At 70.3% G+C, this 56030-nt stretch carries 58 protein-coding genes, 1 pseudogene and 1 riboswitch (1 of these 60 running past the window's edge); of the genes and pseudogenes, 17 read left to right on the forward strand and 42 right to left on the reverse strand.

Annotation, left to right across the window (positions count from 1 at the left end; all coding sequences use genetic code 11):
• Positions 1 to 252 precede the first annotated feature (252 nt).
• From RM572_RS24765 to RM572_RS24775, 3 genes are all read left to right on the forward strand, one after another.
• Positions 253 to 1887 (forward strand): M28 family metallopeptidase, encoded by a 1635-nt coding sequence (locus tag RM572_RS24765; protein ID WP_311675625.1) that lies wholly within the window; start codon positions 253 to 255, stop codon positions 1885 to 1887.
• 153 nt (positions 1888 to 2040) lie between these two features.
• Positions 2041 to 3582 (forward strand): S8 family peptidase, encoded by a 1542-nt coding sequence (locus RM572_RS24770; RefSeq protein ID WP_311675626.1) that lies wholly within the window; start codon positions 2041 to 2043, stop codon positions 3580 to 3582.
• 317 nt (positions 3583 to 3899) lie between these two features.
• The gene (locus RM572_RS24775) at positions 3900 to 6788 is read left to right on the forward strand and encodes a helix-turn-helix transcriptional regulator (RefSeq protein WP_311675627.1); all 2889 of its coding nucleotides are present in this window, start codon (positions 3900 to 3902) and stop codon (positions 6786 to 6788) included.
• On the opposite strand, the gene RM572_RS24780 is transcribed toward RM572_RS24775, so the two are convergent.
• Positions 6772 to 8397, reverse strand: a complete 1626-nt coding sequence (locus RM572_RS24780) for a putative glycoside hydrolase (protein WP_311675628.1) — start codon at positions 8395 to 8397, stop codon at positions 6772 to 6774. The two genes, RM572_RS24775 and RM572_RS24780, sit on opposite strands and share 17 nt — an antisense overlap.
• Before the next feature lie 147 nt (positions 8398 to 8544).
• Between RM572_RS24780 and RM572_RS24785 the strand changes: the two genes are divergently transcribed.
• The 5 genes from RM572_RS24785 to RM572_RS24805 all read left to right on the forward strand — a co-directional run bounded on the left by RM572_RS24785 (position 8545) and on the right by RM572_RS24805 (position 12342).
• Positions 8545 to 9612 (forward strand): polysaccharide deacetylase family protein, encoded by a 1068-nt coding sequence (locus RM572_RS24785; protein ID WP_311675629.1) that lies wholly within the window; start codon positions 8545 to 8547, stop codon positions 9610 to 9612.
• A 2-nt stretch (positions 9613 to 9614) separates the two neighbouring features.
• On the forward strand, positions 9615 to 9989 hold the full coding sequence (locus RM572_RS24790; protein WP_311675630.1) for a hypothetical protein: 375 nt from the start codon (positions 9615 to 9617) through the stop codon (positions 9987 to 9989).
• A riboswitch (cobalamin riboswitch) is annotated at positions 9950 to 10072 on the forward strand. It overlaps the preceding gene by 40 nt.
• A 59-nt stretch (positions 10073 to 10131) precedes the next feature.
• Complete coding sequence (locus RM572_RS24795; RefSeq protein ID WP_311675631.1) at positions 10132 to 10533, forward strand: (2Fe-2S) ferredoxin domain-containing protein; 402 nt, start codon at positions 10132 to 10134, stop codon at positions 10531 to 10533.
• Between the two features lie 124 nt (positions 10534 to 10657).
• Positions 10658 to 10999 (forward strand): hypothetical protein, encoded by a 342-nt coding sequence (locus RM572_RS24800; protein WP_311675632.1) that lies wholly within the window; start codon positions 10658 to 10660, stop codon positions 10997 to 10999.
• Between the two features lie 5 nt (positions 11000 to 11004).
• Positions 11005 to 12342, forward strand: coding sequence for a hypothetical protein (locus tag RM572_RS24805; RefSeq protein WP_311675633.1), 1338 nt, complete (start codon positions 11005 to 11007; stop codon positions 12340 to 12342).
• 99 nt (positions 12343 to 12441) lie between these two features.
• Here RM572_RS24805 and truA read toward each other — a convergent pair whose 3' ends face one another.
• Complete coding sequence (gene truA / locus RM572_RS24810; RefSeq protein WP_311675634.1) at positions 12442 to 13299, reverse strand: tRNA pseudouridine(38-40) synthase TruA; 858 nt, start codon at positions 13297 to 13299, stop codon at positions 12442 to 12444.
• Between the two features lie 149 nt (positions 13300 to 13448).
• Here truA and RM572_RS24815 point away from each other — a divergent pair, with 149 nt between their 5' ends.
• Both RM572_RS24815 and RM572_RS24820 read left to right on the forward strand, forming a co-directional pair.
• Positions 13449 to 14369 (forward strand): AurF N-oxygenase family protein, encoded by a 921-nt coding sequence (locus RM572_RS24815; RefSeq protein WP_311675635.1) that lies wholly within the window; start codon positions 13449 to 13451, stop codon positions 14367 to 14369.
• A 9-nt stretch (positions 14370 to 14378) separates the two neighbouring features.
• Positions 14379 to 15899: pseudogene (locus RM572_RS24820) on the forward strand (FAD-dependent oxidoreductase); the annotation flags it as partial.
• Between the two features lie 84 nt (positions 15900 to 15983).
• Here RM572_RS24820 and rplQ read toward each other — a convergent pair.
• The 31 genes from rplQ to rpsJ form a co-directional block, all read right to left on the reverse strand.
• Positions 15984 to 16493 (reverse strand): 50S ribosomal protein L17, encoded by a 510-nt coding sequence (gene rplQ / locus RM572_RS24825; protein WP_311675637.1) that lies wholly within the window; start codon positions 16491 to 16493, stop codon positions 15984 to 15986.
• 275 nt (positions 16494 to 16768) lie between these two features.
• A complete protein-coding gene (locus RM572_RS24830) occupies positions 16769 to 17794 on the reverse strand; it encodes a DNA-directed RNA polymerase subunit alpha (RefSeq protein ID WP_027763374.1) in 1026 nt (341 codons plus the stop codon).
• A 114-nt stretch (positions 17795 to 17908) separates the two neighbouring features.
• Positions 17909 to 18535: a 30S ribosomal protein S4 gene (rpsD, locus tag RM572_RS24835; protein WP_027763375.1), complete on the reverse strand. Its 627-nt coding sequence runs from the start codon at positions 18533 to 18535 to the stop codon at positions 17909 to 17911.
• A gap of 26 nt (positions 18536 to 18561) precedes the next feature.
• Entirely contained in the window at positions 18562 to 18966 is a 405-nt protein-coding gene (rpsK, locus tag RM572_RS24840; RefSeq protein ID WP_016473404.1) for a 30S ribosomal protein S11, read from the reverse strand.
• 67 nt (positions 18967 to 19033) lie between these two features.
• Positions 19034 to 19414, reverse strand: coding sequence for a 30S ribosomal protein S13 (gene rpsM / locus RM572_RS24845; protein WP_027763376.1), 381 nt, complete (start codon positions 19412 to 19414; stop codon positions 19034 to 19036).
• A gap of 218 nt (positions 19415 to 19632) precedes the next feature.
• Positions 19633 to 19746 (reverse strand): 50S ribosomal protein L36, encoded by a 114-nt coding sequence (gene rpmJ / locus RM572_RS24850; RefSeq protein ID WP_003956441.1) that lies wholly within the window; start codon positions 19744 to 19746, stop codon positions 19633 to 19635.
• Positions 19747 to 19817: 71 nt separating this feature from the next.
• The gene (gene infA / locus RM572_RS24855; protein ID WP_003948620.1) at positions 19818 to 20039 is read right to left on the reverse strand and encodes a translation initiation factor IF-1; all 222 of its coding nucleotides are present in this window, start codon (positions 20037 to 20039) and stop codon (positions 19818 to 19820) included.
• Between the two features lie 174 nt (positions 20040 to 20213).
• Complete coding sequence (map, locus tag RM572_RS24860; RefSeq protein ID WP_136182820.1) at positions 20214 to 21059, reverse strand: type I methionyl aminopeptidase; 846 nt, start codon at positions 21057 to 21059, stop codon at positions 20214 to 20216.
• Positions 21060 to 21269: 210 nt separating this feature from the next.
• A complete protein-coding gene (locus tag RM572_RS24865; protein ID WP_311675638.1) occupies positions 21270 to 21920 on the reverse strand; it encodes an adenylate kinase in 651 nt (216 codons plus the stop codon).
• On the reverse strand, positions 21920 to 23233 hold the full coding sequence (gene secY, locus RM572_RS24870; RefSeq protein ID WP_311675639.1) for a preprotein translocase subunit SecY: 1314 nt from the start codon (positions 23231 to 23233) through the stop codon (positions 21920 to 21922). The genes RM572_RS24865 and secY overlap by 1 nt, the downstream gene beginning before the upstream one ends.
• A 201-nt stretch (positions 23234 to 23434) precedes the next feature.
• Entirely contained in the window at positions 23435 to 23899 is a 465-nt protein-coding gene (gene rplO, locus RM572_RS24875) for a 50S ribosomal protein L15 (protein ID WP_311675640.1), read from the reverse strand.
• 1 nt (position 23900) lies between these two features.
• Positions 23901 to 24083: a 50S ribosomal protein L30 gene (gene rpmD, locus RM572_RS24880; protein WP_027763381.1), complete on the reverse strand. Its 183-nt coding sequence runs from the start codon at positions 24081 to 24083 to the stop codon at positions 23901 to 23903.
• Positions 24083 to 24682 (reverse strand): 30S ribosomal protein S5, encoded by a 600-nt coding sequence (gene rpsE, locus RM572_RS24885; RefSeq protein WP_027763382.1) that lies wholly within the window; start codon positions 24680 to 24682, stop codon positions 24083 to 24085. Before rpsE ends, rpmD begins: the two co-directional genes overlap by 1 nt.
• A gap of 43 nt (positions 24683 to 24725) precedes the next feature.
• Positions 24726 to 25109 carry a 50S ribosomal protein L18 gene (gene rplR / locus RM572_RS24890; RefSeq protein WP_311675641.1) on the reverse strand — a complete coding sequence of 128 codons (384 nt, stop codon included), beginning with the start codon at positions 25107 to 25109 and terminating at the stop codon, positions 24726 to 24728.
• 3 nt (positions 25110 to 25112) lie between these two features.
• The gene (rplF, locus tag RM572_RS24895; protein ID WP_311675642.1) at positions 25113 to 25652 is read right to left on the reverse strand and encodes a 50S ribosomal protein L6; all 540 of its coding nucleotides are present in this window, start codon (positions 25650 to 25652) and stop codon (positions 25113 to 25115) included.
• Between the two features lie 23 nt (positions 25653 to 25675).
• Positions 25676 to 26074 carry a 30S ribosomal protein S8 gene (gene rpsH, locus RM572_RS24900; RefSeq protein WP_027763385.1) on the reverse strand — a complete coding sequence of 133 codons (399 nt, stop codon included), beginning with the start codon at positions 26072 to 26074 and terminating at the stop codon, positions 25676 to 25678.
• A gap of 224 nt (positions 26075 to 26298) precedes the next feature.
• Complete coding sequence (locus RM572_RS24905; RefSeq protein ID WP_136182826.1) at positions 26299 to 26484, reverse strand: type Z 30S ribosomal protein S14; 186 nt, start codon at positions 26482 to 26484, stop codon at positions 26299 to 26301.
• Position 26485: 1 nt separating this feature from the next.
• Complete coding sequence (gene rplE / locus RM572_RS24910; RefSeq protein ID WP_311675643.1) at positions 26486 to 27052, reverse strand: 50S ribosomal protein L5; 567 nt, start codon at positions 27050 to 27052, stop codon at positions 26486 to 26488.
• Positions 27052 to 27375, reverse strand: a complete 324-nt coding sequence (rplX, locus tag RM572_RS24915; protein WP_136182828.1) for a 50S ribosomal protein L24 — start codon at positions 27373 to 27375, stop codon at positions 27052 to 27054. Before rplX ends, rplE begins: the two co-directional genes overlap by 1 nt.
• 2 nt (positions 27376 to 27377) lie before the next feature.
• On the reverse strand, positions 27378 to 27746 hold the full coding sequence (gene rplN / locus RM572_RS24920) for a 50S ribosomal protein L14 (RefSeq protein WP_027763388.1): 369 nt from the start codon (positions 27744 to 27746) through the stop codon (positions 27378 to 27380).
• Positions 27747 to 27851: 105 nt separating this feature from the next.
• Positions 27852 to 28139, reverse strand: coding sequence for a 30S ribosomal protein S17 (rpsQ, locus tag RM572_RS24925; protein WP_027763389.1), 288 nt, complete (start codon positions 28137 to 28139; stop codon positions 27852 to 27854).
• Positions 28139 to 28363 (reverse strand): 50S ribosomal protein L29, encoded by a 225-nt coding sequence (gene rpmC, locus RM572_RS24930; protein WP_027763390.1) that lies wholly within the window; start codon positions 28361 to 28363, stop codon positions 28139 to 28141. The genes rpsQ and rpmC overlap by 1 nt, the downstream gene beginning before the upstream one ends.
• Positions 28363 to 28782: a 50S ribosomal protein L16 gene (rplP, locus tag RM572_RS24935; RefSeq protein ID WP_027763391.1), complete on the reverse strand. Its 420-nt coding sequence runs from the start codon at positions 28780 to 28782 to the stop codon at positions 28363 to 28365. Before rplP ends, rpmC begins: the two co-directional genes overlap by 1 nt.
• Positions 28783 to 28785: 3 nt before the next feature.
• Positions 28786 to 29622, reverse strand: a complete 837-nt coding sequence (gene rpsC, locus RM572_RS24940) for a 30S ribosomal protein S3 (protein WP_027763392.1) — start codon at positions 29620 to 29622, stop codon at positions 28786 to 28788.
• Positions 29622 to 29969: a 50S ribosomal protein L22 gene (gene rplV / locus RM572_RS24945; protein WP_027763393.1), complete on the reverse strand. Its 348-nt coding sequence runs from the start codon at positions 29967 to 29969 to the stop codon at positions 29622 to 29624. Before rplV ends, rpsC begins: the two co-directional genes overlap by 1 nt.
• Before the next feature lie 38 nt (positions 29970 to 30007).
• Positions 30008 to 30289, reverse strand: a complete 282-nt coding sequence (rpsS, locus tag RM572_RS24950) for a 30S ribosomal protein S19 (RefSeq protein ID WP_023531022.1) — start codon at positions 30287 to 30289, stop codon at positions 30008 to 30010.
• Between the two features lie 15 nt (positions 30290 to 30304).
• Entirely contained in the window at positions 30305 to 31141 is an 837-nt protein-coding gene (gene rplB / locus RM572_RS24955; RefSeq protein ID WP_027763394.1) for a 50S ribosomal protein L2, read from the reverse strand.
• 46 nt (positions 31142 to 31187) lie between these two features.
• Positions 31188 to 31523, reverse strand: coding sequence for a 50S ribosomal protein L23 (gene rplW, locus RM572_RS24960; RefSeq protein WP_023531020.1), 336 nt, complete (start codon positions 31521 to 31523; stop codon positions 31188 to 31190).
• Positions 31523 to 32185 (reverse strand): 50S ribosomal protein L4, encoded by a 663-nt coding sequence (rplD, locus tag RM572_RS24965; protein ID WP_027763395.1) that lies wholly within the window; start codon positions 32183 to 32185, stop codon positions 31523 to 31525. The genes rplW and rplD overlap by 1 nt, the downstream gene beginning before the upstream one ends.
• A 4-nt stretch (positions 32186 to 32189) precedes the next feature.
• Positions 32190 to 32834, reverse strand: coding sequence for a 50S ribosomal protein L3 (gene rplC / locus RM572_RS24970; RefSeq protein WP_311675644.1), 645 nt, complete (start codon positions 32832 to 32834; stop codon positions 32190 to 32192).
• Between the two features lie 14 nt (positions 32835 to 32848).
• Positions 32849 to 33157: a 30S ribosomal protein S10 gene (gene rpsJ, locus RM572_RS24975; protein WP_016909683.1), complete on the reverse strand. Its 309-nt coding sequence runs from the start codon at positions 33155 to 33157 to the stop codon at positions 32849 to 32851.
• A 563-nt stretch (positions 33158 to 33720) separates the two neighbouring features.
• Between rpsJ and RM572_RS24980 the strand changes: the two genes are divergently transcribed.
• The gene (locus tag RM572_RS24980; protein ID WP_311675645.1) at positions 33721 to 34461 is read left to right on the forward strand and encodes a hypothetical protein; all 741 of its coding nucleotides are present in this window, start codon (positions 33721 to 33723) and stop codon (positions 34459 to 34461) included.
• A gap of 103 nt (positions 34462 to 34564) precedes the next feature.
• Here the strand turns inward: RM572_RS24980 and RM572_RS24985 are convergent, their stop codons facing one another.
• The 7 genes from RM572_RS24985 to RM572_RS25015 all read right to left on the reverse strand — a co-directional run bounded on the left by RM572_RS24985 (position 34565) and on the right by RM572_RS25015 (position 41871).
• Positions 34565 to 35803 (reverse strand): alpha/beta fold hydrolase, encoded by a 1239-nt coding sequence (locus RM572_RS24985; RefSeq protein ID WP_311675646.1) that lies wholly within the window; start codon positions 35801 to 35803, stop codon positions 34565 to 34567.
• 96 nt (positions 35804 to 35899) lie between these two features.
• The gene (locus RM572_RS24990; protein ID WP_311675647.1) at positions 35900 to 36457 is read right to left on the reverse strand and encodes a YceI family protein; all 558 of its coding nucleotides are present in this window, start codon (positions 36455 to 36457) and stop codon (positions 35900 to 35902) included.
• A 192-nt stretch (positions 36458 to 36649) separates the two neighbouring features.
• Positions 36650 to 37843 (reverse strand): elongation factor Tu, encoded by a 1194-nt coding sequence (gene tuf / locus RM572_RS24995; RefSeq protein WP_311675648.1) that lies wholly within the window; start codon positions 37841 to 37843, stop codon positions 36650 to 36652.
• A gap of 219 nt (positions 37844 to 38062) precedes the next feature.
• A complete protein-coding gene (fusA, locus tag RM572_RS25000) occupies positions 38063 to 40186 on the reverse strand; it encodes an elongation factor G (protein ID WP_027763401.1) in 2124 nt (707 codons plus the stop codon).
• Between the two features lie 41 nt (positions 40187 to 40227).
• Positions 40228 to 40698 carry a 30S ribosomal protein S7 gene (gene rpsG, locus RM572_RS25005; protein WP_027738898.1) on the reverse strand — a complete coding sequence of 157 codons (471 nt, stop codon included), beginning with the start codon at positions 40696 to 40698 and terminating at the stop codon, positions 40228 to 40230.
• A gap of 2 nt (positions 40699 to 40700) precedes the next feature.
• Positions 40701 to 41072 (reverse strand): 30S ribosomal protein S12, encoded by a 372-nt coding sequence (rpsL, locus tag RM572_RS25010; RefSeq protein WP_003948652.1) that lies wholly within the window; start codon positions 41070 to 41072, stop codon positions 40701 to 40703.
• A 283-nt stretch (positions 41073 to 41355) separates the two neighbouring features.
• Positions 41356 to 41871, reverse strand: coding sequence for a DUF1707 and DUF4190 domain-containing protein (locus RM572_RS25015; protein WP_311675649.1), 516 nt, complete (start codon positions 41869 to 41871; stop codon positions 41356 to 41358).
• A 128-nt stretch (positions 41872 to 41999) separates the two neighbouring features.
• On the opposite strand from RM572_RS25015, the gene RM572_RS25020 reads away from it, so the two are divergent.
• The 6 genes from RM572_RS25020 (at position 42000) to RM572_RS25045 (ending at position 49259) form a co-directional block, all read left to right on the forward strand.
• Entirely contained in the window at positions 42000 to 42761 is a 762-nt protein-coding gene (locus tag RM572_RS25020; RefSeq protein WP_311675650.1) for a Crp/Fnr family transcriptional regulator, read from the forward strand.
• A 159-nt stretch (positions 42762 to 42920) separates the two neighbouring features.
• A complete protein-coding gene (locus tag RM572_RS25025) occupies positions 42921 to 43736 on the forward strand; it encodes a hypothetical protein (RefSeq protein ID WP_311675651.1) in 816 nt (271 codons plus the stop codon).
• On the forward strand, positions 43733 to 46063 hold the full coding sequence (locus RM572_RS25030) for a hypothetical protein (protein ID WP_311675652.1): 2331 nt from the start codon (positions 43733 to 43735) through the stop codon (positions 46061 to 46063). Before RM572_RS25025 ends, RM572_RS25030 begins: the two co-directional genes overlap by 4 nt.
• 4 nt (positions 46064 to 46067) lie before the next feature.
• Positions 46068 to 47390 (forward strand): SPFH domain-containing protein, encoded by a 1323-nt coding sequence (locus RM572_RS25035; protein WP_311675653.1) that lies wholly within the window; start codon positions 46068 to 46070, stop codon positions 47388 to 47390.
• A complete protein-coding gene (locus RM572_RS25040) occupies positions 47387 to 47935 on the forward strand; it encodes a Pycsar system effector family protein (RefSeq protein WP_311675654.1) in 549 nt (182 codons plus the stop codon). The genes RM572_RS25035 and RM572_RS25040 overlap by 4 nt, the downstream gene beginning before the upstream one ends.
• A 16-nt stretch (positions 47936 to 47951) precedes the next feature.
• Positions 47952 to 49259, forward strand: a complete 1308-nt coding sequence (locus RM572_RS25045; RefSeq protein ID WP_311675655.1) for a M48 family metalloprotease — start codon at positions 47952 to 47954, stop codon at positions 49257 to 49259.
• 68 nt (positions 49260 to 49327) lie between these two features.
• On the opposite strand, the gene RM572_RS25050 is transcribed toward RM572_RS25045, so the two are convergent.
• A complete protein-coding gene (locus RM572_RS25050; protein ID WP_027763403.1) occupies positions 49328 to 53227 on the reverse strand; it encodes a DNA-directed RNA polymerase subunit beta' in 3900 nt (1299 codons plus the stop codon).
• 98 nt (positions 53228 to 53325) lie between these two features.
• Positions 53326 to 56030 carry the 3' portion of a DNA-directed RNA polymerase subunit beta gene (rpoB, locus tag RM572_RS25055; protein ID WP_311675656.1) on the reverse strand. Its footprint extends 778 nt past the window's final position, so only the last 2705 of its 3483 coding nucleotides appear in the window; its start codon lies off the right edge, out of view; its stop codon occupies positions 53326 to 53328.

The raw sequence follows: 56030 nt of genomic DNA on the forward strand, positions 1-56030 counted from the left end.
CCCCACCCCCCTCCCGTAGCCCGCCTCTACACCCGCACCACCACGACACCAGCCATCCGGCACGACACCCACACCCGGGCCCGGCGATGCCGCCCAGCCGGACCACATCCCGGCCCCGGCCAACCCCACGGCACGACAAGGGTTTTCCCCGATTTCACTTCTTCCGCATCTTTCCGATGCTCACCCACGGGGTCACGGTGGCCCCGCCCCCTGCTCGTGGCCTTGCAGGGGTGGAGAGGAAGGAGGGCTGGGATGCCGAAGCTCAGACGCGTGGCCGCGTCGGTGGCGGTTCTCGCCCTGTCGGTGTCCGGCGCCGCATTCGCCGGAGGAGCCGCGCAGGCCGACGCCCCCGGTGCCGCGCCGGGCGCCGGGGAGGTCACGGCCACCGCGGCCGTGCCGGACATCTCGCTCGCGAACGTCAAGTCGCACCTGACCGAGTTCCAGAGCATCGCCGACGCCAACGGCGGGAACCGGGCACACGGCGAGCCGGGCTACAAGGCGTCCGTGGACTACGTCCGCGGGAAGCTGGACGCCGCCGGCTACGACACCACCCTCCAGACGTTCAGCTACTTCGGCGAGACCGGCTACAACCTGATAGCCGACTGGCCGGGCGGCGACCCGGAGCAGGTGCTCATGGCGGGCGCCCACCTGGACAGCGTGAGCGCCGGGTCCGGCATCAACGACAACGGCACCGGGTCGGCGGGCATCCTGGAGGTCGCGCTCGAAGTCGCGCGTCAGGACCACCAGCCGGACAAGCACCTGCGGTTCGCCTGGTGGGGCGCCGAGGAGCTGGGCCTGGTCGGCTCCGAGCACTACGTGGACACCCTGTCGTCCGCCGAGCGCCAGAAGATCGCCGGCTACTACAACTTCGACATGATCGGCTCGTCCAACGGCGGCTATTTCGTCTACGACGGCGACAACTCCGACGGCACCGGCTCCGGGCCCGGACCGGACGGCTCCGCGCACCTGGAGGACGTGCTGGAGGAGTACTTCGCCACCATCGACGTCCCCACCCGCGGCACCGACTTCGACGGCCGGAGCGACTACGGACCGTTCATCCGGGTCGGCATCCCGGCCGGCGGCACGTTCACCGGGGCGGAGGGCCGCAAGACGCAGTCCGAGGCGAACATGTGGGGCGGCAGCGCAGGACAGGCGTACGACCCGTGCTACCACCGCAGTTGCGACGACCTCGGCAACATCGACGACACCGTGCTGAACCGCAACGCCGACGCCGTCGCCTACGCGATGTGGACGGTCGGCGGGCAGCGGTCCGCGAACGACTTCAGCGTCTCCCTGTCGCCCGCCTCCGGCACCCTCGAGGCCGGCGCGTCGGCGACCACCACCGTGGCGACCGCCACCACCCGGGGCAGCGCGCAGACGGTGGCGCTCTCCGCACAGGGCCTGCCCGACGGCGTCACCGCGAGCTTCTCCCCCGCGACCGTCACCTCCGGCGAGTCCTCGACGCTGACCCTCACCGCCGCCGCCGACGCGCCCTCATCGAGCGCCACGGTCACCGTCACCGGCGACGGCAGCGAGTCCACCACCAGCGCCGGCTACGCCCTCACCGTGAACGGCACCTCCGCATGCTCCGCCGACAACGGCGCGAACGGCACGCTGAGCAGCGGCGGCAGCGCGATCCAGCCCGACGGCAGCTACTTCCAGGCCCCCGCCGGCACCCACACCGCCTGCCTCGACGGCCCCGACGGCACCGACTTCGACCTCTACCTCCAGAAGTGGAACGGCTGGAACTGGGCCGACGTCGCCGGCTCCACCAGCGCCGGCCCCGACGAGAACATCGACTACAGCGGCTCGTCGGGCTACTACCGCTACCGCGTCCACGCCTACAGCGGCTCGGGCTCCTACAGCCTCGGCTGGAACACCCCCTGACCGGACGGCCGGGCCCGGTGACGAGGGCCCGGCCGCACCCCCCATGCACCACCGCACCACCGCACCACGGCACCACCGCACGACGGCAACGCAGCACGATCTCGCGGGCCGTGCCCCCGCACGGCCCGACCCCACACATCCGAGTGAGGAAGCATGCTGCACAGAAACCACCCCGCACCCCCGCCCCGCGCGAGACGCGGGCTGCTCGCGGCGTCCCTGACCGCACTGTTCGCGGCCGGCGCCCTGGCCGCCCCCGCTCAGGCGGCCGAGGGCGAAATCCGAGCCGCGAACAGCCCCGACCGCGTCGAGGGCCGCTACATCGTCGTCCTGGACGGCAACCCCTCGGTCGTCGACCGGGCCGAGCAGCTCACCGACCAGCACGGCGGCAAGGTGACGCGCACCTTCTCCACCGCGCTCGACGGGTTCGCCCTGAAGGGCGACGAGAAGGCCGCCGGCGCCATCGCCGCCGCCCCGGGCGTCGCCTACGTCGAGGCCGACCAGCGTGTCGAGGCCACCGGCACGCAGAGCAACCCGCCGTCCTGGGGCCTGGACAGAATCGACCAGGCGCAGCTGCCGCTGGACGACAGCTACAGCTACCCGGACACGTCCTCCGGGGTGACCGCCTTCATCATCGACACCGGCATCCGCGTCTCCCACGAGGACTTCGGCGGCCGGGCGACCTGGGGCTACAACTCCACCGGAGACGGCCAGAACACCGACTGCAACGGCCACGGCACCCATGTCGCCGGCACCACCGCGGGTGACGACTTCGGCGTCGCCAAGGAGGCCGACCTGGTCGCCGTGAAGGTCCTCGGCTGCGACGGCAGCGGCACCAACGCCGGCGTCATCGACGGCGTCGACTGGGTCACCCAGAACGCCTCCGGGCCGTCCGTCGCCAACATGAGCCTCGGCGGCGGCAACTCCCCCGCCCTGGACGACGCGGTGCAGCGCTCCATCGCCTCCGGCATCACCTACGCCGTCGCCGCGGGCAACAACAGCCAGAACGCCTGCACCGGCTCCCCGAACCGGGTGCCCGAGGCGATCACCGTCGGCGCCACGACCATCGACGACAGCCGGTCGTACTTCTCCAACTACGGCTCCTGCCTCGACATCTTCGCGCCGGGCAGCGACATCACCTCCGCCTGGATCGGCAGCGACACCGACACCAACTCCATCAGCGGCACGTCGATGGCGTCCCCGCACGTCGCGGGCGCAGCGGTGCTGGTGGTCGGTGCCAACCCGTCCTGGTCGCCCCAGCAGGTGCGCGACTACCTGGTGCAGAACGCCACGACCGGTGTGGTCTCCGACGCCGGCAGCGGCTCCCCCAACCGCCTCCTGCGCGTGGTGGGCGACGGCACCCCGCCCGACCCCGACCCCGAGCCGGGCGCCTGCTCGGACTACGCCAAGACCAAGAACGGCACGCTGAGCAGCGGCGGCAGCGCGATCCAGCCCGACGGCAGCTACTTCCAGGCCCCCGCCGGCACCCACACCGCCTGCCTCGACGGCCCCGACGGCACCGACTTCGACCTCTACCTCCAGAAGTGGAACGGCTGGAACTGGGCCGACGTCGCCGGCTCCACCAGCGCCGGCCCCGACGAGAACATCGACTACAACGGCTCCTCCGGCTACTACCGCTACGAGGTCCACGCCTACAGCGGCTCCGGGAGCTACACCCTGGGATACGAGACACCGTGACCCGGTGACCCAGCCCTGAACGCAGGGCGTCGGCGCGCGCTCCCCCGCCCGCCGGCGCCCTGCGCACGTCCCGCCACACCGCACCGGAAGCGCCGGGCCGCCGGTCCCGGTTCGACCCGCACCGAAACACCCGCACCCCGCACCCCGCGCAGGTGATGGCATCCGGTGATAACCCCTTCCCGCCCCTCCAGGTCAGCGCGACGCCGCACACCCCGGCAGCGGGCGAAGCGCAACGTTTCGATGAACGGGCATTGAGTCCCGGAAACCGGATGGTTAACCTCAGCGCGCCGTCCCGCTCGTGCTGGAGGGGGAGCCCGTTGACCGACCACGCCGCCGACACCACCCAGCAGATCACCCAGACACCCCAGACCGGCCCGCACCGCCCGCCCGTGGGCCGCACCGCACTGCTCGCCGCGCTCGAAGCCCGCGTCGCCGCCGGCGGCAGCGCCGTCCTGACCGGCCCCAGCGGCATCGGCAGGTCCACCGTGCTGGAAGCCGTCGCGGCCTCCGCCACCGCCCGCGGCGAACTGGTGCTGCGCGCCTCCGGCGCGGAGACGGAACGCTGGCTGCCGTACGCCGGCCTGGCCGACCTCCTCGGCCAGGTGCCCGTCGGTCTGCTCGCCGCTCTCCCCGAGCCCCAACGCTCGGCCCTGTACGGGGTGTTGCTGCGCGACCGGCAGACCACCGACGCCGGCGGACAGGGGCAGTCCGTGTGCCGACTCGCCTGGCGCGGCCTGCTCGGCCGGTGTGCCGCCGACCGGCCGGTGCTGCTCGTCGTCGACGACGCGCAGTGGCTGGACGGCCCGACCGTGGACGCCCTGCGCTACGCGGCCCGCCGCCTCACCGGGCTCGGCGTACGGGCCGTCACCGCCGGCCGGTGGCCGGAGGGCATGGCCGCGGGCGACGGCGGCAGCGCCACCTGGACGCCCACCCCCGCCTCCGTCGTCGTCCCGCTGCCCCCGCTCGCGCCCGACGAACTCGCCGAACTCTTCGCCCAGTACGGCCTCCCCGCCCGCGTCGCGAACACCCTGCACGCCGACTCCGGCGGCAATCCCTACCTCGCGCTCGCGCTGGCGGGGGCGTTCACCGACCGCATCCCCCGCCACTGGCGGCCCGCACCGCTGCCGCAGCGCGTGCACGACATGATCAGCGAACGGCTGGCCACGCTGCCCGACCGCGCCCGGGAGACGCTGCTCACCGCCGCGTTCGCCACCCGCCCCACCGTCGACCTGCTGCGCCGTGCCGGGCGTGCCGAGGCCGAGCACGACATCCGGCTCGCCGCCGCGGCCGGGCTGCTCGTCGCCGAGGGCGGCACCGTCCGCTTCACGCCCCCGGCGGTCGGCACGGTGCTCGCCGAGCACGCCGCCGCGGCGCACCGCGCGGAGGTGCACACCGCGCTGGCCGCCGTGGTCCCCGACGCCGCGGGCCGGGTACGGCACCGCGCGCTCGCCGCGCCGGGCCCGGACGCCGCGCTGGTCCGTTCACTGGTGACCGCCGCCGAGGCCGCCGCCCGGCAGGGCTCGCACCGGATGGCGGCCGAGCTGTACCTGCTCGCGGCCGACCGTACGCCCGCCGAACCGGCCGGGCAGAGCGCCCGCCTGGAGTGGCTGGTCGCCGCCGCCGAGGCGGGCGCCTCGGCGGCGCTGCCCGCGCTGGTGCACCGCGCCGCCGACGCCGTGCTCGCCGCGGACGCCTCGCGCGCCCAGCGCACGCGGGTGCGGATCGCGCTGCTGGACCTGTCCGGGCAGGGGCTGTCCGAGATGGACGAGGTGTTCGCCGCCGCGCTGCTGGACGCCGACGGGGACCCCGCGCTGATGGGCCCGCTGCGGCTGCGGATCTCGTGGTCGGCGCTGGTCGACGGGCGCCCCGAACGCAGCGGGCGGGAGGCCGACGCCGCGGCCGGGCACGCCCGTGCCGCGGGCGACACCACCACCGAGGCGATGGCCCTCGGCGTCCGGGCGACCGTATCGGTGATCACGGGCCGCGACGACCACCGGGCGGTGCTCGACCGCGCCCTGCGCCTGCCCGAACCGCCGCTGAACGGCTGGCTGCACGCGTCCCCCCGGTTCGTCGCCGCCCGCTTCGCGGTGTTCGAGGACCGGTTGGCCGAGGCCCGCGAGGAACTGCTGCGCATGCTGGCGCTGGTGGAGCGCGGCTCGGGCGAGGAGGTGGTGCACGTGCTGCGCAGCCTGGCCGAGGTGTCGGTGCGGACGGGCCGCTGCCGGGACGCCCTGGACTTCGCCGACCGCGCGGTGCGGATCACCGAGGAGGCGTCGCTCAGCCCGGGGCCCGCCTGGTGGGACGCGGCCGTCGCCGAACTCGCCGGGGGCAGCGTCGGACGCGCCGTGGCGTACGCGGAGAGCGGGCTGCGGGCCTCCACGCAGGAGCGGGACGCCATATACCGCGGCCGCCACCTGCATGTGCTGGGCCAGGCACGGATGCGCGGCGGCGACGTGCGGGGCGGCGTGGAGACGCTGCTGCGCATCGAGACCCTGGAGCGCGGGCAGGGCGTGTGCTCGCCGCTGGCGCTGCGCTGGCACGGCGACCTGGCGTCCGGGCTGGCGGCGCTGGGCGAGACCGACCGGGCCGAGGAGGTGATCCGCGCCGCACGGGCGGCCGTGGGCTCCCGTGCCCGCGGGGTGGGCGTCACCGCACAGCTCGACCGCGCCGAGGCCGCCGTCCGAGCCGCGCGCGGCGACGCGGACACGGCGCTGGAGCTGCTGGGGGACGCGGCGCGGCGGTTCGAGGAGCTGGGCCAGCCGCTGGAGCGTGGCCACTGCCTGCTGGAACGTGCCCGTGTCGACCGGCGTCGGCGTCGGCACGCCGCCGCCCGGGCCGCCGTGGCGGAGGCGCTGGAGCTGTTCACCGAGTGCGGTGCCCGGCCGTGGGCGGAGCAGGCGGGGCGCAGCCTCGACCGGCTCGGGGCGGGTACGTCTCCCGCCCGGCAGGGCACCGGGGCCCACGAGGACCGTGACCCGGCGCCGCGCCGCGTGCTGACGGACAACGAGGCCCGCATCGCGGCCCTGGTCGGCGAGGGGGCGACCAACCAGGAGGTGGCGGCGCGGATGTTCCTGAGCGTCAAGACCATCGAGGCGTCGCTGACCCGCATCTACCGCAAGCTCGGCATCCGGTCCCGCACCCAGCTCGGCACGTGGCTGCGCTCGGGTGCGGGACGTGCGGACGCCGGCGTCACCTCCTCGGAGTGAGCCCCCCTGCGTGGTAGCGGGCTCCGGCGTTCCAGAGGATGAAGGAGTCCATCCCGTTGTCGCGGGCCGCCTTCACCTGCGCCGCCACCTCGTCGTCGCCGTAGGCGACGCCGAGCGAGAAGTCCTGGAGCCACGGCACGATCACGGCACCGCTGCCCTTCGCCTGCTTCTCGAAGTCCGCCAGCGACCGCTTCACGATCTTGTACGGGTCGGCGTTGGGGTTCGACACGCCGTACTCGCCGGCCGCCCAGTGCGAGGGGTAGACCATGGGCGCGATGTAGTCGGAGTGCTCGGCCATGGCCGGGATGTCCTGCGCGATCTCCGTCGGGCGGGTGGCCGCCACCCCGAAGACGCAGGCGCCGAGGAACGCGCCCTCGGGGCGCACCCGTTCACGGGTCTCGGCCATGAAGGAGGCGATCCTCTCCGTCGGCTTCCGGTCGCCGAGCCCAGGGAAGGTGAAACTGCTCATCCGGCCGTCGGGGCGGCGCACGTAGTCGTACAGGATGTCGTCGAAGCCGAGTTCGGCGGCCTCCACGGCGAGGTCCATGTTGTACTCGCGGACCTCCTCGTTCGCGAAGTTGGTGAACGACAGCTTCCCGTAGTGCCCGCCGCCCCCGTACGGGGCGCCGTTCGCGTCCTGCACCACGCGCTCGCGGGCACCGGACTTCCAGGACGCCCTGGCCAGGATCGGGTCGCGGAAGGCGACGATGCGGCCCACCACGCGCACGTCCCGCTCGTGGAGTTCGCGGAGGGCCTTCTTCGCGTCGTAGTAGCCCTTGGCGGCTCCGATCTTCCGCGCCAGCGGGACCTGCGAGTCGTAGCCGATCTCGCCGTCCTCGTCCTTGATGTCGAGCTGGACGGCGTTGATCCGCCCCTCCTCGGCCATCTTCAGGATGGGATCGCGCAGGGCCTTCGACGTCCAGCCGATGGCCGTGATGTGCACGGCCCGGGTGTCGGGGTAGGGCACGAGAACCGTGGCGTTCTCGGCCGTCTCGTTGCCGCCCTCGTCGACCGCACGGACCTCGACCTCGGGGGCGGGTTCGGCCAGGCGGTGGGAGAACGCGCCGTCGTCGCCGACCTTCACCTCCGCCCCGCCGACGGTGACCGTCCGCGCGCCCTCGACGTGTCCGCGGATGGTCGCGGGCGCGCGCAGCGACTCGGCCTGCGCCTTCTCGATGGTCAGGCGCGGCGCGGTGGTGTCGACGGTGAAGGAGCGCCGGGTGGTCTGCGTGAGGCCGAGGTTCCCGTCGGCGGCGACGGTCAGTTCGTGCGCGCCGTCGTCCAGCCCGGGCGTCTCGACGAGGAGGCGGTCGCCGTCCCGACGGGTCTTCGCGGGCTCGCCGTCGAGGGAGACGGTGAGGCCGTCCAGCGACGTGCCGCCCTGCGCGACCAGTTCCAGGCGGCCGTTCTTCGTCTCCGCGCCGTTCAGCACACCGCCGTTCTCCAGACCCGCCACGCGTATCTGGGGCGGGACGGACCGGAACGCGAAGGCGGCCAGGCCCGCGCAGCCGACCACCACCAGCATGACGGCGAGGATCGCGAGACGTCTGCGGCCGAGGACCTGGACGAAGCTCCTGCGCCTTCCCGCTCCGGGTGGACTGGTCTGCACGCGCGATCACCTGCCGTTCGAGGGGACATGTCTGACGTGACGTCAGCCTGAACAGGGCTGCCGCCTCGGACGATTCGACCGCTCGACTCCCGGCAACAATGCCACTGTCGTCTCTTCATACTTCCCTGGCGCGGCAGGAGGCCAATCATGGTTCGTCCACTCCGGCTCGGCGCGGCGGCAGCCGCGGCCGCGCTCCTGACCCTCGCGGGATGCGCCGGGAACACCGCACCGGACGAGCCGGAGGACCGGAAAGCGGAACGCGCGCCAGGTGCGGCGGACACGGCCGGCGGCGAACGGGACAGCCCGTCGCCGTCCCCCTCCGCGCCCGACCCGGCCGCCGTCGACGCCGACGAACTCGGCGCCGTACCGGTGCTGATGTACCACCAGATCGTCGACGATCCGCAGAGCGTCTACGACCGCACCCCCGAGGACTTCCGCGCCGAACTGGAACGCCTCGCCCGCGAGGACTACGTCCCGGTCACGGCCCGCGCACTGACCGGCGGCCGCATCGACATCCCCGCGGGCACCCACCCCGTCGTCCTCACCTTCGACGACTCCACCGTCAGCCAGCTCGCGCTCGACGCCTCCGGGAAGCCGAAGCCGGACACCGCCGTCGCCGTCCTCCACGACGTCGCGGCGAAGCACCCGGACTTCCGCCCGGTCGCGACCTTCTTCGTCAACGGCGACCCGTTCGCCGAACCCGGCGGGCAGCGCACGCTGGGCTGGCTGCACGACCACGGCTTCGAGATCGGCAACCACACCCTGCGGCACACCACCCTCGGCACGGTCTCCGGCTCCGAGGTCCAGCGCGCCGTCGCCCGCAACCAGAAGGCCATCACCGACGCCCTCCCGGACGACGTCACCGTGGACTCCCTCGCCCTGCCCAACGGCTCGATGCCCTCCGACGCCGGGCTCGCCGTCGAGGGCTCCTCCGGCGACACCGACTACCGGCACGCCGGGGTCTACCTGGTCGGCGCCAACCCCGCGCCGTCCCCCTTCTCCTCGGACTTCGACCCGGCGGCGATCCCCCGCATCCGCTCCCAGGGCCCGGACGGCCCCGACGCGAACTTCGCCTCCGCCTCCTGGCTCGACAAGCTCGCGGACGGCACCGTCGCCCGCTACACCTCCGACGGCGACCCGGACCGCGTCTCCTTCCCCGCCGACCGCGAGCCCTCCCTCGCCGCCCCCTTCGAGAACCGCGCCCAGCCGTACTGACCGTGCGGGCTTCCCCGCTCGACCACGAGACGGACACCGGCCCAAGACTGCGCACCTACGCCGCAGCGGGCGTCCCCGTGTACGTGCTCCTCAACCGCGAGGACGGGCACGCCTACGCGTACACGGAACCGGTCGTCACGGCGGGTGGCTCGACCCGCAGCCACTCCACGGCGGTCACCTCCGTCGAATTCGGCGGCAAGCTGAACCTCCCTGCCCCCTACCCGCCCCTGGACACGGGCTTCCTCGCTCCCCGACTGAACGCCCCGCTCCCACGGAGTGCCCCCGGCGCGCAGCCGGGGTGTGGAACGATGCCCGGCGACAAGGCGACGGCGGAACGAGGAAGCCGGTGCGAATCCGGCGCGGTCCCGCCACTGTGATCGGCGAGCGGATCCCGGACAGGCCACTGCCCCCGGCGGGGCGGGAAGGCCGGGACGAGCAGCGACCCGAGAGCCAGGAGACTCCCCGCGGTCGCCCCTCGACGAACCGGGGCGGACTTCCCCGGAGGGGAGCGTGGGCAGCATGCCCGGGAGGTCGTCCGAACAGGTGCCGTGCCGCGTCACGGTGTGCCGGGACTGCTGCTGCGGCAGCCACAAAATCACCGGCGTGGACCACGCCGAACAGCTCGCGCGGCTGCGGCAGGAGGCGCCCGTGCGGGTGTCCGAGTGCCTGGACGTGTGCGACCAGGCGAACGTGGTCGTGGTGCAGCCGTCGGCCGAGGGGCGCGCCGCGGGCGGACGTCCCGTCTGGCTGGCGCTGGTCAACAGCGCCGAGGCGACCGAGGACGTCGCCGCCTGGCTCCGGGCCGGCGGCCCGGGGGTCGCTCCCCCGCCCGCCGTTCTCGACCTGCACACCTTCACCCCACCGCGCCGTGCCACGGAACCCGGGTCGGCGGCGGCCCCGCTGCCCGGCGACGCACGCTGAGGTGAGGATCCGGCGGAGACGTATGCGGTGACAACGGGCCGTAGGTGATCTTTCCGCGCGTCCCTCGCTCGGCCGCTGCCTACACTGGTCGGCGCGCCACGCAGGGTACGGAACGGGGAGACGCATGACGACGCACGGGGGCGGATTCTCGGCGAGCGCCGCATCCATCGACGGCAGTTCACACCTGCTCCTCGAGGTCGCGGGACTCCTCCACGCCGGACGGATGGACGGCGAGAACGCCACGATGTGCCGGGTGCCGCGGTCGCATCCCGAGGTGGCGGAGTCCGTGCACCGGTTCGCGACGTTCGCCCGCGACCAGTACGCCGACGCCGTCCTGCTGCTGGCCGCCCTCGCGACGAAGCTCGAGGCGACGGGCCACGCCTACGCCCGCGCGGACGAGGACTCCCAGCGGGCCCTGGACGGCATCCTGCAGTCCGGGCGGCTCGTCGACCCCGAGGACAGGTGACCGCGATGGCCCACCGAGCCGACGTCGCGTTCCTCGCCGACGCCAACCCGGCGCTCATCGAGCGCAACGCCGACGAGTTCGCGCGGCTGCACCGGCTCGCCGACTCGACGGACGACGCCTTCCTCAAGGCCGGCCGCGTCGACTGGGTCAGCACGTCGCAGCAGCACTACGTGAAGCGCCTGGACGAGGCGAAGCAGCTCGTGGACGGCCTGTCGGCCGGTTTCCGCAAGGCCTGGCAGGCGCTGGCCGACTACGCCGAGGCCGTGACGACGGCGCAACGCCACTTCGACGACGGCGAGTTCTCCGAACGGAAGCTGGCCGAGGTCGTCGCACGGGAGTCGACCCTGCTCACGCGTCTGACCGGTGCGCAGAGCCCGATGCGGGAGTGGGAGGATCTGCGCGACTCCTCCGGCCTGCTGGACCGGATCGGTGAGATCGGCGTCGACGTCGACGCGATCCGGGAGGACGCCGAACGCCACTACCGGCAGGCGAACGACGCCTACGAGGACGCGCAGCGCGTCGAGTCGGAGGCGCGGAGCCGCTGCCTCGCCGAGCTGCGGACGGCGTACGCCTCGCTCCCCGAGTTCCGCGGCGGCTCCGGCGACTCCGCGGAGATCCTGGGCAGTCTCGGCCTTCTCCGGGAGGAGACGCGGCAGGCCGCGGACGACCCCCACGCGCAGCTTCCCGGCACCGGCGTCAAGACCGACGCGATCCCGTCCCTCAGCGACGCGCGCGTCGTGAACGAGAAGCTGGAGCGCATCCGGTCACTGGCGGCGGAACACCCCGACGCGAAGGGCATCAGCTACCTCCTGCCCTCGGACTCGGAGGAGACCCTCCGGGCCTACGTCGACGCCAACAGCGCGCTGATCAGGGCCGCCGCCCACCACTCCGGGCTGCCGCCCGAGATGGTCGCGGGCATCGCGTGGCAGGAGGTCGGGGGCGCGCCGGCGGTGGTGGACGACGTGGCCGACGAGGTGCGGCAGCTCGTGCCCGGCACCGGGGAGGCCGACCAGACGTCGATGGGGCCGCTCGCCGTGCAGGTCCGGCGCGGCGCCGAGGTCCTCGGCTACGACCCGCACCACCTCACCGACGACCAGCGGGCGCGGGTCGAGGACGCGATCAAGGACCCGGCGCAGAACGTCTTCATCGCCTCCGAGTACCTGGCGCAGATGAAGGCGGAGAGCGGCTTCGCGGACGTGCCGGCCGAGCAGATGACACGTGCGCAGATGCAGGAGCTCGCCGCGCGGTACAACGGCGGGCCGTACTGGCGGAGCGACGACGCCCAGGCCTACGCGCGCCGCTTCGACGCCCGGCTGGACGAGGCGACGGCGCCGCTCCGCTGACCGGCGCCGGGGGCTCGGCAGCCGCCGGGACGGTCCCGTCAGGCCGTACGGCCGACGGACCGGCGGTGGATCTCGTGGAGTTCGTCGGCACACCTCCGGTCAGCAGCAGCCGGAGGCTCCCGGCAGCGTGCGCTTGTTGCGGGAGGCGGCGTTGCGAGCCGCGAGGTCGGCGTCCGCGGGGTAGCCGACCTCCTCGAGGGTGAGGCCGTGCGGGCGGACGACGTGGACGGCGGAGTCGCGGACGCCCGCCGCGAGGACCTTGCCGGGCCACTCGGAGGGCCGGTGACCGTCGCCGACGAACAGCATCGCGCCGACCAGCGACCGGACCATGTTGTGGCAGAACGCGTCCGCCAGGACGGTCGCTTCCAGGACGCCGTCGGGCTGCCGGACCCAGTGCAGCCGCCGGAGGGTGCGGATGGTGGTGGCGCCCTCGCGCTTCTTGCAGTAGGCGGCGAAGTCGTGTTCGCCGAGCAGCGCGTCGGCGGCGGCGTTCATCGCGTCGAGGTCCAGGGGCCAGTTGTGCCAGAGCACGTGGCCGCGGCGCAGCGGGTCGACGCCCCCGGGATGGTCGCAGACGCGGTACGCGTAGCGCCGCCAGATGGCGGAGAAGCGCGCGTCGAAGTGGGGCGGCGCCTCGGCGACCCGGTGCACGCGGACGTCCATGGGCAGCCGTCCGGCGAGGCGGCGCAGCAGTTGGCCGCCCTGCTCGGCCCACAGGTCCGCGGGAAGGTCGACGTGGGCGACCTGGCCGCGGGCGTGGACGCCCGCGTCGGTGCGGCCGGCGACGGTGAGCGGCGGTGCGGCGTCCAGGCGCAGCACGACACGCAGCGCGTCCTCGATCTCCTGCTGGACGGTGCGCTGCCCGCCCTTCTGGCGGGCCCAGCCGGAGAAGTCCTTGCCGTCGTAGCTCAGGTCGAGCCGTACCCGGACGAGGCCGGGCTCCACGTCGTCACTCACGCACCCGATCCTCTCACCACGCCCCGGCGCGCGTGACGGCCCTCCGCGCCCGTTCCTTACTCGGGGGTAGGCATCGTCGGGAGTTCTTGCTATACAGGTCGTCAACAAGCCAGGGCCGGATCACGACGACGCGCATCAGGGAGCCCAGCATGGCAGGCAGCACCGTTCGGCCGGAGAACGGAGCCGACGCACGGCCCCGCGAGGACCACCTCGCGCAGCGGCTGCTCGACTCCTCCGCCCGGCTCTCCTACGACCCGGCCACCGAGGTCGACTGGGAGACGCCCCTCGACGAGGACTTCCACGGCGCCAGCCCCGAGTGGAGCACGCTCTACGGGACGCCGTACTGGAACGAGCTGACCGAGGCGCAACGCAAGGAGCTGACCCGGCAGGAGGCCGCGTCGGTGGCCAGCACCGGCATATGGTTCGAGATGATCCTCCAGCAGATGGTGCTCCGGGACATCTACGCCAAGGACCCGACGGACGAGACGGTGCAGTGGGCGCTCACCGAGATCGCCGACGAGTGCCGCCACTCCCTCATGTTCGCCCGCGGCGCGAAGAAGCTGCGCGCTCCCGCCTACCGCCCGCACCGCGTCGCCGTCGAACTCGGCCGCGCCTTCAAGACCGTCGCCTTCGGCGAGGCCGCGTACGCCGCGATCCTCGTCGCCGAAGAGGTCCTCGACGTGATGCAGCGCGACTGGATGCGCGACGAACGGGTCGTGCCGTTCGTGCGCACCATCAACAACATCCACGTCGTCGAGGAGTCCCGGCACATGAAGTTCGCCCGGGACGAGACCCGTCGGCACCTCGCGCGCGCCGGCCGCACCCGCCGCACGATCCACGCCTTCGTCATCGCGGTCGCCGCGTACGTGATCGTCACCAGCATGGTGCACCCCGAGGTCTACGCGAACGCCGGCCTCGACGAGGAGCGGGCGGTCCGCGAGGCGAAGACCAACGAGCACCACAAGGCGATGATGCGCTCCAGCTGCTCGGGCCTGATGGAGTTCCTCTCCTCCTGCGGTCTGCTCACCAAGCCGGCGCTGGTCTTCTACCGGCGCGCCCACCTGATCTGAGCGGACCCCATGGCCTACGCGATCACCCAGACCTGCTGCAACGACGCCGCCTGCGTGGCCGTCTGCCCGGTGAACTGCATCCGCCCGACGCTGCAGGAACGGGCCTTCGGCAGCACCGAGATGCTGCACATCGACCCGCGGACCTGCATCGACTGCGGTGCCTGCGCGGACGCCTGCCCGGTGGAGGCGGTCTTCCCCGTGGACCGGCTGCCTCCGGCGCAGCAGGAGTACGCCGACCTCAACGCCGCGTACTTCGCGGACGCCGCCTCCCCCGGCGGGACGGCCGACCACGGCCCCGTCTTCCACGCCTGGGGCCGGCCGACGTTCGACCGCACGCTGCCGTCCGACTTCGGGCCGCTGCGGGTGGCCGTGGTCGGCACCGGGCCGGCGGGCATGTACGCCGCCGAGGACCTGCTGCTGCACACGCCGGCCGAGGTCACGCTGATCGACCGGCTGCCCACGGCCGGCGGCCTCGTGCGGTACGGCGTGGCGCCCGACCACCTCTCCACCCGCAGGATCGGCGCGTCCTTCGCGCGGCTCCACACCCACCCCCGCGTGCGGATGCACCTGGGGCTGGAGGCCGGCCGGGACGTCACCGCGGACGAACTCGCCGCCCACCACGACGCGGTCGTCTGGGCCGTGGGCGCCTCCGCCGACCGCCGGGTCGGCATCCCCGGCGAGGACCTCGACGGCAGCATCCCGGCGACCACCTTCGTCTCCTGGTACAACGGCCACCCGGACGTGGCCCCGGACGCCGTCGACCTGTCCGCCGAGCGCGTCGTGGTCGTCGGCAACGGCAACGTCGCGCTCGACGTCGCCCGCATCCTCGTCACCGAACCGGAGCAGCTGGCCGCCACCGAGATCGCCGGGCACGCGCTGGCCGCGCTCCGGCGCAGCCGCGTGCGGGAGGTGGTCGTGCTCGGGCGGCGCGGACCTGAGGACGCGGCGTACACCCGGTCGGAGCTGGCCGCACTGCGGCACCTGCCGGGCGTGGACCTGGTCCTGGACGCCCACGACCCCCGGGTGGGCGCGGCGGTCGACGCGGCCACCGGGACGCACGGCACGGCGGGCGTGCTGCGCGGCATGACGCGGGAGGCCGTGGACTGGACGCGGCCCCCGGCAGGGGACGCGCGGCGCATCGTCTTCCGCTTCCACTCGGCGCCGGTGGAGGTCTGCGGCGCGGGCGGGGCGGTGCGCGCGATTCGTGTTTCGGGGCCGCACGGTGACGTGGCGCTCCCCACCGGCACGGTCCTCCGGGCGGTCGGCCACCGGGGGAGGCCGGTCGCCGGGCTCCCCTTCGACGAGGCCACCGGAACGGTGCCGCACGAGGGCGGCCGCGTGTCCGGCCGTCCGGGCAGCTACGTGGTGGGATGGATCAAGCGGGGGGCGTCCGGGGGGATCGGGGCGAACCGCGCGTGTGCGGCGGAGACCGTGGGGACGCTGCTGGCCGACGCGGTCGCCGGTGCGCTTCCCTCGCTGGGCCGCTCCCCGCGTGCGTTCACCCGGCTGGCCCGCCGCCGTCGCCGACGGTGAGGTCTCCCCTCGCCCCCGGCCCGCATGCGAACGGGCCCGCACCCCTCGGGGGTGCGGGCCCGTTCGCAGTTGCGGGGCGCGTCAGGCGTCCTTGGACTCCTCGGCGGCCTCGTCGGCAGCCTCGTCCTTGGTGACGTCGACCTTCTCCGCGTCGGCGGCCTTCTTCTCGTCGGCCTCCTTCACGGACCGCTTCGTCGCCGCCTCGGCCTCGCCGACAGCCGTCTGCTGCACGGTGAGGGCCTCCACCAGCTCGATGACCGCCATCGGGGCGTTGTCGCCGCGGCGGTTACCGATCTTGGTGATGCGGGTGTAGCCACCCGGACGGTTCTCGTAGCGGGGACCGATCTCGGTGAAGAGCGTGTGCACGACGCCCTTGTCCAGGATCGTGCGCATGACCTGGCGGCGGTTGTGAAGGTCGCCCTTCTTCGCCTTGGTGATCAGACGCTCCGCGACCGGGCGCAGGCGGCGGGCCTTCGCCTCGGTGGTGGTGATGCGGCCGTGCTCGAAAAGGTCGGTGGCGAGGTTCGCCAGCATGGCCTTCTGGTGCGCGGCGCTGCCGCCCAGACGGGCACCCTTGGTGGGCTTCGGCATGGTGCTTCTCCTTGGTTACTGCACCGGCCGTGTCAGGTACCGGTGTCAGGGGTCCGTACGGACGGGCCGTCCGCACGGGCCCGGGACGGTCGGCGTACCGCCGCCCCGGAGCCGGCCGGTGGGAGCCGGCCGGTCGCCCGGCCCGGAGGCCGGAAGTCGTGCTGCGGGCGGCCGCAGCGCGTGCCGCCCGCTCGCCGCTCTCGGGCCGGTCCCGGCGTCCGTGGACGCCGGGACGGTCCGCTCTCGGCTTTGCCTGCCTGCCGTTTCCGGCCGGCTCAGTACTGCTCGGTCTCCACGAAGCCCTGGTCGCCACCGTCGTCGTCGGCGCCGAAGGCGTCCGCCGCGGCGGTCGGGTCGAATCCGGGCGGGCTGTCCTTGAGGGCCAGGCCCATGCCGGCCAGCTTCGCCTTGACCTCGTCGATCGACTTCGCACCGAAGTTGCGGATGTCGAGCAGGTCCGCCTCGGAACGCGCCACGAGCTCGCCCACGGAGTGGATGCCCTCGCGCTTGAGGCAGTTGTAGGAACGGACGGTGAGCTCGAGCTCCTCGATCGGGAGCGCGAGGTCCGCCGCCAGGGCGGCGTCCGTCGGCGACGGGCCCATGTCGATGCCCTCGGCGTCGACGTTGAGCTCGCGGGCCAGGCCGAACAGCTCGACCAGGGTCTTGCCGGCCGAGGCCATCGCGTCACGCGGGCGCATGGCCTGCTTGGTCTCGACGTCGACGATCAGCTTGTCGAAGTCGGTGCGCTGCTCGACACGGGTCGCCTCGACCTTGTAGGTGACCTTCATGACGGGCGAGTAGATGGAGTCGACCGGGATGCGGCCGATCTCCTGGCCCACCTGCTTGTTCTGGACGGCGGAGACGTAGCCGCGACCGCGCTCGACGGTCAGCTCCATCTCGAGCTTGCCCTTGCCGTTCAGCGTGGCGAGCACCAGGTCGGGGTTGTGCACCTCGACACCGGCCGGCGGCGCGATGTCGGCGGCGGTGACGACGCCCGGGCCCTGCTTGCGCAGGTACATCACGACCGGCTCGTCGTGCTCGGAGGAGACGACGAGGCTCTTGATGTTGAGGATGAGGTCGGTGACGTCCTCCTTGACCCCCGGCACGGTGGTGAACTCGTGCAGGACGCCGTCGATCCGGATGCTCGTCACGGCGGCACCGGGGATCGAGGAGAGGAGCGTGCGACGAAGGGAGTTGCCGAGGGTGTAGCCGAAGCCCGGCTCCAGCGGCTCGATGACGAACCGGGAGCGGAACTCGTCGACGACCTCTTCGGTCAGTGAGGGGCGCTGAGCGATCAGCATGGGTGTGTGCCTCCAGTCTGCGGCAACCGCTATTTGATGCCGTACTGACAGGGTACGGGCGGTACCGGCCGAATGGCCGCGTACCGCCCGCCCCGTTACCGAGCGTGACCCGAATTACTTCGAGTAGAGCTCGACGATCAGCTGCTCCTGCACCTGGGTGTCGATCACCGGGCGCTCGGGCAGCGAGTGGACCAGGATCCGCAGCTGCGAGGGGATGGCCTCGAGCCACGCGGGGACGGTCTTGTCGCCGGCCTCGGCCTGAGCCACCTGGAACGGGGTCATGTTCCGGGAGGACTCGCGGACCTGGATGATGTCGCTGGGGACGACGCGGGCGGAGGGGATGTCGGTCTTGCGACCGTTCACCTCGATGTGCCCGTGACGGACCAGCTGACGGGCGTGGTCGCGGGACTTGGCGAAGCCGGCCCGGTAGACCACGTTGTCGAGGCGGGTCTCGAGGATGCGCAGCAGGTTCTCACCCGTCTTGCCCTGCTGGCGGTTGGCCTCGTTGAAGTACCCGCGGAACTGCTTCTCCAGCACGCCGTAGATGCGAGCAGCCTTCTGCTTCTCGCGCTTCTGCAGCAGGTACTCGGAGTCCTTGGTGCGCCCGCGCCCGTGCTCACCCGGGGGGTAAGGACGGATCTCGATCGGGCACTTCGCGCTCTCGCACTTAGCTCCCTTGAGGAAGAGCTTCTGCTTCTCCCGACGGCAACGCTTGCAGTCGGCCCCGGTGTAACGCGCCATTGTCTAGATCTCCTACTTCCTGATGGTCAGACTCGGCGACGCTTCGGCGGGCGGCAGCCGTTGTGCGGGGTCGGGGTGACGTCCTGGATGGATCCGACCTCGAGGCCGGTGGCCTGGAGGGAGCGGATCGCGGTCTCACGGCCGGAGCCGGGACCCTTCACGAAGACGTCGACCTTGCGCATGCCGTGCTCCTGGGCGCGACGCGCGGCGTTCTCCGCGGCCATCTGCGCGGCGAACGGCGTGGACTTGCGCGAGCCCTTGAAGCCGACGTGGCCGGCCGAGGCCCAGGAGATCACGTTGCCGGTCGGGTCGGTGATCGAGACGATGGTGTTGTTGAACGTGCTCTTGATGTGAGCGTGCCCGTGGGCGACGTTCTTCTTCTCCTTGCGGCGCACCTTCTTGGCGCCGGCCGTACGGCCCTTCGGAGGCATAGAGGTTCACTCCCGTGGAGGTGGTCGGTCCGACAGCGGGACCGCTGGTCAGCGTGTCCGCAGTGGACTACTTCTTGCCCGGCTTCTTCTTGCCGGCGATCGCGCGACGCGGGCCCTTGCGGGTACGCGCGTTGGTCTTCGTGCGCTGGCCGTGGACCGGGAGGCCCCGACGGTGGCGCAGACCCTGGTAGCTGCCGATCTCGACCTTGCGGCGGATGTCGGCCTGGATCTCACGGCGGAGGTCACCCTCCACCTGGAGGTTGTTGTCCACGTACTCGCGGATCTTGACCAGGTCCTCCTCGGCGAGGTCCCGGACGCGGGTGTCCGGGCTGACGCCGGTGGCGGCCAGGGTCTCCTGGGACCGCGTACGGCCGATGCCGAAGACGTAGGTGAGGGCGACCTCGACGCGCTTGTCGCGCGGGAGGTCAACGCCTGCGAGGCGTGCCATGTATGTGGCTCCTGATTTCTGCGGAGGTCTGGCGCAGCACCGTTCCCGTAGGTCTCCCGGGGGAGTTACGAGCCGGGTCCTCGGCCTCCGACCGAGGGTGTCGTCCCCACCGGCTGTGCGTTCTCGGCGAGCGGGGGGTCGGGTGACTGCGTATGTACTTTTCGCTTGCGTCGCGCGAAGAGTTGCGAGCGAGGTGCGAAGGCGAGGGTCGGCTGCGTTCAGCCCTGGCGCTGCTTGTGGCGCAGGTTGTCGCAGATGACCATGACCCGGCCGTGACGGCGGATCACCTTGCACTTGTCGCAGATCTTCTTGACGCTCGGCTTGACCTTCATGAAAGTGAGGTTCTCCGGGTCAGTGCCGACGCCCTGCACCGGAGGATTCCGGCTCAGGGCGTCTGCAAGATCTACTTGTAGCGGTAGACGATCCGCCCGCGCGTCAGGTCGTAGGGAGACAGCTCCACCACGACCCGGTCGTCGGGAAGGATACGGATGTAGTGCATCCGCATCTTGCCGCTGATGTGCGCAAGGACCTGGTGGCCGTTCTGCAGCTCCACCTTGAACATCGCGTTCGGGAGAGACTCGACGACCGTGCCCTCGATCTCGATGGCCCCTTGTTTTTTGGCCATGCTTGAGCGCTTCACCTTCCGGGATCGGCTACCTGGGGTGGTCCGGGGCATACAAAGACACCCGGACCGACGAGCAAGTCTACTTCACGGCACCCGGAAAGACGAATCGGGGAAGTATCCCCCGGGAGGAAGATCGTTAAGCGTCGGGAACGACGTCTCTTCGAGACCGTCCCGTTACCCGAGCGGGTCGGGGGCCGTGGTGACGCCCAGCTCGGCCAGCTTGGCCCGGCCGCCGTCCGGCGCGGTGAGCACCAGCGGACCCTGCTCGGTCAGGGCGATCGAGTGCTCCCAGTGGCTGGACCACGTGCCGTCGTCGGTGAGGACGGTCCACTCGTCCGAGAGCACGTGCGTCTTCGGCGTCCCCAGGCCGACCATGGGCTCGATGGCCAGAGCCATGCCCGGCACCAGCTTCGGGTTGTGCCGGCCGATGAGGCGGCGCCGGTCGACGTAGTTCAGCAGGTGCGGGTCCATGTGCATCTGCGAGCCGATGCCGTGGCCGCCGTAGTCCTCGATGATCCCGTACTTGCCGGAGGCCGGCCGCGGCTGGCGGCGGATGTAGCCCTCGATGGCCCGGGAGATGTCGGCAAGCCGGTGACCCTTGCGGACGGCGGCGAGGCCGGCCCACATGGACTCCTCGGTCACCCGGCTCAGCTCGTGCAGCTCGGGGGCGTGGCCCTCGCCGACGAAGACGGTGATCGCGGCGTCGCCGTGCCAGCCGTCGATGATCGCCCCGGCGTCGATGGACAGCAGGTCGCCGTTCTTGAGGACGGTGTCCTTGCTGGGGATGCCGTGGACGACGACGTCGTTGACCGAGGTGCAGATGTTGCCGGGGAAACCGCCGTAACCGAGGAAGTTCGGCTTGGCGTCGTGCTCCGCGAGCACCTTGGCGGCGACGTCGTCCAGGTCCTTCGTCGTCGCGCCGGGGACGGCGGCTTCGCGGCACGCCTTGTGCATGGCGGCGACGACCAGCCCCGCGGCGCGCATCTTCGCGATCTGCTCAGGGGTCTTGATCTCGACCATGGTGTTCTGTCGCCTCCTGCCCGTGGGCGCTGCTGCGTGGAATTCTCCCCGTCCCCGCCCCTTCCCGAAAGCCGGGAGACCGCCAGGACCTCACGGGCACCCCGGGGGGCGGGGCCGGCCCCCGGGCACGCGGGGTGCCCGGTGGACCGAGGGAACGGCCGTCGGGCACGGCGGCGCGAAGCCGGACGCGGCCCGGGCCGGGGACGACCGCTAGTCGCGCCCCAGCGCGGACATCGCCCGCTGCGTGACCTCGGCCGCGGCGCCGAGCCCGGAGATGGTGGTCACCAGGCCCTGCGCCTTGTAGTAGTCGATGATCGGCTCGGTCTCGCTGTGGTACACGGCGAGCCGCTTGCGCACGGTCGCCTCGCTGTCGTCCTCGCGCTGGTACAGCTCACCGCCGCACTTGTCGCAGACCCCGTCGGCCTTCGGCGGCGCGTACTCCGCGTGGAAGACGTGGCTGGAGTCGGTACGGCAGATGCGCCGGCCGGCGATCCGCTTGACGACCTCCTCCTCGGGGACCTCCAGGTCCAGCACCGCGTCGAGCTTCAGCTCGTGGGCGTCGAGGTAGCCGTCCAGCGCCTCGGCCTGGCCGATGTTCCGCGGGAACCCGTCCAGCAGGAAGCCGCCGGAGGCGTCCTCCTGCTGCATGCGGTCCTCGGCCATTCCGATGGTGACCTCGTCCGGCACCAGGCGCCCCGCGTCCATGAACTCCTTGGCCTGCCGTCCGAGCGGCGTGCCCTGGGAGATGTTGGCGCGGAAGAGGTCGCCCGTGGAGATGTGCGGGATCGACAGGTTCTCGGCGAGGTACGCGGCCTGCGTGCCCTTACCCGCACCCGGCGGTCCGACGAGGACGATTCGCATCAGCGGAGGAACCCTTCGTAATGGCGCTGCTGCAGCTGGCTCTCGATCTGCTTCACGGTCTCGAGCCCCACACCGACGATGATGAGAATGCTCGTGCCACCGAACGGGAAGTTCTGCTGAGCACCGAAACCAACCAGCGCGACGGTGGGCACCAGAGCGATCAGACCCAGGTAGAGCGAGCCGGGCCACGTGATGCGGTTCAGCACATAGCTCAGGTACTCGGCCGTGGGGCGTCCCGCACGGATGCCCGGGATGAAGCCACCATACTTCTTCATGTTGTCTGCAACTTCTTCGGGGTTGAACGTGATGGCCACGTAGAAGAAGGCGAAGAAGACGATCAGGAGGAAGTACACGCTGATGTAGAGCGGGGAACTCTGCTGCGTCAGGTTGGCCTGGATCCAGTCCGCCCAGCCCGCCTGGGAGTTGCTGAACTGCACCACCAGAGCGGGAATGTAGAGCAGGGACGAGGCGAAAATCACAGGAATGATGCCGGCCTGGTTGACCTTCAGCGGAATGTACGTCGAGGTGCCGCCGTAGGAACGCCGGCCGATCATGCGCTTCGCGTACTGCACCGGAATGCGGCGCTGCGCCTGCTCGACGAAGACGACCAGGACGACCATCGCGAGGCCCGCGAGAATCACGACGCCGAACTCGATCCAGCCGCCGGCGAGCTTGCCCTGCTGCTTGATGGCCCACAGCGCGCCGGGGAAACCGGCCGCGATGGAGATGAACATCAGGATGGACATGCCGTTGCCGATGCCGCGGTCGGTGATGAGCTCACCGAGCCACATGATCAGACCCGAACCCGCCGTCATGCAGATCACCATCACCACGGTGGTGAAGATGCCGTCGTTCGGGACGATCTCCCTGCCCACCGGGCACTGCGGGAAGAGCGCGCCACTGCGGGCGGTCGCGACCAGACCGGTCGCCTGCAGGACGGACAGCGCCACGGTCAGGTAACGCGTGTACTGCGTGATCTTGGCCTGGCCGGACTGTCCTTCCTTCTTCAGCTGCTCCAGCCGGGGAATCACCACGACCAGCAGCTGGAGAATGATGCTGGCGGTGATGTACGGCATGATGCCGAGCGCGAAGATGGTGAGCTGCAGCAACGCACCGCCGCTGAACATGTTCACCAGACCGAACAGGCCGCTGTTGGACTCGGCCATGTCCATGCACTGGTTGACGTTCTCAAAGCTGACGCCAGGTACCGGGACGTGCGCCCCGACGCGGAAGAGCACGATGATGCCCAGCGTGAACAGCAGCTTCTTGCGCAGGTCGGGCGTCTGGAACGCCCGGGCGAACGCGGTGAGCACGGTGCCTCCTGCGACCTCCCGGCACGAACGCGCGAGAGGGACGGTCTTGGGGGTCGGATCAACAGTGCACGCCACCTTACCGGCGGCGACGGGCCCGGGGAACGACCACTCGTGACGGAACCATCACGACCGCTGGCCGACCCCGGCAACAGCTGACCGGGGATGCCCATGGGACACCCCCGGTCAGCCGGTCAAACGAACTCAGACGAGCTCGGTGACGGTTCCACCGGCGGCGGTGATCTTCTCCTTGGCGGAGCCGGAGACCTTGTCGACGGTCACCTGCAGCGCCACGGAGACCTCTCCGTCGCCGAGCACCTTCACCAGTTCGTTCTTGCGCACGGCGCCCTTGGCGACCAGGTCGGCCACGGTCACCTCGCCACCCTTCGGGTAGAGGACGGCGAGCTTCTCGAGGTTCACCACCTGGAAGTTCTTGTGCGCCGGGTTCTTGAAGCCCCGGAGCTTGGGCAGCCGCATGTGCAGCGGCATCTGCCCGCCCTCGAAGCGCTCGGGAACCTGGTAGCGGGCCTTCGTGCCCTTGGTGCCACGACCCGCGGTCTTGCCCTTGGACGCCTCACCACGACCGACACGGGTCTTGGCGGTCTTGGCGCCGGGGGCCGGCCGGAGGTTGTGGACCTTCAGCGGCTTGTCGCCCTGCGGCTCAGCCATCTCAGTCGACCTCCTCGACCGTCACGAGGTGACGCACGGTGTGCACCATGCCGACGACCTCGGGACGGGCCTCCTTGACGGAGACGTCGTTCACACGCTTCAGACCGAGGGTCCGCAGCGTGTCCCGGTGGTTCTGCTTGGTCCCGATGACGGAACGCGTCTGCGTGATCTTCAGGCGAGCCATTACGCATTCACCCCGGCACGCGCCCGCAGCAGAGCGGCGGGAGCCACGTCCTCGAGCGGCAGGCCACGACGGGCGGCGATCTCCTCGGGACGCTGCAGGCCCCGCAGAGCGGCGACCGTGGCGTGCACGATGTTGATCGGGTTGGCCGAGCCGAGCGACTTGCTCAGCACGTCGTGGATGCCCGCGCACTCCAGCACGGCACGCACCGGGCCACCGGCGATCACACCGGTACCGGGCGACGCCGGCTTGAGCAGCACGACACCCGCGGCCTCCTCACCCTGGATCGGGTGCGGGATGGTGCCCTGGATGCGGGGGACCTTGAAGAAGTGCTTCTTCGCCTCCTCGACGCCCTTGGCGATGGCAGACGGCACCTCCTTGGCCTTGCCGTAACCGACACCCACGGTGCCGTCACCGTCGCCCACCACGACCAGCGCGGTGAAGCTGAAGCGACGACCACCCTTCACAACCTTGGCGACTCGGTTGATCGCGACGACGCGCTCGACGTACGCCGTCTTCTCGGCGGCGGCGCCGCCGTCCCGGCCCTTGCGGTCCCGGCGGTCGCCACCGGCGCCGCCACCGCGGCGCTGGGGTCCAGCCATTGGAATTACCTCTCTCGTTTCCGTCCGCGTCCGCGGAACCGGCTCAGAACTTGAGCCCGGCTTCGCGGGCGGCGTCAGCCAGAGCGGCAATCCGCCCTGCGTACTTGTTTCCACCGCGGTCGAAGACGACGGCCTCGACACCCGCGGCCTTCGCACGCTCGGCGACCAGGGCGCCGACCTTCTCGGCCTGCGAGCTCTTGTCGCCCTCACCGCTCCGGATGGAGCTGTCCAGCGACGACGCGGAGGCCACGGTGTGGCCCTTGATGTCGTCGATGACCTGCGCCACCATGTGGCGGTTCGAGCGCGTCACGACCAGACGAGGACGCTCGGGCGTGCCCGAGATCTTCTTCCGGATGCGAATGTGCCGGCGCTTGGCGGCGGCGCGCTTGTAGGCGTCGCCCTTAGCGATCTTCACGCCGTATGCCATGGCTTACTTACCAGCCTTTCCGACCTTGCGGCGGATGACCTCGCCCGCGTACTTCACGCCCTTGGCCTTGTACGGGTCGGGCTTGCGCAGCTTGCGGATGTTCGCGGCGACCTCGCCGACCTTCTGCTTGTCGATGCCCTCGACCGAGAACTTGGTCGGCGACTCGACCTTGAACGAGATGCCTTCCGGCGCCTCGATCAGGATCGGGTGGCTGTAACCCAGCGAGAACTCCAGGTTGGAGCCCTTGGCCTGGACGCGGTAACCGACACCGCTGATCTCGAGAGCCTTGGTGTAACCCTGGGTCACGCCAGTGATCATGTTCGCCACCAGCGTGCGGGACAGGCCGTGCAGGGCCCTGTTCCGGCTCTCGTCGTTCGGGCGGGTGACGCTGAGCACGCCGTCCTCGCCCTTGGCGATCTCGATGGGCGCGGCGATCGTGTGCGTGAGGGAGCCCTTCGGACCCTTCACGTCGACCTTGCGTCCATCGAGGGTGACGTCCACACCGGCGGGAACCTGGATGGGGAGCTTGCCGATTCGCGACATGGCTTTACCTCCGTTCCCTTCCGTTACCAGACGTAGGCGAGGACTTCCCCGCCCACACCCTTCTTCTGTGCCTGCTGGCCGGTCAGGAGACCGTGGGACGTGGAGATGATCGCCACGCCCAGGCCGCCGAGAACCTTCGGCAGGTTGGTGGACTTTGCGTAGACCCGAAGACCCGGCTTCGAGATCCGCTTGATGCCGGCGATCGAACGCTCACGGTTCGGGCCGAACTTCAGCTCGAGGACGAGGGACTTGCCCACGGGGGCGTCCTCGGTCTTCCAGCCGGTGATGTAACCCTCCTGCTGGAGGATCTCCGCGATGTGCGACTTGATCTTGCTGTGCGGCATCGCGACGGTGTCGTGGTACGCCGAGTTCGCGTTTCGCAGACGCGTCAGCATGTCTGCGATCGGATCGGTCATGGTCATGTGCTGGCCTTCGGCCTCTCTCGCCGGGGTTTCCTGTCTGCTCCGTCCTTCTCCCCGCACGCGCCTCGGTGGCGCGGCGGGACAGGTGTGGAGCGGGGACCTACGGCGTAGTAAGTCGTATCCGGGCGCCGGGCGCCCGACCCTCCACCCTAAGGGATGCGGGTCGGGGCTCGACGTCCAGGTTCCTTACCGAGAGTCCTGGCTGGTCGACTGCGAGGAGCCGATTACCAGGAGCTCTTGGTGACGCCCGGCAGCTCGCCGCGGTGCGCCATCTGGCGGAGGCACACGCGGCACAGGCCGAACTTGCGGTAGACGGAGTGCGGGCGACCGCAGCGCTGGCAGCGCGTGTAGGCGCGCACCGCGAACTTCGGCTTACGGCTCGCCTTGGCGATCAGGGCCTTCTTCGCCATGTCAGTTCTCCTTGAACGGGAAGCCGAGGTGACGAAGCAGCGCGCGGCCTTCCTCGTCGGTGGTCGCCGTGGTGACCACGGTGATGTCCATGCCCCGGACCCGGTCGATCTTGTCCTGGTCGATCTCGTGGAACATGACCTGCTCCGTGAGACCGAAGGTGTAGTTGCCGCGGCCGTCGAACTGCTTGGGCGACAGTCCGCGGAAGTCGCGGATGCGCGGCAGTGCGAGCGACAGCAGGCGGTCCAGGAACTCCCACATCCGGTCGCCCCGGAGGGTGGAGTGGGCGCCGATCGGCTGTCCCTCGCGCAGCTTGAACTGCGCGATGGACTTCCGGGCCTTGGTCACGGCCGGCTTCTGGCCGGTGATCGTGGCGAGGTCCTTGATGGCACCCTCGATCAGCTTGGAGTCGCGGGCGGCGTCGCCCACACCCATGTTGACCACGATCTTCGTGAGACCGGGGATCTGCATGACGTTCTCGTACTCGAACTCGTCACGCAGCTTGCCCGCGATCTCCTCGCGGTAGCGCGTCTTCAGACGCGGCGCGGTGGCAGTGGTGGTGGCAGTCATCAGATGTCCTCACCGGTCCGCTTGGCAACGCGGATCTTGTTGCCCTCGTCGTCGAAGCGGTATCCGACACGGGTGACGACCTTCTTGCCACCGGACTCCACGACGAGCTGCACGTTGCTCACGTGGATCGGGGCCTCGGTCGTCACGATGCCGCCGGTCTTCGAGCCACGAGCGGTCTGGCCGGCCTTGGTGTGCTTCTTGACCCGGTTGACACCCTCGACCAGAACACGGTCCTCGCGGGGGAAGGCCACGATGACCTTGCCCTGCTTGCCCTTGTCCTTGCCGGTGATGACCTGGACCAGGTCGCCCTTCTTGATCTTCATGCTCACAGCACCTCCGGCGCGAGCGAGACGATCCTCATGAACTTCTTCTCGCGCAGCTCACGGCCCACGGGGCCGAAGATACGGGTGCCGCGGGGGTCGCCGTCACCCTTGAGGATGACGGCGGCGTTCTCATCGAAACGGATGTACGAACCGTCGGGGCGACGGCGCTCCTTCACGGTGCGCACGATGACCGCCTTGACGATCTCGCCCTTCTTCACGTTGCCGCCCGGGATCGCGTCCTTGACGGTGGCGACGACGACGTCACCGATGCCCGCGTAGCGACGGCCCGAACCACCGAGTACACGGATGGTGAGGATCTCCTTCGCACCCGTGTTGTCGGCGACGCGAAGCCGAGACTCCTGCTGGATCACGTCTATCTCCTGATCGTCTGCCGGTTCCCGGCGGGGCGCCCACGCGCGGTGCGCGCCCCGCCGAGCCTGGCGGAACTCCTCCCGGGGCCAGACGGCCCCGGGAAATTACTTGGCCTTCTCGAGGATCTCGACGACGCGCCAGCGCTTGGTGGCGGACAGCGGCCGGGTCTCCATGAGGAGGACACGGTCGCCGACGCCCGCGGCGTTCTGCTCGTCGTGCGCCTTGAGCTTCTCGGTACGGCGGATGATCTTGCCGTACAGCGCGTGCTTGACGCGGTCCTCGACGGCGACGACGACGGTCTTGTCCATCTTGTCGCTGACGACGAGACCCTGGCGGGTCTTGCGGAAGCCGCGCTTCTGCTCGTTCTTCTCAGTCACGTTGGTCTCGCTCATCAGGCACTCTCCACCGTCTCGATGCCCAGCTCGCGCTCACGCATCAGGGTGTAGATCCGCGCGATGTCCTTGCGGACGGCCTTCAGCCGGCCGTGGTTCTCGAGCTGCCCGGTCGCCGCCTGGAAGCGGAGGTTGAACAGCTCTTCCTTGGCCTCGCGCAGCTTGCCGACGAGCTCCTCGCCGCCAAGCTCACGCAGCTCGGACGCCTTGGTTCCGGCCGCCATCACGATTCACCTGCCTCGCGCCGCACGATCCGGCACTTCATCGGAAGCTTGTGGGCGGCGCGGATGAGCGCCTCCTTGGCAATCTTCTCGTTCGGGTAGGACAGCTCGAACATGACCCGACCGGGCTTCACGTTCGCGATCCACCACTCCGGCGAACCCTTACCGGAACCCATGCGGGTCTCGGCGGGCTTCTTGGTCAGCGGGCGGTCGGGGTAGATGTTGATCCACACCTTGCCACCACGCTTGATGTGACGGGTCATGGAGATACGAGCTGCCTCGATCTGCCGGTTCGTCACGTAGGCCGGGGTGACGGCCTGGATGCCCCACTCGCCGAATGCGACCTCGGTGCCGCCCTTGGCCATGCCCTTGCGCTTCGGGTGGTGCTGCTTGCGGTGCTTGACCCTGCGCGGGATCAGCATGGGTCAGCTCTCCTTTCCGGAAGCCGTGGGCTCCGCGGCAGCAGCGGCGGGAGCCGCAGCCTCGGCCGACTTCGGGGCCTCGGACTGCTGCGAGCTCTGCGGCCGGCGGCCGCGGCCGCCGCGCTCGCCGCCCCGGCGGGGACGGTCGCTGCCGCCACCGCGCGACGGGCGGTTGCCCGCACGGGCGGCCGCGTTCTCGGCGCGCACCTCGGCGATGTTCTTGACGTCGCCCTTGTAGATCCACACCTTCACACCGATGCGGCCGAAGGTCGTACGGGCCTCGAAGAGGCCGTAGTCGACGTTGGCGCGCAGGGTGTGCAGGGGCACACGGCCCTCGCGGTAGAACTCCGAGCGGGACATCTCGGCGCCGCCGAGACGGCCACCGCACTGGATCTTGATGCCCTTGGCGCCGGCCTTCATCGCGGTCTGCATGCTCTTGCGCATCGCGCGACGGAAGGAGACGCGGGAGGACAGCTGCTCGGCGACGGCCTGGGCCACCAGCTGAGCGTCCGTCTCCGGGTTCTTCACCTCGAGGATGTTGAACTGGATCTGCTTGCCGGTCAGCTTCTCCAGGTTGCCCCGGAGGCGGTCGGCCTCGGCGCCGCGGCGGCCGATGACGATGCCCGGACGAGCGGTGTGGACGTCGACGCGCACGCGGTCACGGGTGCGCTCGATCTCCACCTTGGAGATGCCGGCCCGCTCCATGCCCTTGGTGAGCATCTTGCGGATCGCGACGTCTTCCTTGACGTAGTCCTTGTAGAGCTTGTCGGCGTACCAGCGCGACTTGAAGTCGGTGGTGATGCCGAGGCGGAACCCGTGCGGGTTTACCTTCTGGCCCATTACCGGGTTCCTTCCTTGCTGCTGACGACCACCGTGATGTGGCTGGTCCGCTTACGGATCCGGTAGGCGCGGCCCTGGGCGCGCGGCCGGAACCGCTTCAGGGTCGGACCCTCGTCGACGAAGGCCTCGGAGATGAAGAGGCTGTCGACGTCCGTGTGGTCGTAGTTGTGCGCGGCATTGGCAATGGCGCTGTCGAGCACCTTGCCCACGGGCACGCTGGCGGCCTGCGGGGCGAAACGCAGGACCGCCTGAGCCTCCGTGGCACTCATGCCACGGACAAGGTCCACCACCCGGCGGGCCTTCATGGGCGTGACGCGCACATAGCGCGCGGAGGCCCTGGCTTCCATGGTTGTCCCTTCGGTGTCAGTCATGGTCGTCACCCCGGTCAGCGACGCCGCGACTTGCGGTCGTCCTTGACGTGGCCGCGGAAGCTGCGGGTCGGGGCGAACTCGCCGAGCTTGTGGCCGACCATCGACTCGGTGACGAACACCGGGACGTGCTTACGGCCGTCGTGCACCGCGATCGTGTGGCCCAGCATCGCCGGGACGATCATCGAGCGGCGGGACCAGGTCTTGATGACGTTCTTGGTGCCTGCTTCGTTCTGCGTGTCCACCTTCTTGGTCAGGTGGTCGTCGACGAAGGGCCCCTTCTTGAGACTGCGCGGCATCGAAAACCCCGCCTCCTAGCGCTTCTTGTTCGTCTTGCGGCGGCGGACGATGTACTTGTTGCTGGCCTTCTTCGGCGAGCGCGTACGGCCCTCCTTCTGGCCCCACGGCGACACCGGGTGGCGACCACCGGAGGTACGACCCTCACCACCACCGTGCGGGTGGTCGATCGGGTTCATGACCACACCGCGGACGGTCGGGCGGACGCCCTTCCAGCGCATACGGCCGGCCTTGCCCCAGTTGATGTTCGACTGCTCGGCGTTGCCGACCTCGCCGATGGTGGCGCGGCAGCGGACGTCGACCAGCCGGATCTCACCGGACGGCATGCGCAGGTGGGCCATGCGGCCCTCCTTCGCCAGCAGCTGCACGGACGCACCGGCGGAGCGGGCGAACTTGGCGCCGCCGCCGGGCCGCAGCTCGATGGCGTGGATGACCGTACCGACGGGGATGTTGCGCAGCGCCATGTTGTTGCCCGGCTTGATGTCCGCGCCGGGGCCGTTCTCGATCCGGGCGCCCTGCTTGAGGCCGGCCGGGGCGAGGATGTAGCGCTTCTCGCCGTCCACGTAGTGCAGCAGCGCGATGCGCGCGGTGCGGTTGGGGTCGTACTCGATGTGCGCGACCTTGGCCGGCACGCCGTCCTTGTCGTGACGACGGAAGTCGATCACGCGGTAGGCGCGCTTGTGGCCACCGCCCTGGTGGCGGACGGTCACACGACCGGCGTTGTTACGGCCGCCCTTGCTGTGCAGGGGGCGGACCAGCGACTTCTCCGGCGTGGACCGCGTGATCTCGACGAAGTCGGCGACGCTGGAGCCACGACGGCCCGGGGTCGTCGGCTTGTACTTGCGGATACCCATTTCTCAGTCCTCGGAAGATTCCGGACTTCAGGCGGTTCGGCCCCCGTTAGGAGACCGGGCCGCCGAAGATGTCGATGCGGTCGCCCTCGGCAAGGGTCACGATGGCGCGCTTGGTGTCGGCGCGCTTGCCGTAACCGGTGCGGGTGCGCTTGCGCTTGCCCTGCCGGTTGATCGTGTTGACCCCGGTGACCTTGACCGAGAAGACCGCCTGGACGGCCTGCTTGATCTGGGTCTTGTTGGCGCGCGTGTCGACGAGGAAGGTGTACTTGTTCTCGTCCAGCAGCGCGTAGCTCTTCTCCGAAACCACCGGCTTCAGCAGCAGGTCACGGGGGTCCGTGAACGTCTTGCTGGTGACGGCGGTCTGCTCGGTCGCCTCGCTCATCAGGCTTCGCTCCCTTCGAGCTCAGCCCCGGCAGCGGCCTTCTGCGGGCCGGCCACGAAGGACTCGAAGGCGGCCTTCGTGAAGACCACGTCGTCGGAGACGAGCACGTCGTACGTGTTCAGCTGGCCCGGCTCCAGGATGTGCACCTGGGGCAGGTTGCGGGCGGACAGCCACGCGGCCTCGTCGGCGCGCTCGGCGACCAGGAGCAGGTGCTTGCGCTCACTGACCTTGCCGAACAGCGTCTTGGCGGCCTTGGTGGAGACCTCGCCCTCGACCACGCCGGAGACGACGTGGACACGGCCGTGACGGGCCCGGTCGGAGAGGGCACCGCGCAGGGCGGCGGCCTTCATCTTCTTCGGGGTCCGCTGCGAGTAGTCACGCGGCTGCGGGCCGTGGACGACGCCACCGCCGGCGAACTGCGGCGCGCGGGTCGAACCCTGACGGGCGCGACCGGTGCCCTTCTGGCGGTACGGCTTCTTGCCACCGCCGCGGACCTCGCCACGGGTCTTGGTCTTGTGCGTGCCCTGGCGGGCCGCGGCCAGCTGCGCGACGACGACCTGGTGGATCAGCGGAACGCTGACCTGCGTGTCGAAGATCTCCGCGGGGAGCTCGACGGTGCCGGTCTTGTCGCCTGCCGGCGAAAGAATGTCAACGGTGCTCATTACCTCAAGCCCCCTTGGCCGCGGTACGGACCAGGACGAGGCCGCCGTTCGGACCGGGAACTGCGCCCTTGATGAGCAGCAGGCCCTTCTCCGCGTCAACGGCGTGGACGGTCAGGTTCTGGGTGGTGACCCGCTCGTTGCCCATGCGGCCCGCCATGCGCGTGCCCTTGAAGACACGGCCGGGAGTCGCGCAGCCGCCGATGGAGCCCGGCTTGCGGTGCACGCGGTGGGCACCGTGCGAGGCCTTGCCACCGCGGAAGCCGTGGCGCTTCATGCCACCGGCGAAGCCCTTGCCCTTGCTGGTACCGGTCACGTCGACCTTGATGCCGGAGTCGAAGACCTCGGCGGTGACTTCCTGGCCCAGCGTGTACGCGCCGGCGTCGTCGGTACGGATCTCCACGAGGTGGCGGCGCGGGGTCACGTCGGCCTTCGAGAAGTGACCCTTGAGCGGCTTGTTCACCTTGCGGGGGTCGATCTCGCCGAAGGCGATCTGGACGGCGTCGTAACCGTCCTTGTCATTGGTGCGCACCTGGGTCACGACGCAGGGGCCGGCCTTTACCACGGTCACGGGCACGACGCGGTTGTTGTCGTCCCAGACCTGGGTCATGCCGAGCTTCTCGCCCAGGACGCCCTTGATCTGCTTGGTCATCACTACCGCGCCTCTCAGAGCTTGATCTCGATGTCGACGCCGGCCGGGAGGTCCAGGCGCATCAGCGAGTCAACGGTCTTGGGCGTCGGGTCGAGGATGTCGATCAGGCGCTTGTGGGTGCGCATCTCGAAGTGCTCGCGCGCGTCCTTGTACTTGTGCGGCGACTTGATGACGCAGTACACGTTCTTCTCAGTGGGCAGCGGCACCGGGCCCGCGACCGACGCACCAGTGCGGGTCACCGTCTCGACGATCTTCTTCGCCGAGTTGTCGATGACCTCGTGGTCGTAGGCCTTGAGCCGGATGCGGATCTTCTGTCCCGCCATGGCTACTTCGTAGTCCTTCTTCTCGTCACGCTCTGGAACCCCGGAGGTCGTCCGCTCCCCGCTCCCGCTCCTTGCGATTGCTCCTCCGCTCCGACCCACGCGGTCGGGCGTGTCGCAACCCTCCTCGTACGTCTCCACAGGAGAACGTCCTCGATGAAGGAGGGAGTCGGGGGAAGAGACCCACCGGGATGCCTGGTCGGAGCCCCTCCTGCACTTCCCGGAAGATTCCCGTACTTCCGCCCCTGACGAGGGGCGACGAGTACATCGGGACTCGCTTCCAGTCCTCCCGGCGGGAGGCGCACAGCATCGGCACTCAACCGAGCAACCGGAACAGTGTGCCATACCAGGCGGGGGCCATGCGAATCGGCGCCGGGCCCCCGACCAGGCAGGTGACGAGGCCCACACGGGCGTTCGGACCGTCCCCCGGCCGTACGGTCGCGCACCGGCGCGGCGCACCCTCCGCACCACCCCGACACACACAGGAGGCGCGGCCCGGTTCCGGGCCTTTCCCCTTCCGCGCTGGTATGCGTGCCCTGCAGACGGGTCGTGGAGAGGTGGGCGGAATGTCCGGTGACTGGTGGATGCGCAACATCGTCGAGCCCGGCAAGCTACCGCTGCTGCTGGCGCTGGTGACGTTCGTGCTCACCTTCGCCATCACGCGGCTGGTGACCCGGATGATCCGCGCCGGACGCGGGCCGTTCCGCAACGTCACGCCCGGCGGCATGCACATCCACCACGTCGTGCCCGGCATCCTGCTCATGACGGTCGGCGGCTTCACCGCCTTCGCCGGCGGGCGGCACGGCTGGGGCGCGGGCGTGGCCGCGGTGCTGTTCGGGATGGGCGCGGGACTCGTCCTGGACGAATTCGCGCTCGTCCTGCACCTGGACGACGTGTACTGGAGCAAGGCCGGCACGCAGAGCGTCGAGGTCGTGCTCGTCACCTTCGCGCTGACGCTGCTGCTGCTCAGCGGCTTCTCCCCGCTCGGCGTCGACAGCCTCGGCGACGACGAGGAGCAGAGCAGACTCGGGGCCGCGCTCACCGCGCTGGCGAACTTCGCGGTCGTGCTGATCGCGCTGGTCAAGGGCAAGACGTGGATGGCGCTGGTCGGAGTGCTGATCCCGCCGGTCGCCCTCTTCGGTGCGGTACGGCTCGCGAAGCCGTCGTCGCCGTGGGCGAAACGGCTCTACACGCGGCGGCCGCGCGCACAGCGGCGCGCGGCCGAGCGCGCCGACGCCCACATGCGGCGCTGGGGCCCGCTGCGCCGCCGCATCGACTACCTCGTCGGCGGCGCCCCTTCCGCCTGACCGCGGCGCGGCCGGCGGCCGGTCACGAGCCGGGGCCGGTGCGGGGGCGCGGTCCGTCCCGCACCCGGTACCCGGAATGCGGGCGAAGCGGCCGCACGGCGGCCTACGCGTGGCCGCGGGCCAGCGCGATGAGGCGGTCGAGGATGCGGGCGCCGTCGGCGCGCAGGCCGTTGTGCTCGTACTCGTTGGTGAGCCAGGGCCGCATCGTCGGGATCAGCGCGGCCGTCTCCTCGGAGAAGGCACGGTCGACGTACGCGTCGTCCGCGTAGATCGCCGCCGCGCAGGGCACGTCGCAGTCGCGCAGCCGGTCCGGGTCGTAGAGCCGTGGCCACTCGTGTTCGGCGAGCAGGTCGGCGGCCTCCCGCAGCGGCGCCAGTTCGCGGTAGTCCTCGAACATCCACGGGTAGACGTGCTCGCCGGTGAACAGCGTGGTGTCGGCGGCGTACCCGGCGGGCAGGGTCCGCTCCGCGGACCACCGGGTGGCATGCCCGTCGGCGTAGGACGACTCGTGAACGACCGCGTACAGGGGGTTCCGGCCGGAGAACGGCATCGCCGCGGCCACGTCGTGCTGGAACGCCGCCGACGAGGGGTCGCGTTCCAGCAGGTGGTGGAGGCGCTCGGCGCCGTCTCCGGTGCCCAGCAGGTGACCGAGCTGCCGGAAGCGCCGCGCGGTGAGCCGGTCGCCGTCCGGCAGCACGACCTCGCCGGCGTCCAGCCGCTCCGTCAGGGAGCGGACCCGGGCACGGTCGCCCGGGTAGCGCCGGTAGTAGCGGGCGTTGCGCTCCCGCATCACCCGGTACGTCGCCGCGTACACCTCGTCGGGGTGGCGCCCCACGGGCGGCAGGCCGCCCGTGAAGTAGACCTCCCGCAGCGCCTCCGGCGCCACGCTGAGGTAGTGCAGGGCGCAGAAGCCGCCGAAGGACTGCCCGAGCAGACTCCACCGGTCGACGTCCAGGTCGGCGCGGATCCACTCCGCGTCCTGGACGATCGCGTCGGCACGGAAGCGGGCGAGGTGGGCGGCCTGCTGCCGCGGCGACATGCCCGGCAGGGTCCCGACGGGCGTCGAGAGGCCGGTGCCGCGCTGGTCGAGCAGCAGGACGCGGTACTCGGGCAGCGCGCGCCCGAGCCAGCCGGGGGCGGTGGGCGCCACGGTGGGACGGGGTGCCTCCTGGCCCGGCCCTCCCTGGAGGTAGACCAGGTACGGCCGGTCGCGCCCGTCCGGCGCGGCGACCTCGCGGGCGAAGACGGCGATGCGCTCGCCGTCCGGGTCCGCGTGGTCCAGCGGGACGTGGAACTCCAGCTCGGTCAGGACCATTCCGGGGACGTGGTGCGTGAGAGCCATGGGGTCGATCCTCCCACCACGCCGGGGCGCCGGGCGTACGGCCCGCCCGGTGACCGCTCACCGGGCGGGGGCCCGTACGGCCGGGGGCGGCGGGTGTCAGCCCTGCCGGACGGCCGACACCTCGAACTCGAGCGTGATCTTGTCGCTGACCAGGAAGCCTCCGGTCTCCAGGGCGGCGTTCCAGGTGATGCCGAAGTCCTGACGGTTGATCGTGGTGCTGCCCTCCAGCCCGATGCGGCTGTTGCCGAAGGGGTCGGTGGCGTTGCCCTCGTAGGTGAAGGGGACGGTCACCTGCCGGGTGACGCCCTTGATCGTGAGGTCGCCCGTGACGTCGAAGGTGTCGTCGCCGGTCGCCTGCACGCCGGTGGACCGGAAGGCGATCTCGGGGTACTGCGCCATGTCGAGGAAGTCGTTGCTCCGCAGGTGGCCGTCGCGGTCGGCGTTGCGGGTGTCGATGCTCTCGGCCTTGATCGTCAGCTCCACGGAGGACTTCTCCGGGTGCGCGCCGTCGATGCGGGCGGTACCGGTGAAGTCGTTGAACGCGCCGCGCACCTTGGTCACCATCGCGTGGCGGGCGACGAAGCCGATGCGGGTGTGGGCCGGGTCGAGGGTGTACGCGCCGGTGAGCCGGGTGCGGTCGTCGGTGACGGTCATGGTGGGCCTCCGAAGGTCGTGGTCGTGCTCTCTGCACGCCACAACATGGTTGAAGGCTAAACTATTCCGGCGGACGGGGAACCGTTTCCACCGGGACCACGACATGCGGAAGGGCCCGCACGACAGGCGTCGTGCGGGCCCTCCGTGCCGGCCGGAGCCGGCGAAGCGCTCACCAGGAGCAGGAACCGAAGGTCACTTGTTGATCTTGGTGACCTGGCCGGCGCCCACGGTCCGGCCACCCTCGCGGATGGCGAACTTGAGGCCCTCCTCCATGGCGACCGGCTGGATGAGCTGGACGCTCATCTCGGTGTTGTCGCCCGGCATGACCATCTCGGTGCCCTCGGGGAGGGTCACCACGCCGGTCACGTCCGTGGTACGGAAGTAGAACTGCGGGCGGTAGTTGTTGAAGAACGGGGTGTGGCGACCGCCCTCGTCCTTCGACAGGATGTACGCCTGCGCCTCGAACTCCGTGTGCGGGGTGACCGAGCCCGGCTTGATGATGACCTGGCCGCGCTCGACGTCCTCGCGCTTGATGCCACGGAGGAGCAGACCGACGTTCTCACCGGCCTGGCCCTCGTCGAGCAGCTTGCGGAACATCTCGATACCGGTAACGGTGGTGGAGGTCTTCTCCTCCTTGATACCGATGATGTCGACGTTCTCGTTGACCTTGAGCACACCGCGCTCGATACGGCCGGTGACGACCGTACCGCGACCGGTGATGGTGAAGACGTCCTCGATGGGCATGAGGAACGGCTTGTCGGTGTCGCGCTCCGGCTCCGGGATCGCCTCGTCGACGGCCTTCATCAGGTCGACGACGGACTTGCCCCACTCGGCGTCGCCCTCGAGCGCCTTCAGCGCCGAGACCTTGACGACCGGGACGTCGTCGCCCGGGAACTCGTACTCGGAGAGCAGCTCACGGACCTCGAGCTCGACGAGCTCCATGATCTCCTCGTCGTCCACCATGTCGGCCTTGTTCAGGGCGACGACGATGTACGGCACGCCGACCTGGCGGGCCAGGAGCACGTGCTCCTTGGTCTGCGGCATCGGGCCGTCGGTGGCGGCGACCACGAGGATGGCGCCGTCCATCTGCGCGGCACCGGTGATCATGTTCTTGATGTAGTCCGCGTGACCCGGGCAGTCGACGTGCGCGTAGTGACGGTTCTCCGTCTGGTACTCGACGTGCGCGATGGAGATGGTGATACCGCGCTGACGCTCTTCGGGCGCCTTGTCGATGTTCTCGAACGCCGAGGCCTCGTTGAGGTCCGGGTAAGCGTCGTGCAGCACCTTGGTGATCGCCGCGGTAAGAGTGGTCTTACCGTGGTCGATGTGACCGATGGTGCCGATGTTGACGTGCGGCTTAGTCCGCTCGAACTTCGCCTTCGCCACTGGGGTCCTCCTGTGGACTGGTGCTGTACGCCCACCACGCTCTGCGGTGGGGTTCAGGTGGTCGTACCGAACCGGTCAGGACCCCGAGGGGGACGCCCTTGACCGTTTCGTCTTCTGGGCGGGGCTCCGGGGCCCGTTCCAGATCCTGCGGATCTGGAACGGTATGCCCCGAATGCCTTTGCTCCAGCCTAATGGGTGAGTGCAGCCGGCGAACCGGAGTTACTCGCCCTTGGCCTTCGCGATGATCTCCTCGGCGACGTTCTTGGGAACCTCACCGTAGGAATCGAACTGCATCGAGTACGCGGCACGACCGGAGGTCTTGCTGCGCAGGTCACCGACGTAACCGAACATCTCCGAGAGCGGCACCAGGCCCTTGACGAGCTTGGCGTTGCCCCGGTCCTCCATGGACTGGATCTGTCCACGACGGGAGTTGATGTCACCGATCACGTCGCCCATGTAGTCCTCGGGCGTGGTGACGTCGACGGCCATCAGCGGCTCGAGGAGGGCCGGGGAGGCCTTCCGTGCGGCCTCCTTGAAGGCCATCGAACCGGCGATCTTGAACGCCATCTCGGAGGAGTCGACCTCGTGGAACGCGCCGTCGAGCAGGGTGACGCGCACGCCGGTGAGCGGGTAGCCCGCCAGCACGCCGAACTCCATGGCCTCCTGGCAGCCCGCGTCCACGGACGGGATGTACTCCCGCGGGATACGGCCACCGGTGACCTTGTTGACGAACTCGTAGCCGTCGCCCTCGAGGGGCTCGAGCTGGATCTGCACCTTCGCGAACTGGCCGGAACCACCAGTCTGCTTCTTGTGCGTGTAGTCGTGCTTGTCGACGTTCCTGCGCAGCGTCTCGCGGTAGGCCACCTGCGGCTTGCCGACGTTGGCCTCGACCTTGAACTCACGCTTCATACGGTCGACCAGCACGTCGAGGTGCAGCTCGCCCATACCCGCGATGATGGTCTGGCCGGTCTCCTCGTTCGTCTTGACCTGGAAGGACGGGTCCTCCTCGGCCAGACGCTGGATCGCGACGCCCAGCTTCTCCTGGTCGCCCTTGGACTTCGGCTCGATGGCGACCTCGATCACCGGGGCCGGGAAGTCCATGGACTCGAGGATCACGGGGTTGGACGCGTCGCAGAGCGTCTCACCGGTGGTGGTCTGCTTCAGACCCATGACGGCGACGATGTCGCCGGCACCCACCGATTCGATCTCCTCACGCTTGTTGGAGTGCATCCGGTAGATCTTGCCGATGCGCTCCTTCTTGCCCTTGAGCGCGTTCAGCACCTGCGTACCGGTGTCCAGGCGACCCGAGTACACGCGGATGAAGGTGAGCTTGCCCAGGTGCGGGTCGCTCGCGATCTTGAACGCCAGGGCGGCGAACGGCTCCTCCTCCGAGGGCTTCCGCTTCAGGACCTCGTCCGGGTCCTTCACGGAGTGGCCCTCGATGGCCTCGACGTCCAGCGGCGACGGCAGGTAGCTGCACACCGCGTCGAGCAGGGGCTGCACGCCCTTGTTCTTGAACGCGGTACCGCAGAACACCGGGGTGACGGTGATGGTGCCCTCGGCGCCGGTGGAGGCGAGGGTGACACGGCGGATCGCCGCGATGAGCTGCTCCTGGGTGGGCTCCTGGCCCTCCAGGTACAGCTCCATCATCTCCTCGTCGTTCTCCGCGACGGCCTCGAGCAGCTTCCCGCGCCACTCCTCGGCGGCCTCGGTGTGCGTGTCGGGGATGTCGACCACGTCGTAGGCCTCGCCGAGCTTGGTCTCGGCGGACCAGACGAGCGCCTTCATCTGCACCAGGTCGACGACGCCCTTGAAGTCCGCCTCGGCGCCGATCGGCAGCTGCATGACCAGCGGAACCGCACCCAGGCGGCTCTCGATCATGTCGACGCAGCGGTGGAACTCCGCACCGGTGCGGTCCAGCTTGTTGACGAAGCAGATCCGCGGGACGCCGTACCGGTCGGCTTGACGCCACACGGTCTCGGACTGCGGCTCGACGCCGGCGACACCGTCGAACACCGTCACGGCACCGTCGAGCACGCGCAGGGACCGCTCCACCTCGACGGTGAAGTCGACGTGCCCGGGGGTGTCGATGATGTTGATGGTGTGGTCGATGTCGTTGAGCGGCCAGTGGCAGGTCGTCGCGGCGGACGTGATGGTGATGCCGCGCTCCTGCTCCTGCGCCATCCAGTCCATCGTGGCAGCGCCGTCGTGGACCTCACCGATCTTGTAGCTGACGCCGGTGTAGTACAGGATCCGCTCGGTGGTGGTCGTCTTGCCCGCGTCGATGTGGGCCATGATCCCGATGTTGCGGACCTTGGCCAGGTCAAGTGAAGTGGTAGCCATAAGGCTTCAGTCTTCTCTCGGTCTCTCGATGGGGTCTGCGACTACCAGCGGTAGTGCGCGAAGGCCTTGTTGGACTCGGCCATCTTGTGGGTGTCCTCGCGCTTCTTCACGGCGGCGCCGAGCCCGTTGGAGGCGTCGAGCAGCTCGTTCATCAGACGCTCGGTCATCGTCTTCTCGCGGCGGGCGCGGGAGTAACCCACGATCCAGCGCAGCGCGAGGGTGGAGGAACGGCCGGGGCGGACCTCGACCGGAACCTGGTAGGTGGCGCCACCGACGCGACGGGAGCGGACCTCGAGGGTCGGCTTGACGTTCTCGAGCGCGCGCTTGAGCGTGATGACCGGGTCGTTGCCGGACTTCTCGCGCAGACCCTCCATGGCGCCGTAGACGATGCGCTCGGCGGTGGAGCGCTTGCCGTTCAGCAGCACCTTGTTGATCAGGGAGGTCACCAGAGGAGAGCCGTAGACCGGGTCGATGATGACCGGGCGCTTCGGGGCGGGGCCCTTACGAGGCATGCTTACTTCTCCTTCTTGGCGCCGTAGCGGCTGCGAGCCTGCTTGCGGTTCTTGACGCCCTGCGTGTCGAGGGAGCCGCGGATGATCTTGTAGCGAACACCCGGCAGGTCCTTCACACGGCCGCCGCGCACGAGCACGATGGAGTGCTCCTGCAGGTTGTGGCCCTCACCCGGAATGTAGGCGGTGACCTCGATCCCGCTGGTCAGTCGCACACGGGCGACCTTGCGCAGGGCCGAGTTCGGCTTCTTCGGGGTGGTGGTGAAGACACGCGTGCAGACGCCGCGGCGCTGAGGCGAACCCTCCAGTGCGGGCGTCTTGTTCTTCTCGACCTTGTCCTGCCGGCCCTTGCGGACCAGCTGCTGGATCGTAGGCACAGATTCTCCGTTTTCTGTGTGCCGTCTCGGTAAAGCTAACCTGGAACACTTCTCCGACCCACGCGGTCGGGTGTGTCGGGGCCTGCACAGCCCCCCGCCTGCGAAAACGTGCCGCGAGCGGGACTTCCCTTACGGGAGAAGCGTGCAGACACCGGTATCCGACGTCACCCGTTCCTGGCGTCGATGCGCACAGGAAGGGCAGGGGATACCCCAGGCACAAGGTCAGAGCCTACCTACCGCGTCCGCACTGGTCAAAACAAGTACCCGCGCGGCCCCCGGGCGATCAATCGGCGGCGATGCCGATGAGGATCAGCAGCACGAAGCAGACCCCGATCCAGCCCAGTACCAGCCCCGCGATGGCCCAGCCGTCGCCCCGCTCCCCCGTCCGCCGGATCTCCGCCCTGGCCTTGTGCCCGAGGATCACCGCGGGGACGCCGGTGAAGCCGGCGCTGAACGGCGCGAGCAGACCGCACACCAGCGAGCCGATCGCCGCGCCGTTGGCAGGCGGCTGCGCATACGGGACGGGCGGCGGGTACGGGGACGCGGGCGGCCCGAAACCGCGGTACGCCGGATACCCCGGGAACGGCCCCGGGAAGGGGCGGGGCTGCTGGAACACCGCCGGCACGCCACCGGGCCCCTGCGGCAGGTCCGCGGCGAGCAGCTGGAGCTCCTCGACGGTGCGCGCGGCAAGCGCCCGGGCGGCCCGCTGGTCGTGCTCCTCACGGGTCAGTCGACCCTCCGCGTAGGCGGCGCGCAGCACGTCGACCGTCCGCTCCCGGTCCGCGTTTCCAGCCAGCATCTTCCGACCTCCCCGTGGCCCCTCCCATAAGGAGTGGACGACCCATCATCCAGGACGCAAGCGGCCTCCGTACAGTTCCCCCACCCGTAACGACGTGCTCCGCTAGGGTTACCAGGGAGGGGGCGAGTGTGGGCACCGAGGGCGTATCCATCAACGAGACGTTCGGTGACGGCGGCACGGCCCGGCCCACGGGCCGGGATCCCGGCAGCCGAACCGGGCTCGGCGACCAGGTCCCGTTCCTCGCCCGGCTCGAAGCACACGACCGTGCGGCACTGCTGGCACTCGGCCGCCGCCTGCGGTTCGCCCCGGGTGACGCCCTGCTCCGTCAGCATGAGCCCTCCACGCACGTGTTGTTCGTGCTGCGCGGCTGGACCAAGGTGAGCAGTGAGGCGGCCAACGGCTACGAGGCGCTGCTCGCGCTGCGCGGGCCCGGCGACATCGTCGGCGAAGTCGCCGCGCTCAGCGGCCGACCACGCTCGGCGACCGTGCGGGCGATGGGTGAGGTGCAGGCCGTCGCGGTCGACCAGGAACGCTTCACCGCCTTCCTCGCCAGCACCCCTCATGTCGCACTGCGCCTGCTCTCCCTGACCACCGACCGGATGCGGGACAGCGACAGTCGCCGCCTGGAGTTCGCCGCGCTCAACGTCCGCGAACGGCTCGCCATGCTCTTACTCGAACTGGCTCGCACTCACGGCGAACACACCGACGAGGGCATCCGCCTCACCTCCGGGCTCTCCCAGTACGAGCTCGCCGGCTCGGTCGGCGCGTCCCGGGAGGCCGTCGCCCGGCTGCTTCGGGAGCTCAGGCAGCGCGGCATCGTACGAACCGGCCGCCGCGGCCTGGTCCTCGTGAAGCCGGAACAGCTTCGCCGGATGCGCCGCGCGGACTGACCCGCGCCGCCCCTCCCCCGACACTCTCCCGGCCCAGGAGTCGTTCTGTGCACTCGGTCACAGAGGCTGTGTGCAGTCGGCCCTCGTAGCGCTCGGCGATCCACGGGATGGTGAGGGACCTCCCCGCCGAGAAGTCGAAGGGCCACCATGGGCGAACCCGTGAACCGGACGATCCTGCTGTTCGACATCGAGCAGTTCGGGCGCCGCGACGACGTAGAGCAGGCGTTCCTGCGGCGCTCGTTGCACGACGTCGTCGAGGACACCCTGTCCGCAGCCGACGTCGAACCCACCCAGCAGTACCGGGAGGACCGCGGCGACGGCCTCATCCTGCTGCTGAGCGGTGACGTCTCCAAGGTCGCGCTCCTCCGGGCCCTGCTGACGTCCCTGCCGGACGCCCTGAGCAACTACAACCGGCTCGCCGCGGCGAGCACGCAGATGCGGCTGCGGATCGTGCTGGCCGTCGGGGAAGTCGCACTGGACCCGCGGGACGGAACCCTCGGCGGCGTGGTCGGCCACGACCTCAACCAGGCCTGCCGCCTGCTGGACGCCGAGGTGCTACGCGACGCGCTGCGTTCGAGGCAGCGCTCGGCGAGCGTGGTGTGCGTCTCGGACACGATCTACCAGGGCGTCGTGCGGCACGGGCACCGCGGCGTGGCGGCCGACGCCTTCCACCGGGTCGGCGTCCTGGTGAAGGAGGGCGAACTGACGGCCTGGCTGCACGGTCCACCGGCCGAGGACCCCGCAGACCGGGGTGCGGAGCCGGAGACCGGCCGGGGCACACGGAGGACGGGGGGCGGTGCGCCGACAGCAAGGGGACCCGCCCCGGGCACGCCGGCGGACACAGGCGGGGGCGTCGTCTTCGAGGGCTCACCGGACATCGGCGGATCCGTGGCCGGGCGCGACCTGCACGGAGTCTCCGGCGGCCACGTCGCCGGGGACGTCTACCTCGGCAGCCGACGGGAGGACCGCAGGTGACCCCTCCTGAACAGGGTCAGGAGCCGCCGAAGAGCCCCGGAGCGGACGCCCGCCCCGCTTCCCGCGACGCGGCCCCCGAACGCGATCGCGCAGGTGACGGGCGGAAGGACGACGACGGTCCGGAGCGGGACGGGAACGCCGACGCAGAGGGGCGGGAAACGGCCGACGATCCCGCCGACGGCGAGCAGGAGAAGCCACAGCGCGCCTGGGACACCCGCCGCGAGATCCTGCGTCACAGCCCCGGCATCATGCTCGGCCGGAAGTCCGCCGTCGGCGGGTCGGTGGCGGGACACGACCTGCACGGCGTCTCGGGCGGCCACGTCGCCGGGGACGTGTACCTCGGGGGCAGGACGGAATACCACGTCGCCGCGGACGGGCCTGTGCACGCCTCCGGTGAGATCCGCGCGGCCGAACTCGACCGGATGGCCGCGGTCTTCACCCGAGGCGAGGACGACGCGGGCTTCGCGGAGGCGCTCGAGCGGCTCCGCTCCGAGCGCATCGTGGTGCTGACCGGAGCCCCCTCCACCGGAAGGCGCCTGGCAGCGCTGATGCTGCTGCGCGAGGTCGGAGCCGTACCCGTCCGGGTCCTGGACCCCACCGTCGCCCCTGGCAAGCTCCGCGACCAGCTCACGGGCGGACACGGCTACGCACTGTGCGACCTGGCCGCCGGGCGGGAGCGCCCCCTGCGCGAACACCACCTGCGGGCCGTCGCCGACGAACTACGGTCTGGCAAGGGCTATCTGGTGATCACCGCCGAGGGGTCGGCGGTGCAGGCGGGCCCTCCGCCGGTGCCCTGGCGGCAACCCGCGCTGGACGCCATGCTCCGGTGCCACCTGCAGCGTCTGGTCGAGGACCCCGAGGCGACGCAGCGCTTGCTGGCCCTCCCGGCTGCGGCGGACTTCCTCCGGCGCGACCACCGTCCCGGGGAGGTCGCGCGCTTCGCACATGCGCTCGCCGACCACCACGCCGGCCGGACGACCCCTGAGGATCTCGAACAATTCAGCCGGGCCGCCGTCCGCGACCAGGTCCGAGAGTGGTTCGACGACGCCGAACTCCTCCTGCACGACAAGGCGTTCTTAGTCTCGCTGGCGGCCTTCGACGGGACGCCGTTCCCGCTCACCGCCGAGCTCGGCGACACGCTCTACGCCCTCCTCCAGCGCACCGAGAACCCCGACGAATCACCCCGCATCCCCGTCTTCAGCACCTCCACCGCTCAGCGCCTCGAACTCGCCCGGGCCGAGACCCGGGAGCAGCGCGAGGACACCGAGTGGGGGCCCGTCCACCAGCGGACGGCGCACTTCCGTAATCCGTCGACGTCGCTGGAGCTGCTGCGCGAGGTATGGACCGGCCACCCCTCGTCACGACCCGGTCTGCTCGCCTGGCTGCGCCGCCTCGCCGAGGACGGCCGCCCGCTGGTGCGCACCCGCGCCGCCGCCACAGCCGCCGTGCTCGCCTCCGCGGACCTGCCCTCCGCCATGGCGTTACTGATCGGCCCCTGGGCGCTCGCCAGGCAACACCGCCTGCGGGTCGCCGCCGTCACCGCACTCACCCTGATGCACACACTCGGCACGCCCAACGTGCCGCAGATCCTGCGCGAGTGGAGCACCGACCCGCGCCCGGCCATGCGCTGGACCGCCGTCCGCACCTACGCGGTGGCCGGCGAGGACTTCCCCCAGGAGGCGCTGTCCGCTCTGATCGACGCGGTACGAGCAGCGGACGACGGGTCCTTCTCCACTGATGCCCGGCAGGAGCTGGACGAGATCGCCGAATCGGCGGCCATGCTGCTGCTCGCCGGCACGGAGGGGAACGTCCTCCCCGACCTGGTACCGCTGCTCACGGAACCACGACCAGTGCGCAGCGTCGTCCAGCAGGCGTTCGTGCTGGCCTGTACTCAGACCGACGGCGGGGACGAGAGCGGACGCCCGGTGCTGCTGGACCGGTACGCCGGGACCGCCGACGACGCGGAGGGCACGCCGGGTGCGGCCTACCGGCACGGCCTGACGGCGCTGTGGCGCGCGGTGCTCAACGACCGCACCCGCACCCGCGACGCGCTGGAGGTGCTCCGCTCCTGGGTGCGTCTCGCCGACCGTGACGAAGGGGCGGAGTGGTCGCTGGCCTGGCTGCTGCACACGCTCGTCGCGACCGGCGACGACCGGGAGCGGCTCGTCCACATGCTGCGGAACCTGCGCGGCACGGACGGCGGGCCGCAGCCGGAGGCCGCCGGCCGCCTGCTCGCCTACCTCACCGCGGCGAACCCCCCTCAGACCCCGCACGTTCCGCACCCCTCGCGGCCGGAATCCGCGCCGCCCGCACGACCGAGGAGTTGACGCCATGGTCAACCGTCCACCCCAGTGGCATCAGGCGGCCAACCGCCACACCTCGCTCACGGACCCCGTGATCACCATCCAGGAGCTGTCCCGCTTCAAACCGCTGCGCACCACCCGCATCGACTACGCGCTCGTGTTCACCACGGCCCGGGGCACGTACGACACCTACCTTCCGCCCCGACGACCCGGCCGCGCGGACTTCACCACGAAGCGCTGGCAGACCGTCTACGAGGTGGACATGGGCGTTCACCGGTCGGACACGCGGCTGTCCCTGCCCAGCGACGACGACGCGTTCTCCTTCGGCGTCGCGGTGGACATCACCTGGCAGGTCACCGACCCGGCGCGTTTCGTGGCCAGCGGCGAGCGGGACGTCAACGCGCTGGTCGCGCGGCAGGTCGAGCAGCTTGCCCGGCACGTGAGCAGGCAGTTCCCCGTGCAGGACAGTCCCGGCGCGGAACGCTCGGTGCAGAAGGCCGTCGAGGCATCCGGCCCGCTGGGCGAACAAGAGGGCCTGCGCGTCAGCTGCATCCTGCGGCTGACTCTTGACGAGGACACCCTCGCCCACCGCCGCGACCTGCGGAACATGCGGTACGAGGGGGAGAAACTCGACCCCGCCCACGAACTGCGGATGCGGGAGGACGCCCTCGCGGCCGAACGCGCACTCGCCCAGGAACGGCAGCACCACCACATCGCTGTGGAACGGCAGACGCTGGGCCACCAGCGGGCACTGCTGCACGGCGAGCAGCAGGTGGAGCTGCAGGCCATCGAGGCCAAGAAGATCGAGTTCTACCAGTACCACCTGCAGCAGGGCGGGGTGCGCGCCTGGGCGTTCCACCTCGCCCAGCACCCGGAGGACTCGCGGCTGGTGCTGGAGAACATGCGCGAAGACCAGCTCCGCCTGCTGCAGACCCAGATGGAGCTCGCCAGTCAGGTGATCAGCGGCAAGGACGGCCTGGAGGAGCACGAGATGGCCGAGCCGCGGCGGCTCGCGCTCCAGGCGATGCACGAGATCCTGCAACGGAGGCTGCCGGGGGTGGTCTCCTCGCCCGAGCTCCCGCAGGGTGGCGACCCGTCCGCGGCCGACCGGCCGGGGACGAGTCGCCAGGCACAGCCGGGTCCGGACCCGCACGCCGCCGCAGACCCGGCACGGCCCACAGCACCGCCGGGAGAGTGCGGACCGCCGTCACAGGCGCCGCCCCCGCCGGGACCGCCTCCCGGATACGGCTATCCGCAGCGCGCAGGGGAGGCGTCCAGGAACGAGGCCGGGCAAGGCGACAGCGACGCGCCGTCAGGACCGCGCGAGGTCGACGGCGGAGGGCAGCCGTGACCGCGCCCACGCCGCCCACCGCCGCGTCCGGCACCGCCCCTCCCGATGCGGACCCGGACGTCCGGGCGACGGCCCTGCGTCTACTGGCCGACCTGCGCGCGGAGACCGCCAAGGCCGACACCAAGGCATCGGTGCTGATGGGTGCACAGAGCCTGGCGGCGGGCATCCTCTTCGGGCTGCTCGCCGACGGCGAGTGGCGTCCGTCGAACCTCCCGGCGGTAGGCACCGCGCTCTGGTGGTTCGGCTCACTCTCGTTCGTGACGTCGCTCGGCTCCCTGCTGATGGCCGTTCTCCCCCGGTACACCAGAAGTACCTGGCAGCCCGGCCTGCCGGTCGCCTACTTCGCCGACATCAGCCGTGCCGCTGCCCGGGGCCAGCTGGCCCGTGCGCTGGCGGACACTGCGCGCGACCCCGCCGCCGGCGTCGTCGCCTCACTGACCGAACACAGCCGCATCGTGCAGAGCAAGCACCACTGGATACGCGTCGGCCTGGCGGCCTTCTGCACCGGCTGCGTCCTGCTACCGGGCGCCCTGCTGATCGGCTGAGTGGAGAGGACACCGCATGACCCACCCACCCGAACCGCCCGTCTACCCGGGCGAGGAACCCGTCGGCCCGTCAGCCGGCGGTGCGGCCGGGCCGCCCGTGTATCCGTCCGGCGCGCCCACATACCCCGCGGACGGGCCGGCCTACCCCGGAGCGGAGCCCACCTACCCCGCGGGAGGGCCGCCACCCGCCTACCCGGTTGCCGCATCGGACCGACCCCCCGTCGAGGGGCCGTCCGCCCCGGCACCCGGACCGGACGAGGACGACCTCGATTTTCAGCAGGGCAGGCTGCACCTCGGTGCGACGCAGCGTCGCGCCGACGCCGCCACCTGGAGCAGCCTGGTCTTCCAACTGCCTGCCTTCGTCATCAGCCTGGTCCTGGTGTCCCTGCTCGCGTACCTGGTGTTCGACTCACTGGCGTGGCTTTTCGTCCTGGCGTGGCTGGCGTCCGGCGCCCTGGTCTTCCACCGGCCGACGGAGTCGGCGTTCGCCCGCCAGGTCCTCCGGCTCCGCTACCCCACACCCCAGGAGCGGGCCCGGCTGGAGCCGGTATGGACGGAGGTCACCCGCCGCGCGGGCGTATACGGCTCCACATACGAGCTGTGGATCGACGAACGGGACGCCGTCAACGCCATGGCGTCGGCCGGCCATATCGTCGGAGTGACCGGACGATCCTTGCGGACCCTGCCGAACAGCCAGCTCGCGGCCGTGCTCGCACACGAACTGGGGCACCACACCAGCGGTCACGCCTGGTCGACGCTGCTGGGCTACTGGTACGGCCTGCCCGCGCGCGGTGCGTGGGCGGCGGCCCGGGGGGTCACCTTCAAGCTGCTGCACGGATCGGGTTCCGCGCCCCTGGCGGGCGGCTGCCTGATGCTGATGCTGGGCTGCGGGATCCTGTCACTGCTGATCTCCGCTTGGTGGCTGGTGCTGCCCGCGGCGATCGCTCCGTTCGCACTTGCCTGGGCATCCCGCAAGGCGGAGCTGAGCGCGGACGAGCATGCGGCGAAGCTGGGCTTCGCACCGATGCTGGCCGAGGTGCTCAAACAGGAGTACGAGGCGGAACAGGCAGCGGCCGCCACTCCCCCACCGTCGGCAGAGCCGCAGGCGCCACCCGGGCCCTACGGCCGACCGGGGCCGCACCATGTGCCCGGGCCCTACGGCCCTCCCGGCCAGTACGGCGGGCCGCCGCCGCACGTGCCGCACCAGCGGCCGCAACCGAAGACGCCACAGCCGCCCAGCGGTCTGGTTCGGCTGCTCACCACGCATCCCGAGTACCACACCCGGCTGCACCACCTGCAGCCGTACCTCGACGGCCCCGGCTGACCGGGCCCGCACATGCCGCAGGGCGGCCACCCCCGAGGGGTGACCGCCCTGCGCGACGTACGACGCCGTCAGCCGGTGTACGGACCGTAGTCGTAGTCCTCCAGCGGAACGGCCTGGCCGGAGCCGGTGCCGAACGGCGAGTAGTCGATGTCGTCGTAGCCGACGGCCGAGTACATCGCGGCCTTGGCCTCCTCGGTCGGCTCGACCCGGATGTTGCGGTAGCGGGACAGGCCCGTGCCGGCCGGGATGAGCTTACCGATGATGACGTTCTCCTTGAGGCCGATCAGGGAGTCCGACTTGGCGTTGATCGCCGCGTCGGTCAGAACCCTGGTCGTCTCCTGGAAGGACGCCGCCGACAGCCACGACTCGGTGGCCAGCGAGGCCTTGGTGATGCCCATCAGCTGCGGACGGCCGGAGGCCGGGTGGCCGCCTTCCGTCACGACCCGACGGTTCTCGCCCTCGAACTTCGTCCGCTCGACCAGCTCGCCCGGCAGCAGCTCCGCGTCGCCGGACTCGATGATCGTCACCCGGCGCAGCATCTGCCGGATGATGATCTCGATGTGCTTGTCGTGGATCGACACGCCCTGCGAGTTGTAGACCTTCTGCACCTCGTTGACCAGGTGGACCTGGACGGCGCGCTGCCCGAGGATGCGCAGCACGTCGTGCGGGTTGGTCGCACCGACGGTCAGCGGCTGGCCGACGGCCACGTGGTCGCCCTCGGACACCTTCATGCGCGCACGCTTGGAGACCGGGTAGGACGTCTCGTCGGAGCCGTCGTCCGGCGTGACCACGACCTTCTTGGTCTTCTCGGTCTCCTCGATCCGCACCCGGCCGGCCGACTCGGAGATCGGCGCGACACCCTTCGGCGTACGGGCCTCGAAGAGCTCGACGACACGCGGCAGACCCTGCGTGATGTCGTCACCGGCCACACCACCGGTGTGGAAGGTACGCATCGTGAGCTGGGTGCCGGGCTCACCGATGGACTGGGCCGCGATGATGCCGACGGCCTCGCCGATGTCCACCAGCTTGCCGGTCGCCAGCGAGCGGCCGTAGCACATGGCGCAGGTGCCGACCTGGGACTCGCAGGTCAGGACCGAGCGGGTCTTGACCGTGGAGACGCCGTGCCGCACGAGCTCGTCGATGAGCACGTCGCCCAGGTCGGTGTTGGCCGGGGCCAGCACCTTGCCGTCCACCGCGACGTCCTCGGCCAGGGCACGTGCGTACACGCTGGTCTCGACGTCCTCGGCCTTGCGCAGCACGCCGTCCTCGCCGGTGGCCGCGATCTCCAGCTTGAGGCCGCGGTCGGTGCCGCAGTCCTCCTCGCGGATGATCACGTCCTGCGAGACGTCCACCAGACGACGGGTCAGGTAACCCGAGTCGGCGGTACGCAGCGCGGTGTCGGCCAGACCCTTACGGGCACCGTGCGTGGAGATGAAGTACTCCAGCACGGACAGGCCCTCGCGGAAGGACGCCTTGATCGGACGCGGGATGGTCTCGTTCTTGGCGTTGGACACCAGACCGCGCATGCCGGCGATCTGGCGCATCTGCATCATGTTTCCTCGAGCGCCCGAGTCGACCATCATGAAGATCGGGTTGGTCTTCGGGAAGTTCTCGTTCATCGCCTCGGCGACCTCGTTGGTCGCCCGGGTCCAGATCGAGACCAGCTCGTTGGAACGCTCGTCCTTGGTGATCAGGCCGCGCTCGTACTGCTTCTGGACCTTCTCGTCCTGAGCCTCGTACGACGCGATGATCTCCTTCTTCGCGGCCGGGACCACGACGTCGGAGATCGCGACCGTCACACCGGAACGGGTCGCCCAGTGGAAACCGGCGGACTTGAGGTTGTCCAGCGCCGCCGCGACGATCACCTTGGGGTAGCGCTCGGCCAGGTCGTTGACGATCCCGGAGAGCTGCTTCTTGCCCACCGTGTAGTCGACGAACGGGTAGTCCTCCGGCAGCAGCTCGTTGAAGAGCGCGCGGCCCAGTGTCGTCCGCAGCCGGAAGCTGTCACCCGGCTGGTACTCGGGCTCGCCCTCCTCCGGCGTCGGCGGGGTCCAGCCGCGCGGCGGCAGGGTCCCGACCGGGAAACGGATGTCGACCTTCGCCTGGAGCGAGAGCTCGCGGGCGTCGAACGCCATGATGGCCTCGGCGACCGAGTTGAACGACCGGTCGTCGCCGATGGTCTTGCGCTGCTCCTCGTCGGTCGTGAGGAAGAACAGCCCGAGCACCATGTCCTGGGTGGGCATGGTCACCGGACGGCCGTCGGCCGGCTTGAGGATGTTGTTCGAGGACAGCATCAGGATGCGGGCCTCGGCCTGCGCCTCCGCGGACAGCGGCAGGTGCACGGCCATCTGGTCGCCGTCGAAGTCCGCGTTGAACGCGGTGCACACGAGCGGGTGGATCTGGATGGCCTTGCCCTCGACCAGCTGCGGCTCGAAGGCCTGGATGCCGAGGCGGTGCAGGGTCGGCGCACGGTTCAGCAGCACCGGGTGCTCGGCGATGACCTCTTCCAGCACGTCGTACACGACCGTACGGCCGCGCTCGACCATGCGCTTCGCCGACTTGATGTTCTGCGCGTGGTTCAGGTCGACCAGGCGCTTCATCACGAACGGCTTGAAGAGCTCCAGCGCCATGGCCTTCGGCAGACCGCACTGGTGCAGCTTGAGCTGCGGGCCGACGACGATCACGGAACGGGCCGAGTAGTCGACGCGCTTGCCGAGCAGGTTCTGCCGGAAGCGGCCCTGCTTGCCCTTGAGCATGTCGGACAGCGACTTCAGCGGACGGTTGCCCGGGCCGGTGACCGGCCGGCCGCGGCGGCCGTTGTCGAACAGCGCGTCGACGGCCTCCTGCAGCATCCGCTTCTCGTTGTTCACGATGATCTCGGGGGCGCCGAGGTCCAGAAGCCGCTTGAGGCGGTTGTTCCGGTTGATGACGCGGCGGTACAGGTCGTTCAGGTCGGAGGTCGCGAAGCGGCCACCGTCCAGCTGCACCATCGGACGCAGGTCCGGCGGGATCACCGGGACGCAGTCCAGCACCATGCCCTTGGGGCTGTTGCTGGTCTGGAGGAAGGCGGAGACGACCTTGAGGCGCTTCAGCGCACGGGTCTTCTTCTGGCCCTTGCCGGTACGGATGATCTCGCGGAGGCGCTCGGCCTCCTCCTCCAGGTCGAAGGTCTCCAGCCGCTTCTGCAGCGCGGCGGCGCCCATCGAGCCGTCGAAGTAGGTGCCGAAGCGGTCGCGCAGCTCGCGGTAGAGCAGCTCGTCGCCCTCGAGGTCCTGCACCTTGAGGTTCTTGAAGCGGTTCCACACCTCGTCGAGGCGGTCGATCTCGCGCTGCGCGCGGTCGCGGAGCTGCTTCATCTCGCGCTCGGCGCCCTCGCGCACCTTGCGGCGCACGTCCGCCTTGGCACCCTCGGCCTCGAGCTCGGCCAGGTCGGCCTCCTGCTTCTTGGCCCGGGCCTCCAGGTCGGCGTCACGGCGCTGCTCGATCTGCTGGCGCTCCACGCCGACGTGCGCCTCCAGCGAGGGCAGGTCGCGCGTACGGCGCTCCTCGTCCACGTACGTGATCATGTACGCGGCGAAGTAGATGACCTTCTCCAGGTCCTTCGGAGCGAGGTCCAGCAGGTAGCCCAGCCGGGACGGCACGCCCTTGAAGTACCAGATGTGCGTGACGGGGGCGGCCAGTTCGATGTGGCCCATCCGCTCGCGGCGCACCTTGGCGCGGGTGACCTCGACACCGCAGCGCTCACAGATGATGCCCTTGAAGCGGACGCGCTTGTACTTGCCGCAGTAGCACTCCCAGTCCCGGGTGGGGCCGAAGATCTTCTCGCAGAAGAGCCCGTCCTTTTCCGGCTTGAGGGTGCGGTAGTTGATGGTCTCCGGCTTCTTGACCTCGCCGTGCGACCACTGACGGATGTCGTCAGCGGTGGCCAGGCCAATCCGCAGTTCGTCGAAGAAGTTGACGTCGAGCACTCTCGTCAATCCCTCTCAGGGTCGTCTCTAGATCAATGGTCTGAACGGGGGTCCGGGGTGGGTGCCGGGGGCCCGCCGAAGCGGGCCCCCGGCCCCCGTCAGACCTCTTCGACGCTGCTCGGCTCGCGCCGGGACAGGTCGATACCGAGCTCTTCCGCGGCGCGGAAGACGTCCTCGTCGGTGTCGCGCATCTCGATGGACATGCCGTCCGAGGACAGCACCTCCACGTTGAGGCAGAGCGACTGCATCTCCTTGATGAGCACCTTGAAGGACTCGGGGATGCCCGGCTCCGGGATGTTCTCGCCCTTGACGATGGCCTCGTAGACCTTCACGCGGCCGGTGACGTCGTCGGACTTGATGGTCAGGAGCTCCTGGAGGGCGTACGCGGCGCCGTACGCCTCCAGCGCCCACACCTCCATCTCACCGAAGCGCTGACCGCCGAACTGGGCCTTACCACCCAGCGGCTGCTGGGTGATCATGCTGTACGGACCGGTGGACCGGGCGTGCAGCTTGTCGTCGACCAGGTGGTGCAGCTTGAGGATGTACATGTACCCGACCGAGATCGGGTCCGGGAACGGCTCGCCGGAGCGGCCGTCGAACAGGTTGGCCTTGCCGGAGGGCTGGACCATGCGCTCGCCGTCGCGGTTCGGGATCGTGGACTCGAAGAGACCGGCGATCTCGTCCTCGCGGGCGCCGTCGAAGACCGGGGTCGCGACGTTGGTGCCCGCGGCGACCTCGTCCGCGCCGATGGACTTCAGGCGCTCCATCCACTCCTCGCTGCCCTCGACCTTCCAGCCCTGCGACGCGAGCCAGCCCAGGTGGATCTCCAGGACCTGGCCCGGGTTCATCCGGGACGGGACGCCGAGCGGGTTGAGGATGATGTCGACGGGGGTGCCGTCCTCCAGGAACGGCATGTCCTCGACGGGCAGGATCTTGGAGATGACGCCCTTGTTGCCGTGGCGGCCGGCGAGCTTGTCACCGTCGGTGATCTTGCGCTTCTGTGCGACGTAGACGCGGACCAGCTGGTTCACGCCCGGGGGCAGCTCGTCGCCCTCCTCGCGGTCGAAGACGCGGACGCCGATGACCTTGCCGGTCTCGCCGTGCGGCACCTTCAGCGAGGTGTCGCGGACCTCGCGGGCCTTCTCGCCGAAGATCGCGCGCAGCAGGCGCTCCTCCGGGGTCAGCTCGGTCTCACCCTTGGGGGTGACCTTGCCGACGAGGATGTCGCCCGCCTCGACCTCGGCGCCGATGCGGATGATGCCGCGCTCGTCGAGGTCGGCCAGGACCTCCTCGGAGACGTTCGGGATGTCCCGGGTGATCTCCTCCGGGCCCAGCTTGGTGTCGCGGGCGTCGACCTCGTGCTCCTCGATGTGGATCGAGGAGAGGACGTCGTCCTGCACCAGACGCTGGGAGAGGATGATCGCGTCCTCGTAGTTGTGGCCCTCCCACGGCATGAACGCGACCAGCAGGTTCTTGCCGAGCGCCATCTCACCGGCCTCGGTGGACGGGCCGTCGGCCAGCACCTGGTCGACGACGACGCGCTCGCCCTCGTCGACGAGCACCTTCTGGTTGAAGGAGGTGCCCTGGTTGGAGCGGGAGAACTTGGCGATGCGGTACGTGGTGTACGTGCCGTCGTCGTTGGCGACCGTGATGTAGTCGGCGGAGACCTCCTGGACCACACCTTCCTTCTCGGCCTTGATGACGTCGCCGGCGTCGACCGCACAGCGGTACTCCATGCCGGTGCCGACCAGCGGCGACTCCGCCTTGATCAGCGGCACGGCCTGGCGCATCATGTTCGACCCCATGAGCGCGCGGTTGGCGTCGTCGTGCTCGAGGAAGGGGATCATGGCGGTCGCGACCGACACCATCTGGCGCGGCGAGACGTCCATGTAGTCCACGTCGTCGCCGGGGATGAGGTCGACCTCGCCGCCGCGGCGGCGGATCAGCACGCGGTCCTCGGCGAACCGCATCTCCTCGTTCAGCGGCGCGTTCGCCTGCGCGATGACGAAGCGGTCCTCCTCGTCGGCGGTGAGGTAGTGCACCTCGTCGCTGACGACGCCGTTCTCCACCACGCGGTACGGGGTCTCGACGAAGCCGAACGCGTTGACCCGGCCGTAGGAGGCCAGCGAACCGATCAGGCCGATGTTCGGACCCTCGGGGGTCTCGATCGGGCACATGCGGCCGTAGTGCGACGGGTGCACGTCGCGGACCTCGAAGCCGGCCCGCTCACGGGACAGACCACCCGGGCCCAGCGCCGACAGGCGGCGCTTGTGGGTCAGACCCGACAGCGGGTTGGTCTGGTCCATGAACTGGGACAGCTGGCTGGTGCCGAAGAACTCCTTGATGGAGGCGACGACCGGCCGGATGTTGATCAGGGTCTGCGGCGTGATCGCCTCGACGTCCTGGGTGGTCATCCGCTCGCGGACGACGCGCTCCATGCGGGCCAGGCCGGTGCGGACCTGGTTCTGGATGAGCTCGCCGACGTTGCGCAGGCGGCGGTTGCCGAAGTGGTCGATGTCGTCGGTCTCGACGACGATCTGGTCGCCCTCGGCGGAGACCGTCTCCTCCTCGCCGGCGTGCAGCTTGACCAGGTACTTGATGGTGGCGATCACGTCGGCGGTGGTGAGCACGCCGGAGTCGAGCGGCTCGTCGCCGCCCAGCTTCTTGTTGATCTTGTACCGGCCGACCTTGGCCAGGTCGTAGCGCTTCGGGTTGAAGTAGAGGTTCTCCAGCAGCGTCTGCGCGGCCTCGCGGGTCGGGGGCTCGCCCGGACGCAGCTTGCGGTAGATGTCGAGCAGCGCGT

It is taken from the genome of Streptomyces hazeniae, assembly GCF_031845485.1.
Taxonomy (GTDB): domain Bacteria; phylum Actinomycetota; class Actinomycetes; order Streptomycetales; family Streptomycetaceae; genus Streptomyces; species Streptomyces hazeniae.

Bases quoted from the DNA above. Each gene is read 5' to 3' on its own strand.
- rpsQ (WP_027763389.1), bottom strand. From the start codon at position 28,139: ATGAGCGAGACCAACGTGACTGAGAAGAACGAGCAGAAGCGCGGCTTC.
- RM572_RS25035 (WP_311675653.1), top strand. From the start codon at position 46,068: ATGGTCAACCGTCCACCCCAGTGGCATCAGGCGGCCAACCGCCACACC.
- rpmD (WP_027763381.1), bottom strand. From the start codon at position 24,083: ATGGCTCGCCTGAAGATCACGCAGACGCGTTCCGTCATCGGGACCAAG.
- RM572_RS24805 (WP_311675633.1), top strand. From the start codon at position 11,005: ATGGCCCACCGAGCCGACGTCGCGTTCCTCGCCGACGCCAACCCGGCG.
- rpsK (WP_016473404.1), bottom strand. From the start codon at position 18,966: ATGCCTCCGAAGGGCCGTACGGCCGGCGCCAAGAAGGTGCGCCGCAAG.
- rplO (WP_311675640.1), bottom strand. From the start codon at position 23,899: ATGGCTGAGCCGCAGGGCGACAAGCCGCTGAAGGTCCACAACCTCCGG.
- infA (WP_003948620.1), bottom strand. From the start codon at position 20,039: ATGGCCAAAAAACAAGGGGCCATCGAGATCGAGGGCACGGTCGTCGAG.
- RM572_RS24980 (WP_311675645.1), top strand. From the start codon at position 33,721: ATGTCCGGTGACTGGTGGATGCGCAACATCGTCGAGCCCGGCAAGCTA.
- rpmJ (WP_003956441.1), bottom strand. From the start codon at position 19,746: ATGAAGGTCAAGCCGAGCGTCAAGAAGATCTGCGACAAGTGCAAGGTG.
- rplD (WP_027763395.1), bottom strand. From the start codon at position 32,185: ATGAGCACCGTTGACATTCTTTCGCCGGCAGGCGACAAGACCGGCACC.
- rplE (WP_311675643.1), bottom strand. From the start codon at position 27,052: ATGACTGCCACCACCACTGCCACCGCGCCGCGTCTGAAGACGCGCTAC.
- rpsE (WP_027763382.1), bottom strand. From the start codon at position 24,682: ATGGCTGGACCCCAGCGCCGCGGTGGCGGCGCCGGTGGCGACCGCCGG.
- rplV (WP_027763393.1), bottom strand. From the start codon at position 29,969: ATGGAAGCCAGGGCCTCCGCGCGCTATGTGCGCGTCACGCCCATGAAG.
- rplB (WP_027763394.1), bottom strand. From the start codon at position 31,141: ATGGGTATCCGCAAGTACAAGCCGACGACCCCGGGCCGTCGTGGCTCC.
- RM572_RS24830 (WP_027763374.1), bottom strand. From the start codon at position 17,794: ATGCTGATCGCTCAGCGCCCCTCACTGACCGAAGAGGTCGTCGACGAG.
- RM572_RS24865 (WP_311675638.1), bottom strand. From the start codon at position 21,920: ATGCGAATCGTCCTCGTCGGACCGCCGGGTGCGGGTAAGGGCACGCAG.
- rpmC (WP_027763390.1), bottom strand. From the start codon at position 28,363: ATGGCGGCCGGAACCAAGGCGTCCGAGCTGCGTGAGCTTGGCGGCGAG.
- rplW (WP_023531020.1), bottom strand. From the start codon at position 31,523: ATGAGCGAGGCGACCGAGCAGACCGCCGTCACCAGCAAGACGTTCACG.
- RM572_RS24785 (WP_311675629.1), top strand. From the start codon at position 8,545: ATGGTTCGTCCACTCCGGCTCGGCGCGGCGGCAGCCGCGGCCGCGCTC.
- RM572_RS24770 (WP_311675626.1), top strand. From the start codon at position 2,041: ATGCTGCACAGAAACCACCCCGCACCCCCGCCCCGCGCGAGACGCGGG.
- RM572_RS24815 (WP_311675635.1), top strand. From the start codon at position 13,449: ATGGCAGGCAGCACCGTTCGGCCGGAGAACGGAGCCGACGCACGGCCC.
- RM572_RS24905 (WP_136182826.1), bottom strand. From the start codon at position 26,484: ATGGCGAAGAAGGCCCTGATCGCCAAGGCGAGCCGTAAGCCGAAGTTC.
- rplP (WP_027763391.1), bottom strand. From the start codon at position 28,782: ATGCTGATCCCGCGCAGGGTCAAGCACCGCAAGCAGCACCACCCGAAG.
- RM572_RS25015 (WP_311675649.1), bottom strand. From the start codon at position 41,871: ATGCTGGCTGGAAACGCGGACCGGGAGCGGACGGTCGACGTGCTGCGC.
- RM572_RS25045 (WP_311675655.1), top strand. From the start codon at position 47,952: ATGACCCACCCACCCGAACCGCCCGTCTACCCGGGCGAGGAACCCGTC.
- RM572_RS24990 (WP_311675647.1), bottom strand. From the start codon at position 36,457: ATGACCGTCACCGACGACCGCACCCGGCTCACCGGCGCGTACACCCTC.
- rpsS (WP_023531022.1), bottom strand. From the start codon at position 30,289: ATGCCGCGCAGTCTCAAGAAGGGGCCCTTCGTCGACGACCACCTGACC.
- rplC (WP_311675644.1), bottom strand. From the start codon at position 32,834: ATGACCAAGCAGATCAAGGGCGTCCTGGGCGAGAAGCTCGGCATGACC.
- rplX (WP_136182828.1), bottom strand. From the start codon at position 27,375: ATGAAGATCAAGAAGGGCGACCTGGTCCAGGTCATCACCGGCAAGGAC.
- rpsJ (WP_016909683.1), bottom strand. From the start codon at position 33,157: ATGGCGGGACAGAAGATCCGCATCCGGCTCAAGGCCTACGACCACGAG.
- RM572_RS24765 (WP_311675625.1), top strand. From the start codon at position 253: ATGCCGAAGCTCAGACGCGTGGCCGCGTCGGTGGCGGTTCTCGCCCTG.
- rplF (WP_311675642.1), bottom strand. From the start codon at position 25,652: ATGTCGCGAATCGGCAAGCTCCCCATCCAGGTTCCCGCCGGTGTGGAC.
- map (WP_136182820.1), bottom strand. From the start codon at position 21,059: ATGGTCGAGATCAAGACCCCTGAGCAGATCGCGAAGATGCGCGCCGCG.
- rpsG (WP_027738898.1), bottom strand. From the start codon at position 40,698: ATGCCTCGTAAGGGCCCCGCCCCGAAGCGCCCGGTCATCATCGACCCG.
- RM572_RS24795 (WP_311675631.1), top strand. From the start codon at position 10,132: ATGCCCGGGAGGTCGTCCGAACAGGTGCCGTGCCGCGTCACGGTGTGC.
- RM572_RS24985 (WP_311675646.1), bottom strand. From the start codon at position 35,803: ATGGCTCTCACGCACCACGTCCCCGGAATGGTCCTGACCGAGCTGGAG.
- rpsC (WP_027763392.1), bottom strand. From the start codon at position 29,622: ATGGGCCAGAAGGTAAACCCGCACGGGTTCCGCCTCGGCATCACCACC.
- fusA (WP_027763401.1), bottom strand. From the start codon at position 40,186: ATGGCTACCACTTCACTTGACCTGGCCAAGGTCCGCAACATCGGGATC.
- rplQ (WP_311675637.1), bottom strand. From the start codon at position 16,493: ATGCCGAAGCCCACCAAGGGTGCCCGTCTGGGCGGCAGCGCCGCGCAC.
- rpsM (WP_027763376.1), bottom strand. From the start codon at position 19,414: ATGGCACGCCTCGCAGGCGTTGACCTCCCGCGCGACAAGCGCGTCGAG.
- RM572_RS24800 (WP_311675632.1), top strand. From the start codon at position 10,658: ATGACGACGCACGGGGGCGGATTCTCGGCGAGCGCCGCATCCATCGAC.
- rpsH (WP_027763385.1), bottom strand. From the start codon at position 26,074: ATGACCATGACCGATCCGATCGCAGACATGCTGACGCGTCTGCGAAAC.
- rplR (WP_311675641.1), bottom strand. From the start codon at position 25,109: ATGGCATACGGCGTGAAGATCGCTAAGGGCGACGCCTACAAGCGCGCC.
- rpsD (WP_027763375.1), bottom strand. From the start codon at position 18,535: ATGGCGCGTTACACCGGGGCCGACTGCAAGCGTTGCCGTCGGGAGAAG.